Here is a 57671-nt window from a genome sequence, read left to right on the forward strand (position 1 = left end):
GCTGCCGGCCAGGCGTGAACGCCGAGCGCGGTGGCGGCCTCCTCCAGATCGACGCCGTCCCGCAGGCGGAGTCCGAGCATGATGCGCTCTCGGAGGCGGGTCTCGGGGTCGAGCGTCTCTTCTTCCTCCGTCGTGGGCTCACCGGCGTGGGCGGCGTGCATGTAGCGCTCGGGGTTTTTCGCGTTGCGGTAGCGAAGCGCCGAGCCATCAGGGCGGCTCACGGTGCCCACGGCCCCGCAGCCGAGCCCGAGGTAGTCGATACCCGTCCAGTAGCCGACGTTGTGCCTCGCCTCCTCTCCAGGGCGGGCGTAGTTCGAGACTTCGTAGTGGAGGAAGCCGGCTTGCGTGAGCGCCGCCTCGACCGCCAGAAACGAGTCGGCAACCCCGTCGTCGGCGGCGAGGGGGAGGCGTCCACGGCGGGATAGCTCACCGAACCGGGTCCCTGCCTCGATGGTGAGGCTGTAGGCGGACACGTGTCCTACGCCCGTACGCGCGAGGGTGAGCGCTTCGTTCGCCGCCTCCTCGGGGCCCTGCTCACGGGGACGGGTGGTGTCTCCACTGGCGACGCCGTAGATGAGATCCCCGCTGACTCGTGGAACTCCTGCTCGCAGGGCGGCCCGCACGGCTGTCAGGCCTCCGTCGGCCTGGTGGAGTCGTCCGAGGAAGTCGAGGCGCTCATTGTCCAGCCCTTGGACGCCGACGCTCAGCCGGTTCACCCCGGCTTCCAGAAGCTCACGGGCGCGCTCTTCGTCGAGCGACGAGGGGTTGCACTCGACGGTGACTTCAAGGTGAGGAGCGACGCTTGCGGCTGTCTGCTGGATGGCGTCGAGCACACGACCGAGCTGCACTGGCTCCCACAGGGAGGGGGTACCTCCCCCGAAGAAGACGCTCCTGAGCTCACGCTGTCTCAGTTCGGGCGCCCGACGTGCGAGTTCTTCCAAGACGGCCTCGGCGTAGCGGCGGTGGTCGATCGACTCGCGAGGTTTCGCGTAGGAGACAAAGTCGCAGTAGGGGCACTTTTGCAGGCACCAGGGAAAATGTACGTAAGCCGTGATGGGTTTCATCGCCTGTTCCAGGGACGGGCTACCAGCCCGATGAGCGCGGCTGCACCGCTCGCGGAGTCCGTCAGATGCGAAGGGACGGGATGCAGAAGTCGGGGGAGAGCAGGAGGACGCGCGGTGACATAATTGCGGTGCTCGGATCGCGGTGTTAGCGTCAAAAGAGAGGCGGACTTCACCGCCAGGTATCTCCATGTTGACGTTGACCGAGCTTGTCGATCGCGTTCGGACCTACCAGCCGCACACCGATGTCGATCTGATCGCGCGGGCCTACAACTACGGGTTCGATGCTCACAAGGGGCAGACCCGTAAGAGCGGCGAGCCCTACTTCTCCCACCCTGCCTCGGTTTCCGGGATCATCAGTGATCTTCGTCTCGATACAGCGAGCATCTGCGCGGGACTGCTGCACGATGTAGTTGAGGATACGCTTGCGACCGTCACCGACATCGAGGCGGTGTTCGGTCAGGAGATAGCGTTCCTGGTCGATGGCGTCACCAAGCTATCGAAGATCAACTTCGCCTCCAAGGAGGACCGGCAGGCGGAGAACTTCCGGAAGATGCTGGTCGCCATGGCGCGCGACATCCGCGTGCTCCTGGTGAAGCTCTGCGATCGCCTCGACAACATGCGGACCCTGGATTTCATGAAGCCAGAGGCGCAGGACCGCATCGCTCGGGAGACGATGGATATCTATGCCCCTCTGGCCAATCGTCTCGGCATTGCGCGCTTCAAGAGCGAGCTCGAGGACCTGTCGTTCAAGTACCTGGAGCCCGAGGCTTTCGCCGATCTGACCCGCAAGGTGGCGACGACGGCGAAGGAGCGCGAGAAGTACATTCACGATACCTGCAAGGTTCTGGCTGCGAAGCTCGCCGAGCAAGGCTTTGCCGTCGATGTCGCGGGACGCGCCAAGCACCTCTATTCGGTGTGGCGCAAGATGCAGGTTCAGCAGTGTGACTTCGACCAGGTTTACGATGTCATCGCGTTTCGCGTCGTCGTGGAGTCGGTCGCGGAGTGTTACGCGACGCTGGGAGTCATTCACTCGCAGTGGACCCCGATTCCTGGTCGCTTCAAGGACTACATCGCTCTCCCCAAGCCGAACATGTACCAGTCGTTGCACACGACGGTGATCGGGCCAGGGCGGGAGCGGATCGAGGTGCAGATCCGAACGAGCGAGATGCACCGCGTGGCCGAGCAGGGCATCGCCGCACACTGGAAGTATAAGGAGCACGGTTCGGGAGGGGTCGATCCACGGGACGCGGCGCGCTTCAGCTGGTTGCGCCAGCTGATGGAGTTCCAGAAGGAACTCAAGGACCCGGCCGAGTTCCTCGAGAGCGTCAAGGTGGACCTGTTCCAAGACGAGGTCTACGTCTTCACCCCGAAAGGTGACGTTCGGGTATTTCCGCGCGGCGCGACGCCCATCGATTTCGCGTATGCAATCCACACGGAGGTCGGAGAGCACTGCTCAGGGGCACGTGTCAATGGCGCCCTCGTTCCGCTCCGATCCAAGCTGCGCAACGGCGATGTCGTGGAGGTGATGACCAACCCGAACCAGCATCCGTCAAAGGACTGGCTCGACCATGTCAGCACCGGGCGCGCTCGATCCAAGATCCGGGCCTTCTTGAGGCAAGAGCAGCGAGACAAGTCGCTGAAACTCGGGCGTGAGCTTCTCGAGAAGGAGATGCATCAGCGAGGGATGAGCCTGAATCGTCTCTCCAAGAATGAAGCGGAGATGCGGAAGGTGATCGAGCGCTTCTCCGTGTCATCGTCCGAAGAGCTCTTCATCGGCATCGGCTATGGCAAACTGAGTGCCCGGGTCATCTGTGAGTTTCTCGCCCCCGTCGAAGACGACAAGTCGGCCTCACCGCCTGAGTCGATCAAAGAAGGGCGCATCGAGTCCCTGGTCCGTAAGGTCACTGGCAAAGGAAGCCAGGGGATTCGCCTGAACGGGATTGACGACGTCCTGGTTCGCTACACGAAATGCTGCAATCCGCTGCCGGGTGACGAGATCATCGGCTTCATCACGCGCGGCCGTGGCATCACCGTGCACCGTCGCAATTGCCCGAAAGCATTCGACACCGATCCGGAGCGGCGTGTCGAAATCTCGTGGGATTCGCGTGCGAAGATCAACAGACCTGTCGCCGTTCGCGTGATGACGGCCAACCGCCCAGGGATCCTGGCGACGGTCGGGCACACCTTTCACGAGCAAGGCATCAACATCAGCGAGGCGACCTGTCGAGCCAGCGACGATGGCCGCGCGATGAATACGTTCACCTTCCTCTGCTCGGATCTCGCGCAGCTGAAGAACATCATTCGGCAGCTCCAGCGCATCCCTGGCGTAATGGCCGTGGAGCGCTCTTGAGCGAGGCTCTAGAGCTGTTCTGAGCGAGGCTCTAGAGCTGGAGGATGCGGGTCAGCGGTCTCCCCTGATCTCCCCCAGGTTGGTGCTTCGCCGCGAGTTCCTGCACGCGGCGAACCAGCGCTAGCAGCTCCTTGTGCCGCACGGGAGCACCGGACTCGGCTCGATCGCAAAAAAATGTGCGGCAGCCGAGTGGGCGATCCTCGTAGATGGCACATCGCCCGTCGTCCGAGAGGAGCGGGCATCGTCGTTCCGCCACCGGCAGGTGGCGCGGGGAGGGGCTGCTGGTTTCTTTCGCCGGAGTTCCCCGCCTTGCCCGCAACGCTTTGACGCCTCCGAGTGCAGCGACGGCGCGATGGATGGCTGCTACCTCCACACTGGTCACGTAGGGTTCACGCCCTGTCAGGCCGAAGCGGCAGCACTCCGTCGAGGCTGAGCAACTCCACGTCGCGAAAGCATCATCGGCATCACGGTAGATCTCCTCGAGCGTGGTCAGCCAATGGTCGTTTTCACGCTTCGAGCGACGCCTGTCTGCATGCATGCTGGCCTGATCCCCGTTCCGTTGGCGCGGATGGCGATGTGGATTTCGTTGCGTCTGTACGGCTGAACGGAAAGAGCGCCAAGGGGTTCCAGCGCAGGGGGGCCAACCGGCAGGAGGCGAGGGGGCTCGTGAGCGGGGCTGTCTCAGCCAGCTGCAACTGCTGCCCAGCGACCTGTGCTTCTCGTGTCTTTGAGGAGACGACGGCCGCAGCTCGGCAGACAGGAGCCCGTTGCGTCGCGAGAAGAAGAGGCGCCAACCTCTCGCGATCGCTTCAGGCAGCTGGGAGGTGATGAAAGGCTGGCGAGGCTGAACGAGACTTCCTCTCGGTAATCCGGGATGGAGCGAGAGGAAGCTGGGAGGGGAAAGGGTGAAGGCCGTTCAGCGAACTTTGCGGCGAGCGATGTCCAGGCCGAGACGATCCGCTTCACGGTAGATCGCCTGTCTGGACATGCCCAGCGCACGAGCCGCTGAGGCAACGGAGCCATTGGCCCGCGCAAGCGCGTCCTCCAGGCGAGCTCGCGCCAATGAGGGATCGGTTGCAGGCGGCAGGTTGGGCTTGAGCCGCGGTCCGCGAGAGAGCTGATCCGCGATGCTCGCGAGGGCGAGGGGCCCTTCCGGAGTGGCTTGGGCGGCTGTCGTAATCACGTTTTCGAGCTGCGGCACACCGCCCGGCCAGCCAGCGCGGACGAGTGCTTCGAGCAGATCGGGAGTGAATCGATCGAGAGCAATCCCCATCCGCTCCGCGATGTCCCTCACAATGAGGAGGATGTCTTCGCGTCGGAGCTCGAGTGAGGGGACGGTGAGCCGCTTACCAGAGAAGAGTGAGGCAAACCAAGGAGCGATGTGCCCATCTCCCGCGGCGCGATCCAGCGGCTGATCGGTGGTGATGATCAGCGTTGCCCCGGTCATCCTGCCCACGGCATGGGCAACTTCGAGCTGCTGCGGCCGCGGCAGCCGATCCGCGCTGTAGATCAGCCATGTCACAGGGCGAACCCCGGCAGGTGCGGGCGTCGTTCCTGCCTTCCCTGGGGTGCTCGGATCGTAGACGGTCGCGATGGGTTTCCCTTCGACCGTACCGTCGATGACAAAGATGTCGCCGAGGTTCTGGCGTAGCATCGCGGCCTGATGCGCGAGCGTGCGCTTCCCCACGCCGGGCGAGCCTTCGATGCACAGGTTCGAGCCGCGACGAACGAGGTCGAGCGCCGGCTCGATCCAGTCGCGGTGCTGTTTCGAGCCATGGACCAGAGGCCCAAGCCGACCAGGAATGCCCTCGTGAAGGTTGAGCTCGCGCTCCACGAACACGGCGATTTGCTCGCCGAGACGCACGACGTCGCCATGCATCACGTTGATGCGACGGGCTCGGACGCCGTTGACCCACGTGCCTTCCTGAGTGCCGAGATCCTCGATGTAGCAGCCGTCCGACCGAACGTTCACGCGGGCGTGCTCCGGGGCGATCCCGGGAATCGCCATGAGCGACTCTCTCTCGGCGCTACCAACGACGGCCCCATCGTTCAACCCCACCACCTGCGGTGGATGATTGACGCTGACCATCACCAGCCCCCAGCCACCCGCCGCATCACGGCGCTTGGCATGGATCCCTGATCGGTACTCCTTCTGGTGCGTGGCAGGGGCCGTTGCTTCCGCCAGTTCTACCCGCAAAACGCTTTGCTCACTCATTGTCCCCCCAACCCCCTAAGAGTCCTGACTGAAGAGCTGCCCCCAGCTCGTCGCGGGACCACCCCGCCTTGGAACAAGCGCTCACCAGTCGGGTTACTTCATCAACGAGGCGCTCGGCTCCGGCCACCCGGACGACCTCCTCGCTGACGACTTCGACACCATACTCGACCAGAGCGGCCGTGCAACCGCTGGGAACAAGAAGTTCGTGACGAAAGTCATCAAGCCCTTGACTTGGTGCAGTGCCATTGGTAGCAATCCCCTCGTTCCGACGGGCGTTCCCGCTAGGGAGCATCCGGAAGAATGCTGTACCGAGTCAGGTTTCTCCTGTACCGGTCCGCGGGAGTAACTCAGTGGTAGAGTGCAACCTTGCCAAGGTTGACGTCGCGGGTTCAAGTCCCGTCTCCCGCTCCACGTTCGTGTCTCAGTTCTCGACGAACTCGCGCTGCAGCTGGCGCTCGTGTTGTTGAGTCGATCTGAGCGATGTTGATACGGCAAGGGACTGGTCTCGGCCTCTTCATCTGAGGTTTTGACGGTTCTCTTTGCGGGAGTAACTCAGTGGTAGAGTGCAACCTTGCCAAGGTTGACGTCGCGGGTTCAAGTCCCGTCTCCCGCTCCACGCTGGTTCGTCTTGGCTGACGAGCGCGGTCTCCAGGTCCTCGCTGTGGCCTCCGGAGCCGAGTCGCCAGAGGTTCTGGCGGTCCAGGGCTATTGAGCGCTCTCTGCGCGTCACTGAGGGCCGCTTCGCTCGGACATTCATTCTGCTGGCGAGGCCTGGGCCTTCGCTCTGGCGCCTGGAAACGCATCTCGGGCAGCAACCGTGAGCGCCTCCAGAGGTTGCGCTGTGCTACCGATCGCGTCGATGTCTCTCCCTCTATTCGAGCGTCTGCGCTTGCTCGCGAGCAGGCTCGAGCAGCAGTTCCTTGGCAAGGACGAGATCATTCGTTTGCTGATGATCTCGGTCACCGCCGGAGAGCACTGTGTCTTGCTCGGCCCGCCGGGGACGGCGAAGAGCGCGCTCATCCGGACGCTCTCCGAGCTGATGCAGGCGCGATACTTCGAGTACCTGCTCACGCGGTTCACTGAGCCGAACGAGATTTTTGGCCCTGTGGACATCGGCGCTTTTCGCGAGGGGATCTACCGGCGAAACACGGCCGGGATGCTGCCTGAGGCGGAGATTGTCTTCCTGGACGAAGTCTTCAAGTCGAACAGCGCCATCCTCAACGCCCTCCTGACCTTGCTGAACGAGCGCAAGTTCACGAGCGGTGGGCAGGTGTTGCGATGTCCCCTCATCAGCGTGTTCGCGGCGTCGAACGAGGTGCCTGGGGATGAGACCCTGAACGCGATCTTCGACAGGTTCCTCATCCGTGTTCAGTCCGACAACCTGGACGCCTATCACTTCAACGAGCTCCTGCAGCGGGGCATCCAGCACGAGATCCGCCAGATGGCGAGCGAGCCCCTGAAGCCCCTGGTGCAGGCGGCGGAGCTTGCCGACCTCAACCGCTCCTTCAGTGCGCGCATGAAGTTCTCGGAAGCCTTCCTCTCCTCTTACAAGGGGCTGGTGTTCCAGATCCGTGCGGAAGGCATCTCCATCTCCGATCGCCGTGTCGTGAAGATGCTCAAGCTCTTCGCCACGAGCGCCTACCTCGATGGGCGCGATGCCCCGGACGCGAGTGACTTCTTCGTGCTGAAGCACATCTGGAACAACCAGGACCAGGCCGCCATCCTCGAGGGGATCGTGCAGCCCGTGCTCGAGAGCTACTACCGCGAGCACCCCGAACGCCGCCGGGTGGGTGCGTTGAGCGTCGGCATCGAGGCTCTTTCCGCCGAGATCGACCGGATTCGCCAGATCCTGACTGGAGGTGTTCCGGTCGGTGATGTCCAGCTCTTCAGCCAGCTCAAGGCGCTGGGTGAGATCAAGCAGGCGCTGGCTGGCATCAACGATCCCCGAACACGGGAACTGGAGCGCCGTGTGAGCGAGCTCCTGGAGGCCTCGTTCCGCAGTGGCCGCTTTGCGCAGATCTGAGTCAAGGGGAGCTGGTTCCCTCTCGTCCGTACGCATCCTCGAGGCGAACGACATCGTCGAGCTCGGGGGTGGAGACCTCGATGACCTCGACGTCCGTCACCGCCACCATCCTGTGAATCGTGCCTGGCGTGACATGAAAGACATCACCGGGGACCATCCTGCGCCTCTCGAGGTTGTCGACTGGGCCGATCTCCAGATCCATCTGGCCGTTCTGGATGAGCAGGGTCTCGTCTTTGACGCGATGGTACTGACGTGAAAGGCATTGCCCGGCGCGGATATGAAGGGCCTTGCCCACGTAGCGATCCGTCTCCGCCCAGATCAGCTCATGTCCCCATGGTTTGTCGACGCGGCGCATGCGCCGTGCTTATCACAGCTCCATGACGTAGGGAGCGCGCAGAGTGCCAGCGGGGCAGAGCCCTGGAAACATTGAGGAGTGATGGAAGAGCGATTGCAGAAAATCATTGCCCGTGCCGGCCTCGCATCGCGCCGCGCTGCCGAGGAACTCATCCTGAAGGGGAGGGTGCGCGTCAATGGACGCATCGCCACCGAGCTGGGTCAGAAGGCCGAGATCGGTCGTGACAACATCGAAGTCGACGGCAAGCGCTTGCTGCCCGAGCAGTCGGCCTACATCGTGCTGCACAAGCCTCGTGAGGTCGTCTCGACCGTCCACGATCCGGAGGGGCGCCAGACGGTCGCGGAGCTGGTGCGCGACATTGGCGTTCGCCTCTATCCAGTCGGACGACTCGATTATGCCACGAGTGGTGTCTTGCTCATGACGAACGATGGCGAGTTCGCTCATGCTCTCCTGCACCCGCGTGCTGGCGTGCCAAAGACCTACGTGGCCAAACTGCGTGGCGTCATGAGCGATGAGGACCTGGCCATCTGGCGCAAAGGGATCGACCTGGAAGATGGGAAGACACTCCCTGCCGAGGCGCGGATCCTTCGCCACGAAGAGGAAAGGACCTGGATCGAGCTGACGATTCGGGAGGGACGCAACCAGCAGGTGCGCCGCATGGGTGAGGCGACGGGATGGCCGGTCTTGCGTCTGGCGCGTACTGAATTCGTTGGAATCAGCAGCGAGGGCTTGCGGCCGGGGCAGTGGCGCTTTCTCACGACGGACGAGCTTCTGGACCTGCGCAAGCAGTATGGCGTGCCGAAGCGCATTCGTGGCGCGATGATGCGACCGGGGGTGCAAGGGAAGGTCGCCGTTCGCAAGGGGGGGGCAGAGGGGCGCAAGGGAGCACTCCCGCCGCGCGAGTCTTCTCGCACCGAGGAAGCGTCTCGCTCATTGCCCCCGAAGCGCGGTTCCACCAGGCCGACGACCGAGAAAGGCCGCTCCGAATCGCGAGGTCCCGCCAGGGGTCCCCGAGAGGAAGCGTCTCGCTTGGTGCCCTCGAAGCGCGGCTCCACCGTGCCGCCACCCGAGAGAGGCCGCTCCGAATCGCGAGGTTCCGCGCGAGGCTCCCGGCCGGCGTCTGCACGTCCGGGAGCAGGACGTCCCTTCGAAGAGCGAAGCGTCCCGTCGACCAGGAACTCACCGGATGGAAAGAGACGAGCGACTCCCGGAAGGCGGCGATGACCCCGCAGCTCGAGCTGCTCCGGGCCTCGTCTGACCCGTAGCTGGGAGACCGCGGGGCCTCCTGGGGCTACTCGGCGTCCCCCTCGGAGGTCTCCGCTGCGGAGGGCTGGCTCGCCGGCTCGGCGGGCTGCTCCTCGACGCGCTGTCGCGTCGCGTCGTGGTCCCAGCGGTCCACCCGCTCGTCTCCGTCCAGGTCCACGCCCATGCGTTCGAGTCTGCCTTCCCGGTAGATCTCCCATACATCGGGCCTCCCGTCGCCATTCGTGTCGCGCTTGATCCGCGCGACGCGCCCACCACTGTAGGACTTCCACTCGTCCACGTTCCCGTCGTGGTTCGTGTCCTGCTGAATCTCGGCGAGGCGCCCTTTGGCAAACGTGATCCACTTGTCGACGCGGCCATCATGGTTCGAGTCGACCTCCTCTGTCAGGGGCGCTCCTGCCTGGTTGTAGCGTCGGACCACATCTTTGAATCCGTCGAAATTGGTATCTGCCTCTCGGCAGAGCAGGACCCGTTGCTTGCCTTCACCGCTGCCCACGAGCCGAAATACCCGGCGTATGTTGAGGTGGGGCGCCCCTGGGCTCGCGGCCTCCGTCACCTCGCATTCCCCCGGGCAAGGCTGAGCACACATTGACCGATCGTTGGCAATGCTCTGGAGCGGCTTCTTCTTCGTCTCCGACGGTTCCGCAGGGCCATTGGTCACCGTGCTGCCGCATCCGACCATCGCGAGTGGAAGCAGAAGGAGCAGACCGAAGCATCTCATGCTGATTCAGCGAAGTCTGAAGGGGTGAACATCATATCGTCCGGCCGATTCTGTCATGCTCGTCAGCGGAGCGGACCTGGAAGCACCGTTTGATCCTGCCGGCCAACCGGGGGACCACACCATGCGCTTCCAGACCATGGAAGTCACTCTCCCCCAGCACCCCGCACACCCACGTGCGACCCTCGATCGCCTGCTCGCACGCGACCCTCACCGCCGGGTTCCCCGGGCCGTCTGAGCACCGGCACCCCTCTCCCCATACACCTCTCGCCCCCGTGTAAGCCTTCGTCCAGGAGGGTCAGATATGGCGAAATCAGCGTGAGTTTGCGCCTTCCATCACAATTGACATCACACGTACCGGCATCTAGGGTAACGCCTTGTCAGTGCCGCTTCTGGCGTTCCCGCCAGCGGCCGTGTACCTAGCAACATCGTACGGTGATGTGTGTCCCTGTAGCTGAAGGGCCAAGCCAGCCTTCTGGCGCAGCTCTCGTACGTGGACAGGTGGGCGTGGCATGTCGCGCAAGAAAGTCTCGACGACCATCTACATCACGCCCGAGCAGGCTGAGCGCCTGAAGCTCCTTCACGACAGGACGAAGGTTCCCATCGCGGTGTACATCAGGGAAGGCATCGACCTGGTCTTGAAGCACTATGAACATCACCTACCGGGGCAGATGACCCTGGAAGCCCCGCTGAGTACACCGGCTACCCCCTCCAAGAAGTAGCCTCGTGGCCTGGCGTGCCAGTGTGCGCTAGAGGCTGACGGCCCAGGCCGGGGGGCGCGTCTGCCCGGCGTCCGAGGTCGCTCATGACGGTTGATCCCGCTCTCATTCGTAATTTCTCCATCATTGCTCACATCGACCACGGCAAGTCGACCCTGGCTGATCGCATCCTCGATGTGACCGGCGCCCTCACTGCGCGCGAGCAGGTCGCTCAGTTCCTCGACAAGATGGAAATTGAGCGAGAGCGGGGGATCACCGTCAAAGCGCAGACCGTCCGGCTCGATTACAAAGCCCTCAACGGTGTCACCTATCGCTTGCACCTCATCGATACGCCAGGGCATGTGGACTTCCATTACGAGGTCTCGCGGAGCCTTCAGGCCTGCGAAGGTGCTCTGCTGGTCGTGGACGCCTCCCAAGGGGTCGAGGCTCAGACCCTGGCCAACGTCTACCTGGCCATCGAGAACAACCTCGAAGTCATTCCGGTCCTGAACAAGATCGATCTCCCTTCCGCGGACCCGGACAGAACGCGCCGCGAAATCGAAGACGTCATCGGACTCGATTGCAATGGCATCGTCCAGGCGAGCGCGAAGACTGGGCTCGGCATCCGCGACATCCTGGAAGAGATCGTCGCCCGGGTCCCGGCCCCGAAGGGCGACGCTGACGCCGCCCCCAGGGCGCTGATCTTCGATAGCTGGTACGATAGCTACCGGGGCGCCGTGATCATGGTCCGCGTCGTCGACGGTGTTCTCCGAAAAGGGCAGAAAGTCCGCCTCATGGCCACCGGGCGCGACTACGAGCTGGTGGAGATGGGCGTATTCGCGCCTCACCCGACCCCCATCACCTCGCTCGGCCCCGGCGAAGTCGGCTTCCTCGTGGCCAACATCAAGAGCGTCGTCGATACCAAGATCGGCGACACCGTGACGGATGCGGTCCACCCGGCAACGGTCCCTCTGCCAGGCTTCAAGGACGTGAAGCCCATGGTCTTCGCTGGCGTCTTCCCCACCGATTCCGGGCAGTACGAGGACCTCCGCGATGCGCTGTCCAAGCTGAACATGAACGATGCCTCGTTCGTGTTCGAGCCCGACACCTCCGAAGCGCTCGGCTTCGGCTTCCGCTGCGGGTTCCTTGGCCTGCTCCACATGGAGATCATCCAGGAGCGGCTGGAGCGAGAATACAACCTCGACCTCATCACCACCGCCCCCAGCGTGGCATTCCACGTCTACATGACCGATGGATCCATGCGTCGGATCGAGAACCCCGCGAAGATGCCGCCGACGCAGAGCATGGACCGCATCGAGGAGCCCATCTATCGGGTGATGATCCACGTCCCCTCGGGCTACGTCGGCGCCGTCCTCGCACTCTGTCAGGAGCGGCGAGGGGAGCAGAAATCGCTCCAGTATGCTTCGGCCGATCGCGTGATCATCACCTACGACCTCCCGCTCGGCGAGGTCCTCTTCGACTTCCATGACAAGCTGAAGAGCGTATCTCGTGGCTATGCCTCGATGGATTATGAACTCGTCGGATACCGCGCCGACGACCTGGTGAAGCTCGACATGCTCGTCAATGGCGAGCCGCTCGACGCCCTCAGCGTCATCGTTCACCGAGAAAAGGCCTACACGCGAGGCCGCGACCTCGCCGTGAAGCTGAAGGACATCGTCCCCCGTCAGCAATACGAAGTCGCCATCCAGGCTGCCCTCGGCACCAAGGTGATCGCCCGCACCACGGTTCGTGCCCTCCGCAAGGACGTCACGGCCAAGTGCTACGGCGGTGACATCAGCCGCAAGCGCAAGCTCCTCGAGAAGCAAAAGGAAGGCAAGAAGCGCATGAAGATGGTGGGCAGCGTGGAGATCCCTCAGGAAGCCTTCCTCGCCATCCTCAAGCTCGACTGACACATGACCGAGGCGGTCCTCCTGTCCTGGGGGCCGCCCGGCGGCCCGTGGTCGACTGGTGCATCACGTCCAGACCTTCATGACGCCCTTCAGCGCTCGCCCGATGAATTCGGTGGGACGACGGCCCCCCTCGCAGTTGGATACAACCTGTGGAGTCACGAGAGATGACGTCTGAGCTGCTCCAGGATCTGAATCGTGACTGCTCCCCGCTGGCGAGCGTCCGTCACGACGCGACGATAGCGTTCGGCCCGGGAATGCGGGTCGAGCGATTCGTACTGGGCAATGGCCTCAAGCTGCTGCTCCTCCAGGACCACGCTGCCCCGGTGATCTGCGTGCAGACCTGGTTCGGCGTCGGCTCGCGGCACGAGCGGCCTGGAAAGACGGGGCTGGCCCATTTGCTGGAACACCTGATGTTCGGCGAGACCGAGCGGCACCCTCACGGCGCATTTGATCGGCTGCTGGAAGAGGCGGGTGCCGAGACCAATGCAGCGACGTTCCTCGACTGGACCTACTACCACGCGGACCTGCCTCGCGAGGCCCTGGAGCTCACGCTCGGCCTGGAAGCCGAGCGCATGGCGCGTCTGGTCCTGCGGGACGAGCAGGTCGTGAGTGAAAAAGAGGTCGTCACCAACGAGCGCCGGCAGCGCGTCGACGATGACGTGGATGGCTCGGTGAACGAGTCGCTCTACAAGGAAGCCTTCCTCGAGCATGCCTATGGACGGCCCACCATCGGGTGGATGGAGGACATCAAGGGCTTCAGCGCCGAGGATTGCGCGGACTTTTACCGAACCTACTACGCACCGAACAACGCCACCTTGGTCATGGTCGGAGACTTCGCCCTCGGAGAAGCGCTCCGAGCGGTCCAGCGCCTTTATGGCGCGTACCAGCCGTCCCAGATTCCCATCGAGGACGTCCACCCTGAGCCCGCGCAGACCGAGGAGCGGCGCGTCCAGGTCCAGAAGCCCACCACGACCCACAAGCTGGCGATCGGCTACAAATCCCCCGCCCTGGGTGATTTCGACCACGCCCCGCTCGTGCTGTTGAACGAGATCCTCTTCGGAGGCCGCTCGTCGCGTGTTCATCGGGCCCTCGTACGTGAGGGAGAGCTGGCCAGCGAGGTCCGAGGCTGGGTGGGGTCGTTCCGGGATCAGGCGCTTTACGACATCTACGTCGCTGGCCGTGACGACCGCCACGGGGACGAACTGCTCGCAGCCCTCGACGAGCAGTTCGAGAAGGTGTGCCGCGAGCCTGTCTCCCAGTCCGAGCTGGATCGCGCCAAGGCACGCATCGAGCTCTCCACCCTCCAGGGCCTGGAGACGGTCTCCGGCAAGGCCGAGCAGCTCGGCTTCTTCGAGACCGTCCTCGGGGACCCTGCCGCCCTCTTCGACAAGCTCGCGGCATACCAGCGGGTCACCCTGGGCGACATCTTGCGGGTGAGCAGGCGCTACCTGCTCCCCAGCGCCCGCACCATCATCCACGTCGTCCCGAGCGGCGTCACCGAAGACGACGACGACGAGGATGACGACGACGACATCGCCTCCGACGACGCCTTCGCGCACCAAGGAGAGGCATCGTGAGCGATCCGAAACTCTACGTGGAGTCGAGCCATGGACTCCCCCTCGTCAGCCAGCTCGTCGCCTTTCGCTCGGGCTCTGCCCACGATCCCGTCGGCAAGGAGGGGCTCTCGCGCGTGACGGCGAGGATGCTCCGCCGCGGCGCCGAGGGCTACTCTGCCACCCAGATCGAAGAGACGGTGGACACGCTCGGTGGTGAGTTCGGCGCCGACGTCGGCATGAGCTCCACCTCGGTGCAGTTCGAGGTGATCAAGCGCTCCCTCGACCCCTTCGCCGCCCTCGGTGCCGTCATCCTCTCTCGCCCTGCCTTCGACGAGCAGGAGCTCGAGCGCCTCCTCCGCGAGACCGCCGCAGATCTCGTGGAAGCGCGTGACAGCGACGCCTCTCTTTGCAGCCGTGGCTTCCGGCGAGCGCTCTTTGCGGGCCACCCCTATGGTCGCCGCGTCGCCGGCACACTCACCTCGTTGCGGGCCATCACCCGGGACGACGTCGTCTCCTTCTACCGGACCCACTACACCCGCCGGAACGCCGTCGTGGCCCTCTCGGGGGACGTCGACCGCGACGAGGCCACCTCTTTCGTCGACCGCATCCTCGGAGCGCTCCCCGAGGGCGAGCGGATCGCGGATCCCGTGCCTCCTCCCGTCCAGCGGGCCGGGCGCCACCTCGTCTTCGTCGACAAGCCGGAGCGCACGCAGACCCAGATCACCCTCGGCAGCCTGGGGACCAGCGCGCACGATCCCGACCACATCCCCCTCCTCGTCGCGAACGCCGTCTTCGGGGGCAGCTTCACCTCCCGGTTGATGCAGGAGGTGCGGGTCAAACGCGGCTGGTCTTACGGCGCGTACTCACGGGCCGCCTTCGACCGCCAGAGGGAAGCCTTCTCGATCGGCGTCGCCCCGGCCGCCGGCGACGCCGCCGACTGCTTGGTGCTCATCCTGCAGCTCTTGCAGGCCCTGTGCGACGACGGCGTGACGGAGGACGAGCTTCGCTTCGTGAAAAGCTACCTCGTTCGCTCCCACGCCTTCGAGGTCGACACCGCCCGCAAGCGCGTCCACCAGGCCCTCGAAGAGGAACTCTTCGACCTGCCCTCGGGCTACCACGAGAACTACGTGGCGCGCGTCCAGGCCGTCACCCGCGACGAAGCGAACACCGCGCTCCGCGCCCGCCTCGACCCCAGAAACCTCGTCATCAGCATGGTTGGCACCCACGCCGAGATCGGCCAGGCCATCCAGAGCGCCATCCCTGATCTCCAGGGTGCCGAAGTGCTCCCGCCCGACTTCGAGTAGCGCCCACCCGACCTCGAGGTGCGCCGAGGCGCGGGGACACCGCGCCCCCGTCCCGCGCCCCTCCAACCACCCCTCCATTCCCCTCGCGGGCACGGCCAGGACGGCGCGCATGCCGCGAGAAGCGCGCGTGAGCTTCGGGAGAGGCCTGCCAGGGACCTCTCCGGGATCACATTCAGGTGGCCCGAACCACGCAAAGGGCTCAAGCCCTCAGCTGGGGACGCGCTGCGATCCGAGCCAGCCGTCACGCTCGTGGGGAGAGGTCCATCGACTCCGACCTGCAGGCCGCCCGCTCTCATGGCCCCCGTCGTCGACGGACCGTCACCTTCCACTTCGTAAGGTGCCGACCAGAGACCCATCCCACCCGACTGCGACATCGGAGTTACCAAGGGAGGCGCGTTGACCCCGTTCAGCGGGACCATCATTGCCGATCGCTTTCGCCTGGTGCGTACGCTGGGGGAGGGCGGTATGGGTTCGGTCTGGCTGGCCGAGCACCTGGGGCTCGACGTGCCTTGCGCCGTGAAGCTCATCCAGGGCGAGGCCCTCGGCTCCGACGAAGTGCGTCGCCGCTTCGAGCGCGAGGCGAAGATCGCGGCGCAGATCCGCAGCCCGCACGTGGTCCACATCCTCGATCACGGCGTCTGGGAGGACACCCCGTACATCGCGATGGAGTTCCTCGAAGGGGAAGACCTGGAGCAACGCCTCAGTCGCCTCGGGCGGCTGGACTCCGGCGACGTCGTCTCGATCGCGACCCAGGTGGCCCGGGCGCTGAGCAAGGCCCACGCGGCCGGCCTGGTGCACCGCGACCTCAAGCCCGCCAACATCTTCCTCGCCAGCGACGACGACCGCGAGATCGTCAAGGTGCTCGATTTCGGCATCGCCAAGGACGTCACCCCCACGGTCACCAGCACGACCAAGACGGGCGCCTTGCTCGGCACCCCGGTCTACATGAGCCCCGAGCAAGCCCAGGGCGTGCGCGCCGTGGATCACCGCTCCGACCTCTGGTCGCTGGGCGTCGTGGTCTTCGAGTGCCTCACCGGCCAGCTCCCCTTCATGAGCGAGGCCTTCGGCGACCTCCTCCTCAAGATCATGGTGCACCCCCAGCCGGTCCCGTCGAACCTCGCCCCCGTCCCGCCCGGCTTCGACGCCTGGTGGGCGCGCGCGACGCGAAGAGAGCCGGATCTGCGCTTCCAGAGCGCGAAGGAGATGGCCGAGGCCCTCAACCTGGCGCTCGGTGTCCGGGGGAGCAGCCACGAGCTGCGCAGCCACATGTCGGACGCCTTGCGCCTCGCGCGCTCGTCGTCGCTGTCGCTCGGCGCCCACCGCCGGCTGTCCGCACCACCGCTCCCTCCAGTCCCATCGTGCGCAGGCGACGCCGTCTTCGACGCCACCGTGGCTACGCCCGAGCATCCCACCGCGACCCGACGAAACGGAACCGCGGTGATGACCCCGCAGGTTCCACCTTCGGAGCGCGCCCCCATCTCGGCCGTCGCCAGTTCCGTGCAGACGCTGGCCCTCAACCGACCCGTTTCGTCCCGCAGGCGCTCGCCTCTGCCCACGGAAGGATTGGTCACGAACCCGGCCCTCGCCACGCCTCTCCCAGGGAACCGGCTGCACAGGCTCGCGGCTGGCCTCCTTCTTGGAATCGTCGTGGTGCCTGTGGCGGCATGGTTGCTGGTGCGCAGCGGAGAACCACCTCGGGCCGTGGCGCACCCCATCTCCTTCCGCCCATCACTCGAGCTGGAGGGCGCAATGAACGGCGAGCATCGGGACGCGACGTTGGATCCACCTTCCTCCGAGCTGCCCTCGTCGGTGGCGCCCCTCGCGGCCTCGGCCACCCGGCCAACCACGACGGCCCGCCGTCCCGTGGCGAGCCTCCCTCCCCGGAGCGGCGCTCTCGCCACCGAACGCCGGCCGATGCGCCCGGCGAGCCCGGCACTCCCCCTCGAACCGCCCGTCGCAGCGCCCACGCCTGCGATGCCGCCACCACCACCCCAGAGCGCACCCCAGCCCGTGAACTCTGCCTCCCGAAAGCGCGATCCGAAGGACTTCGGGATCTGACGCCCCGATCAGGAGCAGACCATCATGACGCTTCGCCTCTGCGCGCTGGGACTGGGTGCATGCTTGTGGTTCATGCCGACGGTGGCGCACGCCGACACCTCGGACGTCGATCGGGCGACGGCGCGCACCCTGGCTCAGGAGGGCCAGGACGCGCTGGACGATGGCGACTTCGACACCGCCCGTGATCGCTTCACCCGAGCGGACGCCATCATCCACGCGCCCACCTTGCTCATCGGCGTGGCGCGCGCTCAGGTGGGCCTCGGCCACCTCATCGAAGCCCAGGAAGCGTACAACCGCATCCTGCGCGAGGGCATCGCGCCCGACGCCCCGGAGGCCTTCACCCTGGCCCTGGAGGAGGCACGACGCGAGGTCCTCGAGCTCTCGCCCCGGGTCCCCGCCGTGACGATCCGCGTCGACGGCGCGCACCCCTCCCAGGTGATGATCGACGGCGTCCCGATCCCTTCCGCTGCCATCGGAGCACGACGTCCCGTCGATCCCGGCGAGCACACCATCCGGGCGATCGCCCCTGGCCATCGTGCCGCGGAGGCCAGCATCTTCCTCGCTGAAGGCACGCACCAGGACGTGCACCTCACCCTGGCCTCCACGACGCCCGAAGCCACGCCGCCGCGCCCCGAAGAGGCCCCCCTGGCGCCGCCTCGCTCCGGCTTCCCCAGCAAGGCCCTCGGGCTCACCGCCCTCGGCGTGGGTGGAGCGGGCATCGTCCTCGGAGGCGTCACCGGCATCATGGCCCTCGCGCGTCATGCGGCGCTCACCGAGGTGTGTCCGGGCGACGTCTGCCCCCGCCAGCACGAAGGCGCGCGTGACACCTACCGCACGCTGGGCACCCTCTCCACCGTCGGCTTCATCGTCGGAGGCGCCGGGATCGTGGGCGGAAGCCTCCTCCTGCTCACCATGCCCACCGTCGACGCCTCGCGCACGTCATCCCCGCAGGGTCTGCGAATCGCGCCGCAGATCGGGCCTGGCTACGTGGGAGCGAAAGGAAGCTTCTGATGAACGGCATCACCTCGCATCTCGGCTGGCTCCTCCTCGGCTTCACCTTCTCGAGCGCCGCCTGCAACGCGCTCCTCGGCGATTTCGAGCTGGAACCCGCCACCGAAGGGGAGCCGGCGATCACCGACGGACCGACGACGTCCACCACCTCCGCGGGAGGGCAGGGGGGAGCTTCCGGGGGGAACGCCACCGTGGCCGGCCCAGGTGGAGGCGACGGCACGGGTGGCGCTGCGGGCGGCCCCGAGGGGGGCGAGCTCCCGTGCGCCTCCGACTGCCAGGCTGGGTTTGCCGACTGCGGCGTCTGCGACGGCGTCTGCGACACCTTCCTCCTCGGCCAGGACGACGGCAACTGTGGCGAGTGCGGGAAGACCTGCGAGACCGGCGCGTGCAATGCGGGGAGCTGCGGCCCGGTGCTCGTGGCCGACAACCAGCTCGGGCCGGTGAGCCTCGCCTCGGACGGCACGTTCCTCTACTGGGTGAACCAGGGGAGCCTGGTCGACGCGACTGGCTCCATCGTCAAGCGCCCGATCGCGCTCGATGGGCCTGCGCAGACCCTGATCGGCAACCAGGGCGCGCCGAGTCGCCTCGCGCTCGATCGCGGCTTCCTCTACTGGACCCGACGCAACCCCCCCTCCGTGGCCCTCATGCGCATGGGCCTGGATGGCAGTGGCATCCTCTCCCTGAGCGGAGGCACCAGCCTCGTCGGACTGGCCCTGGATGGAGAGGCCCTCTACTGGACCGACCAGTACGCCAACAAAGTGCGCCGGATGGCGTCACCAGGCACTCAGGGCTCCTCCCTGGATTTCGTCAGCTCCCAGTCCGGCGCGTACGGCGTCGCGGTCGATGCCACCCACGTCTACTGGGTGAGCCAGGGCAACCGGACCGTGATGCGCGCGACCAAGGCCTCCAAGATCCCGACCATGATCTGGACCGGCACCACGGGTGTGGACCTGCGCTCGATCGCCGTGGACGACAAGTACGTCTACTGGACCACGGAGCCCGATCGCAACGCGTCCGGTGCGCCCCTTCGCGGCGCGATCATGCGCTACCACCTGAGCAGCGCGACCATCGAGCCGCTCGGCGAGAGCCCCGCCCCGAGGGACATCTTCGTGGACGGCGAGCGTGTGTACTGGAGCGACTCGAGCGACTTCGGGATCTTCTGGGTCCACCGCGACGAGAACTCCGCCTCCCAGCACCGCATCCCCGCCACGGGTCCGACGCTGACGGTGACCACCGATGCCACGCGCATCTACTGGTCGACGGAGCGCGCCATCTACAAGATGGTCAAATAGGCGCGAGCACCCGATCCACATCCACCCCCAGCTTTCCGCTCGCGTCTTCGCCAGCGGCGCGCAGGCGGGCGCCATCGATCAGATCCCGCGCCATGAGCTGCGTCGACAGGATGGCGCAGAACGCCATGTCGTCCGTGTTGCTCATCGCCTTGCCGCCGGTCTTCTTGCACTTGGCCACGAGCGCCGCCACGAGCTGAGGCTGCCACACGCCGGCGGCCTGGATCGCCTCGGGCGACAGGCACTCCTCGACGTAGCGCGGCACCTCCGCTCCGAAGAACGGAGCGACCACCGGCGCGCGGTAAGGCTGTTTCGTCCGCGCCAGCACGCTCGGCGGGAGAATGTCGCGCATCGCCTGCTTGAGCACGTGCTTCTCGTCGAGCACCCGCAGCTTGAGCGCGTCCGGCAGCGCATCGGCGACGTCCATGACCCGCGGATCGAGGAAGGGGAACCGCCCCTCGACCGAGTTCGCCATCATCATCCGCTCCCCCTGCGACGACAGCAGGTACCCCGAGAGCAGGGTCACGATCTCCAGGTACTGCGCGCGGGCGAGCGGCGACCAGCGCATGTAGTCCTCCGGCAGCCGCGCGCGGAGCTGCTCGACCGCCGCGTCGGCCGCGAGCCCCTCGCGCATCGCTGGATCCAGCATCAGCTTGATGCGCCCCGTCCCATCCCAGCGCGGCCGGTGCGAGTAGAAGGGATCGTCGGTCTGGCTCAAGTTCCGGCCGAAGAACGCCTTCGCCATCTGCACCTGCGCCACGGGGGAGCGCTGCAGGTAGGGGTAGAGCCGCATCAAGAGCTGCGGCCGGAACTTGCTCTCGGGGTGGCGCGCCCAGAAGCGCCGCACCCGATCCTCGCGGAAAATGTCGTAGCCCGCGAAGAACTCATCGGCCCCTTCGCCGGTCAGCACCACCCGGTAGCCGCTCTTCCGCACCAGGCTCGCCAGGATGAAGAGCGGCGCAGGAGCCGTGCGCAGCAAGGGCGCCTCCGCGTGGTAGACGACCTCGGGGAACACCTCGGCGATCTGCGGATCCCCGCACCGGATCGCGGCGTGCGCCGTCCCCAGGTGCGCCACCGCGGCTTGCTGGTGCTCGGCCTCGTCGAACTCGCGGTTGTCGAACTCCACCGAGAAGGTGCGGAGCGGGATCTCGCGGTTCGACGCGATGAGCGAGGCCACGATGGTCGAGTCGAGGCCACCCGAGAGGTAGCTGCCCACGGGCACGTCCGCGCGCAGCCGGATGGTCGACCCACCCTGGACCGCCTCGCGCACCCCGGCCATGGCCGCCGCCTCGTCCCCGCCTCGGGAAGCGCCCTTCTCCGGGAAGTCGGGCCGCCATCGGATGCTGACCCGCGGCTCCCCGTGCTGTCCCACGTCCATCACCGCCACCGACCCGGGCGGGAGCTGCTGCACCCCCCGGAACGGCGTGAGCGGCGCGATCGGCGCCCAGAAGGTGAGCGCCTCGTCCAGCCCCTCCTTCGAGAAGCCCCGCGGCACCGACGGATCCTGGAACAGCGCCTTCACCTCGCTCGCGAAGCGCAGCACCCCCTCGTGGACCGTCCAGAAGAGCGGGTTGATGCCCACCCGATCCCGCGAGAAGAGCGCTCGCTTCCGCGCGACGTCCCAGAGCACGAACGCCCACTGACCGTTCAGCCGATCCACCATGGCCTCGCCGTATTCGGCGTAGGCGTGGATCAGCACCTCGGTGTCGCTCTTCGTCCGGAACCGGTGCCCCTTCGCGCTCAGATCCTCGCGCAGCTCGATGTAGTTGAAGATCTCGCCGTTGAAGCAGACCCAGATCGACCCCTCGGCGTTGGCCATCGGCTGCCAGCCGCCGTCGAGATCGATGATCGACAACCGCGCGTGCGTGAGCGCCACGTGCTGATCACGGTAGATCCCGTAACCGTCAGGCCCCCGGTGACGGATCGCGCGCGCCATGCGCAGCGCGAGCTCGCGATCGGGAGGTGGAGCATCCGCGCGCACGTTGATGAGGCCAGCAATTCCACACATCAGACAAGCTCGCTCTTCTTGACCTTGCCGCTCGCCGTCTTCGGCAGAGCATCCACGAACTCGACGAACTTGGGCACGGCGACCTCATCGAGTTCGGCCCGCACGCGACGCCGGATGTCGTCGGCGCTCACGTCGCCCTCTGCTCCCTTGACCACCGCGACCTTGATCGCCTGACCCAGCACCGGATCCGGCACCCCCACCGCCGCCACCTCGATCACGCCGGCGATCTTGCAGATCACCGACTCCACCTCCAGGGGGCTGACCTTCTCCCCGCGCGTCTTGATGACGTCGTCCTTGCGCGCCACGAAGTACAGGTAGCCGCTCTCGTCGGCCTTGAAGAGATCCCCCGTGTGCAGCACGACCTCGCCCGGGATCGGCCCCGGCTTCAGCGCGCGCGCCGTGGCCTCCGGGTTGCGCCAGTAGCCGCGCATCACGTTCGGACCGCGCACCACGAGCTCTCCCGTCTCTCCGGGCGCGGCGTGGGTCCCGTCCTCACGCTCGATCCACAGCTCCTCGTTGGGCATGGCGATCCCGACCGACGCAGGACGATCGAGCGCCACCTCGGGAGGCAGGTAACACACCCGCGTGCACTCGGTCTGCCCGTACATCGCGAAAAAGCGGACCTGCGGCAGAAGCTCCCGCAGCCGCACCACCTGCGCCGCGGGCAGCCCGTAGGCGGCGTTCGTCATGTAGCGGAGGGCGCTGAGATCGGCCTTGGCCATGTTCTTCAGCGAGAGCATGGACGCGAAGATCGTCGGGACCCCTGCGAAGCCGGTGACCCGCTCCTCTGCCATGCGCTGCACGATGGGCCACGGCATCCCGAACCCCTTCTCCAGCACCACCGTCCCGCCGAAGGTGTGGGTCACGAGGAGCTGGAACAGCCCGTAGGTGTGCGACAGCGGCAGGACGCAGAGGGTCACGTCGCTGGCCGAGTGATCGAGGTAGGCGCCGATGGCGGCGGCGCTGTTGCGGAGGTTCTGGTGCGTGAGCATCACCCCCTTGGGCTCGCCGGTGGAGCCGCTCGTCCAGCAGAGCGTGGCGAGATCCAGCTCGATGGCGCGTCGCTCGGGGGCGTGCGCTCCCGCGTTCGACAGCGCCTCGCCGAGATCCAGTCCGCCGACGAACGCAGGCCCCGGCGCACCGGGCGCGCTCGCCGCCGCCGGACCACCCCCTGCGGCTGGCACCGCTGGAGCGGGGGGCGTGGGACCCTGGAGGAAGACCGCTGCGGGCCGCGCGGCCTGCGGCAGGCCGTCGAGGGAAGCCAGGCACTCCTGCATGCTCCGGGCGATGATCAAGGCGCGCGCCTCCGCCAGCGCCAGCACCTGGCCGAGGCGCCGCGGGCGCGTGTTCGTCGGCAGCAGGGAAGGGACCCCGTCGGCGCGGATCGCCCCGTAGTAGCTGACGACCGCGTCGACGCCGTTGTCGAGCGCCACCACGACCCGCTCGCCACGGACGACACCCACCTCGCGCAGCGCCGACGCGCAGCGATCGACGAGCGCGTTCAGCTCACCGTACGAGATCCGGCGCCCCTCGGAGACGAGCGCCAGCCGGTCCGGCGTGGACTCCGCGAACGCGCGGAGCGCATGATCGATGAGGAAGCGATCCGACAGCGGATCGCGGATGGCGGTGTGCACGGCGTTCCCCTCGGGCTCCTCGAGAACGGGGCGGAGCCAGTGCCCGCGGCGCCCACGCTCCGGGATCGTGGCCCGGTGGGGCGCCTCTAGTTGCTCTTCTTCCGCTCGACGTAGGAGATGAGTCGGGCGATGGAGCCGAAATTCTCCGGTACCATTTCTTCGTCGTCGACCTGGATCCCGAGGTCCGACTCGAAGAACTGGACGATCTCCAGTACGGCCGTCGAGTCGAGGATGCCCTGGTCGAGGAGAGGAACCTCTGCTCCGAGATCTGCGGTGGCTCCGCGATATCCGAACGAGGAGACGAGGAAGTTTCGGATCGTGGTTTCAGTGCTCGCGGTGCTCATAAAATTCAGCAGTTATGTTTATCACTTCGTGGCTTTGTGTGTCGAGCGCTCATGGCCGCGCAGCGCGCCGTGAGACGCGGTGAACGCTGCGTGGCGGAGACGGTCACGCGAGCGAACCGGAGAACGCACGCGCGACCGTCGACGTCATCCCGTCGTGGTCATCCCTTGACGGGATCTTGCACGAGGTACGGCCGCGCATGCAGGTACTCGGACACGCGGCGCTTGGCCTCGATGTCCTTGTAGACACGCTCCACCTGCTCGGGCGTGATGCCCACCGCAGGCGCCGTCTCCGCCGCAGGGATGCCGTGGTTGTGCGCGTAGAGGCACAGATCCATCTTGTCGTGCGGGAGCGAGAAGTAGAACTCGTCCTGGCCCTGGGGCAGCGAGAAGGTGTCGGTCGTCGGAGGACGACGTCGGATCTCCTCGGGCACCCCGATGTACTCGGCGAGCGCGTAGACCTGCGTCTTGTAGAGGTGCGCGATCGGCTTGAAATCGGCCGCGCCGTCGCCCTGCTTCACGAAGAAGCCCTGATCGTACTCGAGCAGGTTCGGCGTGCCCGCCACGGCGTAGTTGAGCCGGTCGCCGTGGTAGTACTCCATCATCTTGCGGCAGCGCTGCTTGAAGTTCGTCGCCGCGACGAGCTGCAGGTAAGCCTTGAGCGGCAGCCGCCGCGTCCTGGGCTCCTCGCCGGGCGGCTGCACCGTCAGCTGCGAGACGTTGAGCCGATCGCCTTCCAGGATGGAGGGGAGGGTGATCTTGAAGCGCCACCCCTCGACGTACTCCGGGAAGACCATCCGGATGGCGTCGTCCTGGCGGGCATAGCAGCCGAAGCCGGCGAGCGCCGGGCGGATGCTCTCGACCACTGCCTCGATCCCGAGCTGATCCGCGAGCGTCCTGCCGAGCCGCAGGGCGTCGTCGGAGGTGTCGCGCTCGGGCATGAAGAGGCCGACCACCTTGTCCTTGCCCAGCGCGCGGGCGCAGAGGGTGACGACCACCGAGCTGTCGATCCCGCCGGAGATACCGACCACGGCGCCCCGACGACGGAGCTTCCCGAACACCTGATCCCGGATGGCTTGCTCGATCTCACTCGCCACGGCCGGGGCATCGATCTTGAGGACGTCTCGCGAAAACATGAATGCCTCTACCTCTTCAGCAATCGAGGGAGCCTATCGGAAACCCGGGCGACTGTGAAACCCTCCCGAGCGCTCTCGTGACGCGAGCGCGTCGGCATCGAAGCGCGACGACGCGCGAGCGCGCCCGAGGGCCTGTCTGGACGGTGCCCGGGCGGTCGGGCACCGTCTGCGACGTGCAAGCCAGGCCCCTTCCCGTGGGCACGCGGTCCGGGTTGGCCCCACTTGGGGACCGGTCAGGCACGTGGTAGCCCTGCCGCCGCGTATGGAAGTGATCCTGGATCCGGCAGCGATCGGGCGTGGCCTCCGGCGCGTCGCCGGAGAGATCGCAGAGCGGGGCCGCGGGGTGGACGATCTCGCGCTCATCGGCATCCGGCGAGGCGGCGTGCCGCTGTCGCATCGGCTCGCCGCGTTGCTCCTCGAGATCGAGGGGCACGCTCCGCCCGTCGGCGCGGTGGACATCACCCTCTACCGGGACGACGCCGCCACGGCCCTCCCGAACCCGCGGATTGGCCCGAGCCACATCCCGTTCCCCGTCGACGGGCGGCGCATCCTCCTCATCGACGATGTCGTCTACACCGGGCGCACCATCCGCGCCGCGCTCGACGCCGTGCTCGACTACGGGCGGCCGCGGCGCATCGAGCTGCTGGCGCTCGTGGACCGGGGAGGGCGGGAGCTGCCCATCCACCCGGATTACGTCGTCCGGAGCGTCGAGGTCGCGAGCGAGCGCAGGGTCGAGGTGATCGAGCGCGACGGTGAGCTGTGGTCGGTGATCTCCCCCGCCGACGGCCCGGCCACGGTGGGCTCATGAAGCGGATCTTCCCGCACCGCCACCTGCTCGGGATCGAGGGGCTGACGCGCGACCAGATCCTCGCCTTGCTCGACGCGGCCGAGTCGTTCTTCGACGTCTCGCGCCGGAGCGTCCGCAAGGTGCCGACGCTGCGCGGCAAGACGATCATCAACCTCTTCTACGAAGCATCGACGCGCACCCGCACCTCGTTCGAGCTGGCGGGCAAGCGGCTGAGCGCCGACGTCATCAACATCAGCGCCTCCACGTCGAGCACGGTGAAGGGCGAGAGCCTGCTGGACACGGTGCAGAACCTGCAGTCGATGCAGCCCGACGTGCTGGTGATCCGGCACAGCGCCTCGGGGGCGCCGCATCACGTCGCGGCGCGCATTCGTGCCGCGGTGGTGAACGCCGGTGATGGGACGCACGAGCACCCGACGCAGGCGCTGCTCGACGCATTCACCATCCGGCGCAAGAAGGGGGCGTTCGAGGGGCTCACCGTCGCCATCTGCGGCGACGTCCTCCACAGCCGGGTGGCGCGCTCCAACGTGCGGTTGCTCAACGCGCTCGGTGCCCGGGTGCGACTCGCCGGTCCCCGCACGCTCCTGCCGCCGGCGGCCGAGTCGCTCGGTGCGGAGGTCTACCCTCGTCTGGAGCCCGCGCTGGAGGGGGCCGACGTGGTGATGATGCTCCGTGTCCAGCGCGAGCGCTTGCAGGGCGCCTTCCTGCCCACCAGCCGTGAGTACAGCAGGGCCTTCGGCCTGAACGCCGCGCGGCTCTCGCTGGCGAAACCGGATGCGCTCGTGATGCACCCGGGGCCCATGAACCGGGGCGTGGAGATCGATCCCGCGGTGGCCGACGGTCCCCAGAGCGTGATCCTCGACCAGGTCGAGGCCGGGGTCGCCGTGCGGATGGCCGTGCTCTGGGTGCTCGCTGCCGAGTCGAACGAGCCTCCGCCCGCTGCTGGCTGACGCGCGTGCACCGTCGTGCCGTGAGGAGCAGCGCGCCGAGCCCGTGGTGGCGAGGGCACGAGCGAATCCCGGCGCGTGGGGTACGTATGCCCTGAGTGGATGTGAAGAGGGCGTCGAGGTGAACCAGGTGTCGGAGACGGTGTCATTCGGCGGGTTGCCCTCGTGACCTGGTGACGGAGGCGAGCGCCAGGGGTGGGGTCTGCCCCGGGACCAGGTGACGGCGCTCGTGGACGAGCCCCGGTCTCACGAAACACGTTCGCAGAAGCAGGGACCACCACCCCTTCGACCAGGAGCGGCGCCGGGAGCCGAGCGCAAGAGCTTCGCTGCGATCAGGCCATGACGGCGTCGCTGGCCGATGTGACCAGGGGGCACGAGCAACCGGAGGGCATCGTGGGAGCTCCGTGGGGTGGCGCTCGAAACATGGTCGCGTCGGCGGCTGACACGACCATGTTTCGAGCGTGACCAGGTCGCGTCGGCCGCCGACGCGACCATGTTTCGAGCGTGACCAGGTCGCGTCGGCCGCCGATGCGACCTGGTCACGCTGCAAAAAGGGGCCACCGCCTCTGTGCGCGCAAAAATATGTTTGAGATCATGTGGTTCCAGCGGTCATCGGCGGTGCATCGCTCGTCCCGTGAGCAAGCCTGGACGGATTTTTGGAACCTGGTGCGCCAGCTCTGGTGCGCCAGCTTGCTGCTTGCTTCGTCTGTCTCACGGATTGGATGTGGGCTTCTTCACGCTTTTCGGCCTGGCGTCGCTGCGTGGAGGAGAGCGGGTGCCGCTCGTCGGAGAGGTGGGGCGGCACACTGTCAGTCGGGCTGGTGCAGGACGCGCTGGGTCCGTTCGAGGAAGTAGTACCGCTCGAAGCCGGCGCGCTGGAACGTGAGCGCGCCAAAGGCGTTGATGGCGATGGCCACGATCCCGAGCGCGTAGAACGGGGCGCGCAGGCGCCGTCCACTCGCCGCGATCATGGCGAACAGGAAGGGGGCGTAGTCGTTCGAGAACCGGTAGCCGAACTGGACCCAGCCGCTGTTGTGGTAGAGCAGGTCGAGCAGCGCCAGGGGGCCTGCCGTCGCGGCGAGCGCCCAGAAGAGGGATGACGTGCGTCGCGGCCAGAGGGCCCAGGCGTAGAGGGGCGTCGTCACCCAGAGCGCGAGGCCGTGCACGTTGATCTGGAACGGTACGCCGTCCACGCCGGTGTAGGGCAGCGACGTGAGCATCACCGCAAGGTTCCGCGGCAGGTAGTGGTACGAGAACAGGCCCCAGCGCTCGACGCGCGGGCGCCACGCCGTGACGAGGTGGGTGTGCCCGAACTCCATCGGGTCGCCGAAGCGGGCGTGGTTGTGCCAGAGCAGGAGGGCGAGGATCGCGACGCAGGGCGCAGCGAAGAGTCCGAGCTTCGTGGTGCGGGTGACGAGGTCGCCGCGATCCCGGCTGACGCGGTGGAATTCCCAGAGGAAGAACGGCAGCGCGAAGCCGAGCGGGGTGCGCGTGGCGAAGCCGAGGCCGAGCGCGAGGCCGGCGAGCACCGGGTGGGCGGCGTCGATCGCGCCATAGAGATACACGCAGGCGAGGAGCGCGCCGACCACGTGCGCGGCGAACCAGACCGTGCCCTGCACGGCGGTGAACCAGTAGACGCTGCCCAGCGCGAAGAAGATCGAGAGCGCGGCGTTCTCCACCTGGGTGCGGCGGGTGCGGGGCGCAAGCTTCTCGAGCGCGAGGAAGAGCACCGCGGGGGTGAGGCCGGCGAGGACGATGAAGAACCGACCATCCTTCACCAGCTCGGCGCTGCCAGCGAGCTTCACCAGGGGGACGAGGAGGACGGCGGGGAAGGGGGGGAAGCTGATGAAGTACTTGCCGTCGAAGACTGCAAAATCGTTGTGCCCCGTGTAGGCCGGGGGCTCGCTGCCGAGATCGAGGCGGCCCTCCAGCCAGCTCTGCGCGAGGAGGGCGAAGTGGTTGAAGGGGGTGTGCGCCGTGAGCTTCGCCTGATCGGCCGACAGAAAGAACACGAGCGCCGTCAGCCCGTAGAGGGCCGCTGCGGCGACCCAGCGCCATCGAGCGCGCTCGTCCGGAAGAGGCGTGCTGCGCGCGGACGTGGGCGCTTCGGGCGTGGCGACCTGGCGCTTGCCTGTCATCGGGACGGGGACGCTACCACGCGCAGCGAGCACGACTGGCGTGTCCGGCGCGTCGGCGTGCCGCCGTACCACCGCGCCGGCGTGCCGCTGTGCCGCCATGCCGGATAGAGAAGAAGCGGCGAGAGATGCACCTCGGCGGCTCTCTGACGCTTGCGAGCCGCACCACCTCGCGCTAGGCAGTCCTTTCGCATCTCCTGAACTGTGCAGGCGGCGTTTGCCGTCGCGCTTCCCAGGAGGCCCGTCACCATGCCTCTCCTCTCCTACGTAGCCAACGACATCGACATCACCGGCACGCCGGTGGACGCCACCCTCCCGGAGAGCTGGCTGACCAGCGAGCTTTCGGAGGCCGAGGCGATCGCACTCGGTCCCGGCACCATCAAGGGCCGCCTCTCGCGGTCGGGCCCCACGGAGATCGTCGTTCGTGGACGGGTCGGGGCGCGCGTCACCGTCCCTTGCGCGCGGTGCCTCGGCCCCGCCCAGGTGTCCGTGGACGCGGAGATGGCGCTCCTGCTCCTCCCCGCGAAGGCCGCGCGTCACGCCGAGGGGGCGAACGGTAAGTCCTCGAAGTCGAAGGGAAGCGCGGATCGTGAGCCCGAGTACGAGTTCTCGTCCGAAGAAGCGGACCAGGACGTGTACGACGGCGAGATCGTGGTCCTCGATGGGTTCGTCCGGGAAGCAATCCTGCTCGAACTGCCAAGCTTCCCCTTGTGCTCCGAGGCATGTCCGGGTATCGGTGCCGCCGTGCTGGGGTCTGCGGAGGAGGACGCTCCTTCGTCCCCACCGGAGCAGCCCGCCGAAGAGCGTCCGGCGTCGATCGCCGACCTCCGAGACAGGTTTGCTCAGCGCTCCGGTCGCATCCCTGGTCCTCCCGCCCTGAATGGGGCGAACGGTTCCGCGGGCCACGCGGCCTCGCTGAGCAACGAGACACTGAAGAAGAAGAGCAAGAAGGAGTAGCCCCGTGGCTGTCCCGAAGAGGAAGAAGACCCCCCCGAAGCGCGACATGCGGCGCGCCCAACACGACAAGGTGACCCCCGTGCAGGTGATCTCCTGCGAGAACTGTGGGGAAGCCCGGCTGCCGCACCGCGCTTGCGGTTCCTGCGGTCACTACAAAGGTCGCAAGGCTGCTCCTACCGGCAGCGAGAACAGCGGTAGCTAGCCACCGCTCCCTGCTTCAGCGTTCATGAGCAACCCAGCGCCGATGCCCCGGAGCCGGATCCTCGGGACCGGCCACTACGCACCGGCGCGGGTGCTCTCGAACTCCGACCTCGAAAAAATCGTCGATACATCCGACGCCTGGATCTCCGAGCGAACGGGGATCCGGAGGCGGCATGTGGCCGCCGACGGCGAGACGACCAGTGACATGGCCGCCGCTGCGGCTCGGCGTGCGCTGGAAGCCGCAGGGCTGAGCGTCGCCGACGTCGATCTGATCATCGTCGGGACGATCAGCGGCGACACGCCCGTGCCGTCGTGCGCGGTGAACGTCCAGCAGAAGCTCGGCGCCGAGGAGATCCCGGCGTTCGACATCTCCGCGGCGTGCGCCGGGTTCCTCTACGGGATCACCATCGCCGATCAGTTCATCGCCACGGGGGCTGCGAACTGCGTCCTCGTGATCGGGGTCGAGCTCCTGTCGCGCATCCTCAACTGGGAGGATCGCACCACGTGCGTGCTTTTCGGCGACGGTGCGGGGGCGGTCGTGCTGGGGCCAGCGCGCGGGGACGGACGCGGGATCCTGTCGACCTGCATCTTCTCCGACGGTGCGCTGGCGTCGTCGCTCATCGTGCCAGCCGGCGGGACGGCGGAGCCCGTCACGGACGAGGGCCTCGAGCGGAAGCGCAACAAGGTCCACATGGTGGGCCAGGACATCTTCCGGGTCGCCATCAAGAACCTGACGAGCGCCTCGACGCACGCGCTGAAGGCCTCCGGGCTGACGAGCGCAGAACTCGACTGGGTCGTCGCGCACCAGGCGAACCTGCGGATCATCACCCAGGTGTCGTCACGGCTCGGCTTCCCGCTCGAAAAGTTCGTGATCAACATCGCGGAGTACGGCAACACCTCCAGCGCCTCGATCCCGATCGCGCTCGACGAAGCGGTGCGCGATGGGCGCATCCAGCCGGGCCAGAGCGTCTTGCTGTGCGCGCTGGGAGCCGGCATTTCGTGGGGTGCGGCGCTCGTCCGGATGTGAGCTGCGCGCGGATGTGAGCTGCGCGCGCACCTGAAGCAGCTTTCTGGCGCAAGGTGCCTACGCAGGGCGACCATGCCGTGCTAAGCGCCGCCCTCGTGAAGGTTGCATGGCTCTTTCCTGGGCAGGGCGCGCAAGAGGTCGGCATGGGCAAGGCCCTCGCGGAGTCGTCCGAAGCGGCCCGCGACGTCTTTCGACAGGCCGATGCCGCGCTGGGAGAGCCTCTCTCCAGGCTCTGCTTCGAAGGGCCGATCGAGGAGCTGACGCTCACCCGGAACACGCAGCCTGCCCTCGTGGCGGCGAGCTGCGCGACGCTCGCTGCGCTGCGTGAGCGCTACCCCGAGCTGGGGGTGCCCGTCTTCGCCGCGGGTCACTCGCTCGGCGAGTACAGCGCGCTCGTGGCGGCGGGGGCGCTCTCGCTGGAGGACGCCGTGCGGCTCTGCCGCCTGCGGGGCGAGGCGATGCAGGAGGCCGTGCCGGCGGGGCAGGGGGGCATGGCGGCGGTGATGGGGGTCGACGCCCCGACGCTGAAGGCCCTCTGCGAGGAGGCAGCGCAAGGGGAGATCGTGTCCGCCGCGAACTACAACGGTCCCGGGCAGACGGTGATCGCGGGGCACGCGAGCGCGGTCTCGCGCGTGGGGGAGCTCGTCGCGAAGCACGGGGGGAAGATGGTCGTGCTCAAGGTGAGCGCGCCTTTCCACTGCGCGCTCATGCGCCCTGCGGCCGAGCGTCTCGATGCGGCGCTGGCCGAGACCCGATTCGGAGCGCTCGCGTTCCCGGTGATCGCCAACGTGAGCGGCGAGCCGAACGGGGATCCGGGAGAGGTGCGGTCGCTGCTCGTCGAGCAGGTGGCGAGCCCGGTGCAGTGGCTGCGCACCATCGAGCGCATGGTCGACGAAGGTGTCACCCACGCGCTGGAGATCGGACCCGGCAAGGTGCTCGCGGGTCTCGTGAAGCGCATCTCCAAGCAGATCAAGGTGCTCGGCGTGAACGATCCCGCGACCGTCGAGAGCGTGGCGTCGTTCCTCGCGTGAGCGAGGGCGGTACAGGTCAAGCAGCGGAGGCTCGGGTTCGATGTTCCAGTTGACGGATAAAGTAGCGATCGTGACGGGTGGGTCTCGCGGTCTCGGCCGCGCTGCTGCCGAGGCCCTCGCGGCGCAAGGCGCGCACGTGGTGGTCACCTACGTCCGCGGTGAGGCCGAGGCGAAGGCCGTGGTGGACGGCATCACGGCGAAGGGGGGGAAGGCGGAGGCCATCGGCTTCGACGTCGCCGACATGGCGGCGTCCGAGGCGGCGATCGCCGAGGCGTCGAAGCGCCTGGGGCGGCTCGACATCCTCGTGGCGAATGCGGGCATCTCCATCGACAACCTGCTCCTCCGCGTGAAGGAGGAAGAACTCGACCGGCTCTTCGCGGTGAACGTCAAGGGCACGATCGCGTGCGCGCGTGCCGCGATCAAGGTGATGATGCGTGCGCGCACGGGCCGCGTGGTGTTGCTCTCGAGCGTGGTCGGCGAGATGGGCAACGTCGGGCAGACGGCGTATGCCGCGACGAAGGCGGCGCTGCTCGGCGTGACCAAGTCGCTCGCCCGCGAGTACGCATCTCGTGGGATCACGGTGAATGCCGTCGCGCCCGGGTTCATCGAGTCGGACATGACGGCCACGATCAACGCGGAGATGAAGGAGACCCTGCTGAAGGGCGTCCCGCTCGGGCGCATCGGGCGTGCCGAAGAGGTCGCCGCGGCCGTGGCGTTCCTCTGCTCCGACGAGGCCAGCTACGTCACCGGCCAGACGCTCCGCGTCAACGGCGGCATGTACGTCTAGGCACGTCGACGAGGGGTCGGACGAGGCATGGAGACGCCGTGTCAGCCGAGGCGTGTAGACGAGGTGTCGGCCGAGGCGTGTAGCCGAGGTGTCACCGGTGTTGCGCGTCATCGAAAAAGGGACGCGGCGGGATTTCTGTGGTGCAGTGAAGTCAACGATGGGCTAGTAGGGGCCGCGAACGAGTAGCACTGCCTCCTCGAATCGACGGGGTGGCGGCCTTCGTTTGATTGTACGGCGTGGCCCCTGGATGTAGACGGGAGCCCGGTTTTTGCTGGAGAGGAAGCCATGGCGGAAGGGCGCGACATCACGGCCGAGGTCAAGCGGATCATCAAGGAGCAACTCGACGTCGACGAGAAGGACATCAAGCCTGAAGCGACGTTCATCGAGGATCTGGGCGCCGATTCGCTGGGCCTGGTCGAGCTGGTGCTAGCCTTCGAGGAAGCGTTCGAGATCGACATCTCGGACGAAGACACGGAGAAGATCCGGACGGTCCAGGACGCCATCGACTACATCGAGCAGCACACGAAGAAGTAATCATGCCGGACGGGGCCCGCGGAGCCGGCGCCCTGACCTCATGCTCGGCCCGCGCCGCCCGGCCCATCGCTGGGAATATTCATGGAACGCGTAGTCATCACCGGCATCGGGCTGGTCACTCCCAACGGAATCGGAACTCAGGAGACCTGGCGGTCGGTCCTCGCGGGTGAGTCCGGCATCGGTCCGATCACCCTCTTCGACCCCGCCCCCTTTCCCACCCGCTTCGCAGGCGAGGTGAAGGGGTTCTCGGCCGAGCAGTGGATGCCGAAGAAAAAGGTGCGGGAGATGGGCCGGTTCGCCCACCTCTCGCTGGCGGCGGCGCAGCTCTGCATCAAGGACGCGGCCATCGAGCTGACCGACGAGGATCGGGAGCAGTGCGGCACGCTGATCGGCGTGGGGCTGGGTGGGCTGGAGTATCTCTACCAGCACTCGCTCACCCTCCACGAGCGGGGTCCCTCCAAGGTCAGCCCGTACTTCATCCCGACGGTGATCGCGAACCTCGCGGCCGGGCAGGTGGCGATCTCGCTGAACCTCCGCGGCGTGAGCTACTGCAACACGAGCGCATGCTCCTCCAGCGCGCACTCCCTCGGTGAGGCCTTCGAGTGGATCCGCCGAGGTCGCTCCTCGATCATGCTCGCGGGCGGAGCGGAGTCGACGGTGACGGGGCTCGGCGTCGGCGGCTTCAGCGCGATGTTCGCGCTCTCCAGGAGGAACGACGAGCCGCATCGCGCGAGCCGCCCCTGGGATCGCGGGCGCGACGGCTTCGTCATGAGCGAGGGGGCGGGGTGCCTGCTCCTCGAGTCGCTCACCCATGCGCGTGCGCGTGGGGCGACGATCTACGGCGAACTCGTCGGGTACGGGGCGTCGTGCGACGCCTACCACATCACCAAGCCGTCACCGGACGGTGAGGGCGCGCAGCGCGCGATGAAGATGGCGCTCGACGACGCGCGGCTCGCTCCGGACGCGATCGACTACATCAACGCGCACGGGACCTCGACGCCTCAGGGAGACATCGAGGAAGCCCGGGCGATCATCGGCCTCTTCGGCGAACGGGCGCTCTCGAAGCAGCTCCTGGTGAGTTCCACCAAGTCGTCGATGGGCCACCTGCTCGGCGCTGCCGGAGCCGTGGAGCTGGCGCTCTCGGCGCTCGCGCTCCGTGACGGCATGGTGCCCCCCACCATCAACCTGGAAGACCAGGACCCGAACTGCCCCCTCGACTTCGTGCCTCTCACGGCGCGAGAGCGTCCTCTCCGCCACGTGATGAGCAACGCTTTCGGGTTCGGCGGGACCAACGTGTCGCTGGTCCTCTCCCGCTTCGAGGCGTGAGCAGCCCATGAAGTGCCCCTTTTGCGGCCATCTCGAAGATCGGGTGATCGACTCCCGGGCCGGTGGCTCGGGCGAGGTCATCCGGCGTCGACGGGAGTGTGCGGCCTGCGAGCGGCGCTTCACCACCTACGAGCGCGTCGAAGACATCCTCCCCACGGTGGTCAAGAAAGACGGCCGCCGTGAGCCTTTCGACCGCCAGAAGCTGGGGCGCGGACTCCGGATCGCCTGCAACAAGAGGCCGGTCTCCACGGAGCAGCTGGATTCCATGGTCGACGCCATCGAGCGAGAGGCCCAGGAGTCCGAGCGCCGGGAGATCTCCTCCGCGGAGCTCGGGGATCGGGTCATGCGCCACCTGCGAGACCTTGACGAGGTCGCCTACGTCCGATTTGCCAGCGTGTACCGATCTTTCCGTGACATCGATCAGTTCATGGCGAAGCTCGGCAAGCTTGTGAAGGCCAAGGCGCCCTAGTAGATCCGGTCTTCTCCGATGCCAGCGCAGAGTACGCGCCCCGAAACCGCTTTCGACCTGGCCATGATGCGTGCCGCCATCGAGGAGGCACGCAAGGCCATGCCGTCCCCCAACCCGCCTGTCGGCGCGCTGGTGGTGAGCGCCACTGGAGAGATCCTCTCCGCGACGCACCACGTGAGGGCCGGCGAGGAGCATGCCGAGGTCCTCGCCCTCGCCGCCGCGGGCGAGGGGGTGAAGGGAGGGACGCTCTACGTCACCCTGGAGCCGTGCAACCACGAGGGGAGGACGCCTCCCTGCGTCGACACCATCCTCGGTTCGGGCGTCAAACGGGTCGTCATCGGCTCGCTCGATCCGAACCCGGAGGTCGTTGGCGGCGGCGCGCAGCGGCTGAGCGACGCTGGCCTCCCGGTGGAGGTGGGCGTCGCTGGCGCAGAGGCGCGGGCGCTGATTGCTCCTTGGGCAAAATACATCACGACTGGACTGCCTCATGTCGCGCTGAAGCTCGCCCTGTCCCTCGATGGGAGGATCGCGACGCGAACGGGGGCTTCCAAGTGGGTCACCGGGCCCGAGGCGCGCGCCAAGGTGCAGGAACTCCGGGCCCGCCACGACGCCGTGGCGGTCGGGATCGGGACGGCGCTGGCCGACGATCCTCGGCTGACGGTGCGGGAGTCGTCGTTCCTGCCCGAGGGGCGCATGAGCCCCATCCGGCTGGTCTTCGACACGCGGCTGCGGTTGCCGCTGCACACGCGATTGGTCCAGACGGCGCGCGAGGTGCCCACGTGGGTGCTGTCGGGCGCGGACGCCCCCGAGGAGGCGGAGCAAGCGCTGGTGGACGCGGGGTGCATGGTGCTGCGCACGCCGACGTCGGCCGAGGGGCGGGTGGACGTCACGGCGGCGATGCGGCTCTGCGCGGCACAGGGGATCGTGTCCATCCTCGTCGAGGGCGGTGCCGAGCTGGCGGGGAGCTTGCTCGCCTCGCGTGTGCCGGACGAGCTGCATGCGTTCGTCGCGCCCATCCTTCTCGGGCCGCGAGGGCGCCCAGGGGCCGTGGACTGGGCAGGGCCGGACACGCCGGTGGAGGCGCCCCGGATCGTCGATCCGCACTGGGAGCTGTGCGGGCGTGATGCCTACGTGAGCGGTCCGCTGGCGTTCCCGTCTCGCGGCTGACGCGAAGAGGCCACGCCGCGACGGCGTGTGGCGCTGCCTGCAGTCGATCCGGTGGACGATGCAGGCGTGGTCCTGGCTTCGGTGTGTCGCGTCGCCTGCACCCCGTCTGGCGGTCGATGCAGGCAGGGTCCCGGCTTCAGCCGGCGGCTTCGGCGTGGCGCTTCTGCATCTTGCGCTGGACGATGCGCTTCTTGAGCACGCCCATGCGATCGATCATGAGCACGCCGTCGAGGTGATCGAGTTCGTGCTGGATCGCGACGGACAGCAGATCTTCCGCGGTCAGCTCGAAGGTCTTCCCGTGGCGATCCTGGGCCCGCACGGTGACCTTCACGGCGCGCTTGATGTCCTCGCTCACGCCCGGGAAGGAGAGGCACCCCTCGGGGCCGAGCACGTCGCCGCCTTCCCGGTGGGTGATCTCGGGGTTGATGAACACCATCAGGTTCGAGGGTTCGTCCTCGGACGCGATGTCGATGATGAAGATGCGATGGGGCTCGCCGACCTGTGTCGCGGCGAGGCCGACGCCAGGCGCGGCGTACATGGTCTCGGCCATGTCATCGATGAGTCGCTCCAGCTCGGGGGTGATCTGGGTGACGGGCTGTGCCTTCTGGCGGAGGCGGGGGTCGGGGTAGTGGAGGATGGTTCGGATGGCCATGGTCCAGTTCAGTAACGTAGCGTCGGGCGGCGCTCCACGCCCGTCAAGAGGCGGGGGCGTGGTGCATCGTCAGGGCGACGAGTTCGCCCCGGTGGCGCGTCATGGACACGGTCCCGCCCGGCAGGCGTGCTGCGGTCGGATCCGTCAACGGCTGCGGCGGAGGGGCGCGGTGTCGATGTTGACGCCCCGCGCGGCAAGGTCCTCCACGATGGAGGGGATCACGCCGGAGGAGTGGAAACTGCCTTCGATGGCGCCTCCAGCGGCCGTCCGCTCGACCGAGAAGGTGAGGACGTCGCGCACGGCGAGCTGACCGCCTTCCATGACGAGATCGGCGACCCGGAACACCCGATCGCGGCCGTCGCGGAGTCGGGCGATCTCGACGACGAGGTCGATCGACGACGCCAGCCACTCACGCGCTGCTTCGAGCGGGACGCCTGGCCTCGCTGCGGCGATGTCGGCGATGAGGCGGGGGATGGCTTGGCGCAAGGTGGCTGCGCGGGCGCCGGCGAGGACGCCGGTCGCGCCGTCTCCGATGGCGAGCACCAGCTCCGCCGCGACCTGGCCCGAGAGGCTGTGGACCAGGATGCGATCCGGCCTCAGGCGGGCCGCCGTGCGCACGGCGCTGGCGGCCGTGACGTTCGTGCTGCCCAGCGAGATGCCGATCGCGTGGGGCGGCTGGATCACCAGGTCGTCGTCGTCCTGCAGGGCGACCAGGCGCTCGTCGACGCCGCCGGCTGCCGCGAGGGCGCCGAGCAGGGCCGCGGCCCCCGAGCCGCGTGAGCCCACGACCAGCACGTTGGCGCGCGCTGCGACGCACTGAGCGAGAAGGCCGGCCATCCCGCGCGAGATGGTCCCGCTGCGGACGAGATCGTCGAGAGAGAGCTCGACGCGCTGGGGTTTGCGGAGGGTCAGGGCGACGCCTCCGCCCGGCGTGGCGGAGAGGACCGCCAGCAAGCGGGCGCCGCGCGGGAGGGTGCGCTCGATGAGAGCCTCTCCCTCGCCCTGGGCGACGCCGCCGAGCACGCACAATCTCTGGATGATGCGCGCGAGGGCCGCGTCGTTGCTGAAGCCCACCTCCGCGGCCACCGACCGGCGGTTGTGCGTCACGACCACGTGGTCGTGGCGGAAGACCTGGATCTCGGAAACGTCGTCGTCCTGGAGCAGCGCCTCCAGGGGGCCGAGCTGGATCAGCTCGCGGCGTGCGTCCGCCACGAGGGTGTCGCCGTCGACGTCGGCCGGGAGGTCGCCCGCGGCGCGCAGGCCCATCACGGCCTCGCCCAGCCCGACCTCCAGGCGGCGCGTCAGGGCCTCATCGGGCGCACCACCACCCGCGAGGGGGCGCAGATCGACCGTCTGCCCGAGCCGCTCCATGAGCCGGGAGAGCGCGCGCTGGCGGGCCGTCGCGACGAAGGGCTCGGAGATCTGCACGGCGCGGTCCGAAGCGGGCGGGACGAGCGCGCGTCGCGGTGAGGCCGCGGGGTGGCTTCCCGTGCCGCTGGGGATGGGGGACGCTGCCGGGTAGCTGCCCGTGCCCGTGGGGATGGGGGATGCTGCCGGGTAGCTGCCCGTGCCCGTGGGGATGCCCAGGGAGGCGCCGCTGAGGGGCTCGCGTGGGGTCGACCTGTCCAGCGTGAGCACGCCCGGTGTGACGCGCGAGGGGGGCTGGAGCGCCGTGACCGTAGCGGGGCGCACGGCGCCAGGCGGTGGTGTCGCCGGGAGCGTGGGACCCGTCCCCGTCGAGAGCGCGCTGGTGCGTGGGGAAGGGACCCGCGGAGGGCCAGGGAAGGCCTCGATCGACTCGTCCGGATCGTTCTCCAGCGGGAAGTGGCTGATCACGTGCCCGCCGGTGCGAGACAGCTCCCCGCGGGGCTCGACCTGGGGGGAGGGGACGCCCTGGCTCCGCTCGACGGACGAGGGAGGCAAGGGAACCAGCGCGGGTTCCACGGGGGAGATCGTGTTCGACGGCAGGTTGCGGCGCTCGGCCGGATCGCCCAGGGAGGAGGGGCGATCGAAGCTGCTGGCGGGCGGCGGCGCAGCAGAGGGGCCGACGGGGAGGCCACGGTCGAGGGCCTCGCCTGGCATGCTCGGCGCGGCGTTGAACCCTTCGACCTCCCCGGGCTCCTGGTGGGTGGGCAGGGGGGCGGCTTGTCCCTCGATCGAGGACACCGCGACCTCACTCACCGACACCGTCTCGACGCGGAGAACGAAGTCGCCGATGTAGATCTTGTCACCCTCGCGGACGATCGTCGCCTGGGCGATCTTGCGCCCGTTGACGTACGTGCCGTTGGTGCTCTTGAGATCGGTGATGATGAAGCGACCGTCGCGGTAGAGGAGACGCGCGTGACGCTTCGAGACGTTGCCCTTGGGCAACATCAGCTCGTTGCCCTGGACGCGGCCGACGTTGATCTCGGTCCTGTCGAAAACCTCGCGGCGCTCCGCGCCCCCCTTCTCGCTGACGATCACCGAGAACATTCCGTCGCCTCACGGAGTCAGGGGCAGAGCCGGCTTTTCCGGCAGAGCCGCGCAGAACCCGACATCCTCACCCGGCCATACGAGCAAGGCTGCCGGGCTCTGTCAACGACGTGACGGAAGGAGTGCGGAGGACGAGCCCGAGCCCGTGACGACCTGACGACGACTTCATGCTGGAGATCGGCGATGCTGTGGTCGTCGTGGCCCGTGGTGACGATCCGTGGAGAGCCGTGTCGGGTCGAGGTTCCAGGCGGTCGGCGCTCCGGTCAGCGCTCCGGTCAGCGCTCCACCAGAGGCTGCGTCGTCGCTGACGCGGTGTCGGAGGGACAAGGACGGGAGTGACCCAGGCGCCGATCCTCGACGTCGGTCGCAAGAAGGCTGAGCAGCTCACCGGCGAGGGCCATCACCTCCTGCTCGTTCAGCCCGTTCTGGCGCAGCTCGCGGTACATGGTCTTCGCCAGAATGCGCACCGAGCGCGGATCGCGCGATTGTTCACGGCTCGACGAGTCGAGGGCGTCGGAACCCGAGACGGGGAGAAGCGTTGGCATGACGAGCGGGCCGTAGCGAGTTGTGTGCCAGCCGGAACCCTCTCGATTTCCGCAGAAAACGCCATGAGTCATGCGTAGGTCGATTCGCGTGTGTCAGCGACGCCGCCACCGAGGTTTCGCGGGAAGATCCCGCCATTTTCAATTTATGCATCGGGGTCGGGTGAGGCATGGCACTGCAAAGGTATGGTCCCGTTCCTTCGCACGGCTTGACCAAGTGTCATGGGGACGTCTAGGGTGACGCCGCTCGGACCGGGAAGTTTCGTCAGGTTTGTAGGATGAACTGCATCAACACCGCGCGCGGGGCGACGCTGAGCGCGTCGACCTTCCGCGATGGGGGGAGACCTGACCATGGGGGGGCCGACGAGGAGCCCTCGTCCCGAACGCCCGGAAGCACGAGCCGAGACGTGGAAGTGGAGGAAATATGGCAGTTGGCATCGTGAAGTGGTTCAACGACGAAAAAGGCTGGGGCTTCATCAAGCAGGAGGCCGGCCCCGATGTCTTCGTGCATTACTCGCAGATCAGCGGAGACGGGCGTCGTCGGCTCATCGAGAACGAGACCGTCGAGTTCGAGATCAAGGAGGGTCCCAAGGGCCTTCAGGCGATCAACGTGGTCCGCGGCGAAGCCAGCTGACGTCTACTTGAACTGGCCGGAGCCTGGTCGTCCGGGCTCGGCATCTTCTTTCTTGATTGCTCGTCGCTCAGGCATCCCGCGCACAGCGGAACCCGCGCCACGTCCGGCGCGTGCTCGGCAGGTCGTGCAGCCGCGCGGACGTTCGTAGCCACGGCCGTCCGTGGACATAGGAGCCGCCGCGGACCACACGCTCGTCACCGCTCGCGGGTCCTCGCGGGTTCCGTGCGCTTTCGGGCGGGTACTCGGGTGCGTACCAGTCGGCCACCCACTCCTCGACGTTGCCGGCGAGGTCGTCGATGCCGTCTGGCGTGCGCCCCTGGGGAAAGGTGCCCACGGGCGCGAGTTCCAGGGCGCCATCGCCCGCGTCCAGGTTGGTGTCCAGCGCGAGCTGGCCGTGGTTGGCGTGGAACGGGTTGTAGACGTTTCCCCAGGGATAGCGCCGCCCCGCGTTCTGGCCGAGCTGCCAGGGGGTGGTGCCTCCGTGACGACCGCCCCTGGCGGCTCGCTCCCATTCGGCCTCGGTCGGCAAGCGACCTCCCGCCCAAGCGCAGAAGCGCGAGGCGTCGAACCAGGTGACGAGCACCACGGGAAAGTCCGGCTGGTCGAATCGCTGTCCGCCGGACGCATACGGGGGGCTGTCACAGGCCCCCGCGGCCACGCACTGGCGGTAGCGGGCGACCGTGACCTCGGTCCGGTCGAGCCAGTAGTCGGACAGGTAGACCTCGTGGATGGAGGACTCGTTCATGAACGTTTCCGCGAGCTCGTTCACGCAGGCGTGACCGCCCGGCTCCAGCTTGCAGAGGGTGATGGCGTGTCCAATTTCCGGCTCGCTCGAGCCCATGCTGAAGCTCTCGGCGCGGATCAGGACCGCATCAGGCCCTGGCGTACGGAGTGCGAGCACGCCCTCCGAGGTCTCCGCGGCCGCCGCGGCAGGCAGGGTGGGAGGGGGGTTGGCGCGCGCCGGCGCCGATGTCCAGGAAGGAGTCCTCTGCGGAGGCGCGGCTGCTCCGAGGGAGGCCACGGAAATGAAGGCCAGCGCGAGCGGGACCGCAGTGCGCATGGCTCCACGGATAGCATGTCGTCCGCCGCCTTGCTCCTCGTCCATCCGGGCCAGAACCAGGAATGAACCCGCGGAGAGAAGGTGCCGCAAAAGTGCGTCTCGCGCTCGGGGGCGATACACTCCGAGGACGCTGCTCAGATCGCTATGGAGAACGCAAATACGATGAACGCGGGGGATGACGCTGCTGTCCTCGCGGAGCTCCAGGGCGCCCTCGAGGGAGGGGACGTCGTGCTCTTCGTGGGAGGCGGCATCTCCGTGGCTGCCGGTCTGCCGACCTGGCGTCAGTTCGCCGAAGGGGTGATCGCGCTGATGCGCCAGCGCGGTCTGGACGCTGCCATGGTTCAGGAGGTCGCGGACCTCGCGCACGCGCAGCGCTACCTCGACGCCATGGCCGCGGCCGAGGACGCGCTGGGGCCCGTCTTCCAGGAGCAGGTGATGGCCGTGCTCGACGACGCGGGGCACGAGCTCCCGCCGATCGCGCACGCCCTCGCTGCCCTGCGGTACGACCTGCGTGCGGTGGTCACCACCAACCTGAACCACCTGCTCGAGCGCGCCTTCGGCTGGGAGGTCTTCACCACCATCACGGACGCGGTCGCGCACGGGCGTGGCTTCATCCTCAAGCTCCAGGGGACGCTTCGCGACCCTTCGACGTGGGCGCTGACGCGGGAGCGCTTCCACGCGCAGCTCTCCGCACCCGAGGCGCGGCGCGCGCTCGCCTCTGTCTTCTCGGTGTGCCCGGTGCTCTTCGTCGGCTTCGGCTGGGGCGACGACAGCTTCGAGCAGATGCTCAGGGACGTCCGCGATCTCTCTGGCGAGGGGGCGCCGCCGCGCTTCGCGCTCATGCCGGCGTCGAGCTTGCCCCCCTACCGTCGCAAGACGCTGCAGGAGATGGGCTTCCGGATCCTGCCGTACGACAACGTCGGCGGAAAGCACGCCGAGCTGCTCGACATCCTGGACCGGCTCGTCGAAGGGTCGAGCCGCATCGACATCCGGCCGGCCCCGAAGTCCATCCTGCCGCCCGCCATCCCCGATCTCGAGATTCCTCCCTCGTCATCCGGACTGTCCGGGCTCGCCGGGTTCGCGGCGAGCTGGAGCCTGCTCGACTTCGGGGAGCCGGAGATGCCTGCGGGCGCGCTGGACGCTCCCTCGCGCGCTGCAGGTAGCATCGCGCTGACGTCGCGGCGGATGAGCGAGCCACCCGCGAACCCCATCGAGGTCTTCTTCTCGTACTCGGAAGCGGACCGGGATCTGCGCGACAAGATCGAGACGCACCTGGCCATCCTCAAGAGGAAGGGCGTGATCCGCGGTTGGCACGAAGGCGAGATCGGTGCTGGAGAGGACTGGGACCGGGAGGTGCGCGAGCACCTGGAGTCCGCGAAGATGATCCTCCTCCTCATCAGCGCCGACTTCCTCGCCTCGGACTTCTGTTACGAGGCGCAGATGCGGCGCGCCATCCAGCGCCACGAGCGGGGGGAAGCGCGCGTCATCCCGATCATCCTCGACGCCTGCGACTGGGAGCCCGCGCCCTTCGGGAAGTTGAAGCCGCTGCCCGACAAGGGGAGGGCGGTCACGAGCTGGGCGAACCAGAGCGAGGCGTTCGCCGACATCGCGCGCGGTATCCGCAAGGAGGTCGAGCAGCTCACACAAAACCCCTCGTAGGCTCACCGAGCGCTGGCGCCCAGCCGGTGAGCCACTCAGAGGTGCCTCCTCCTCCTGGTATCTGGGGCGTGCCGCCCTGGACCGGCAGGAACCTCGCTTCCCGCGACGAGCAGCTCGTGGAGATCAGCGCGGCGCTGGCTCGCCGCGGCATGGCTCCGCTCTGCGGGCTGGGTGGCGCGGGCAAGACGATGCTCGCCATCGAGTTCGCCCACCGGAACGCGAGCGCGTACGACATCGTGTACATGATCCAGAGCGAGTCCCAGTGGTCCTTGCTCAACGGGTTCGCGGCGCTCGCGTCGGAGCTGCGGGTGCCGGAGCAGGAGCTGCTGATGGACGAGGCCTCCTCGTCACAGACCAGCTCGGGCAGCAAGACGTCGTCACGGCAGCCGCGGGTGGTCACCGCCGTGAAGAGTCGGCTCGGGCGAAGGGGAAGGTGGCTTCTCATCTTCGACGGTGTGCGCAGCCCGCAGCTGCTCGATCACTACCTGCCGAGCATCACGCAGGGGGGACACATCTTGATGACCTCGACCAACCCCATCTGGAGAGGGCTGGCGACGGTAGCGGTCCGTGGGCTGTCGCGCGCGGAGTCCGTGAGCTTTCTTCTGCGGCGCACTGGCGAGGTCGACGCCGAGGTCGCCGACACGCTCGCGGAGCGGCTCGGCGATCTGCCGCTCGCCCTGGCGCAGGCAGGTGCATACATCGAGGAAACGGGGCGCCCCCTCGCGGAGTACGTGTCGCTCTTCCGGCAGCGGCCGGCAGCGCTCCTCGAGCGCCCTCAGACGCTTCCGGTCACGGTGGCCACCACCTGGGAGAGCTCGCTGGCCGAGGTCTTCCAGAGCCCGCCAGCCGCGGACCTGCTCAGCCTCCTCTCGTTCTTCCCCATGGAGGAGATCCCACGCAGGGTGCTCTCCGGGCACGATCCGCTGGTCCTCGACGACGCCATCGCCGTCCTGCGCTTGCACTCGCTGATCGAGGTGAAGCCCGCTTCCTACAGCGTACACCGGCTCGTCAAGATCATCGTGCAGCACCAGCTTCGCCAGGAGGACCGACAGCGCTGGAGGGAGGCGGCACGCCAGCTTTTGCGTACCTCGGTGAGCCAACCCTCCACCATCGATCCCAACGAACTCACGGAGCCCGACCTCTCGTGACGCTCCTTTCAGCCCATCTCGTGCAAGGAGCGCGGGGATTGCAAAGGAGCAGCCACATCGGCGCTTTCCCGACGGAATCCCGTGAGCGCGCAGCCGTCTCTTCCGGACGAATCTCCACTGCGGGCGTTCGATCGCCTGGCTTCCTGATATTTCATCGGGCGCGTATGCTCTTGCGCATCCGGCCGATCGTGAGAACTTAGTCGCCCCTCGAGAGGACCAGATGCTTGCTCCGGCGAAGAACCCCATCGATGTGTTCTTCACCTACGCTCCCAGGGACGAAGATCTACAGCCGAAGCTCGAGATCCACCTCGACGCGCTGAAGCGGCAGGGTTTCATCCGGAGCTACAAGGGATGGCCGCTCGATGCCTTGAAGGAGCGGCAGGAGCAGGCGACGCAGAGCTTGCACGAGGCGAGGATCGTGCTGCTCCTCGTGAGCTCGGACTTTCTGCACGATGGGTCGTGGCGCCTCCCGGAGCTGCGCGAAGCGCTCCAGAGGGACGGGAAGGGGGAGTGTCGCGTCATCCCCGTCATCCTCCGCCCGTGTTCGTGGGAGAAGACGTCCCTCGGGCGTCTCTCTGCGCTGCCGGCGCGGGCGAGGGCGGTGACGAGCTACCCGAACCAGAGCGAAGCGTTCGCGGAGATCGCCAAGGGCATTCGCATCGCGGTGCGGGACCTGAGCCCCGCGCAGAAGCGACCGCCGGGGAGCTCGCCGGATCTCGGTGAGGCGGCGCCCGAGATCAAGAAGTTGCCTCCTCGTAATCCCAGCTTCACGGGTCGTGATCGGCTCCTGAGCGATCTCAGGGCGGCGCTCACGTCGGGAGGGCCCGCCGCGCTGACGCAGGCCATCAGCGGGCTCGGCGGTGTGGGCAAGACCCAGCTCGCCGCCGAGTACGCGCACCGTTACGCGAACCAGTACGACGTGGTCTGGTGGGTGAGGGCCGAGGAGCCCGCCATGATCGCAGAAGAGTTCGCGCAGCTGGCCGCGGCGCTGGGGCTGCCGGAGAAGGACGAAGCCGATCAGCGGCTCGCGGTGGAGGCGGTGCGGAGCTGGCTCTCTCGTCATGATCGCTGGCTCCTCGTCCTCGACAACGTCAACGATCCGAAGACGCTGACGCCGTTCCTTCCGCACCCTCGCACCGGCCACGTGATCATCACGTCGCGCAACCCGAGCTGGCGAGGCGTCGCCACGCCGCTCCCGGTGCCGACCCTGGAGCGGAGCGAGTCGGTGAAGCTCCTGCTCGATCGTACCCACCAGGACGACACGCCGGCGGCAGAGCGCCTCGCCGAGGCCCTCGGGGACCTTCCGCTCGCGCTGGTCCAGGCGGCGGCGACCATCGAAGAGACCCAGTCGACGATCGCCACCTACTACAACGCCTTCGGGGAACACCTGCGCGATCTACTCGGGCGGGGGGTACCCACCGACTATCCGGCGCCCGTGGCCACCACCTGGGGGCTCGCGTTGCAGGAGGCGCAGCGCATCTCGCCGATCGCCGTCGATCTCTTGCGGCTCTGTGCCTTTCTCGCGCCGGACGACATTCCCCGCGAGGGGCTCGCTCGCGCCGGAGAGCACGTCCCGCCGCAGCTCGCGGAGGCGATGGCCGACCCGTTCGCGCTCGATGACGCCGTGGCTGCGCTGCGGCGTTACTCCTTCATGGAGGTCCATGAAGGGGTGATCTCGGTCCACCGTCTGGTGCAGGCGGTGGTGCGCGATCGGCTCCCCGAAGAAGATCTGAAGATCTGGGCCGACGCCGCGGTGACGCTCGTGGATCACGAGTTCCCGGAAGGGAGCGACAAGGTCGAGAACTGGCCCCTGTGCGCGCGGTGGCTGCCGCACGCGCTGACCGCGGTGGTGCACGCCGAGCTGCATGGGGTGGCCCGGGAAGCGCGAGCGCGGCTTCTCGCCAGGTTCGCGGTGTATCTCCAGGTGCGTGCCGCGTTCGCCGAAGCGAAGGGGTACCTGGATCAGGCGCTCGCTCTGCACGAGGCCGAGTACGGTTCCGATGATCCTCGGGTCGCGTCCGTGCTGAGGAACCTCGGGAGCGTGCTCCACGATCTGGGCGACCTGGGGGGAGCGCGTGGGTGCTTCGAGCGAGCGCTCCGGATCGATGTGGCCACCTACGGGTACGACCATCCCGAGGTGGCGCACGACGTGAACGATCTGGGCAGCGTGCTCATGGATCTCGGTGATCTGCCAGCGGCGCGAAAGTACCTGGAGCGGGCGCTCAGCATCGACGAGGCGACCTACGGTCCCGACCACCCCAGCGTGGCGATCCGGCTGAACAACCTGGGTGCGCTGTTCCGCGATCTCGGAGACTTCACCAGCGCCCGGGCGCACCTGGAGCGCGCGCTGGCGATCGACGTGGGGGCGTACGGCGAAGATCACCCGACGGTCGCGCATGGCAGGACGAACCTCGGCCGCCTCCTGCATGATCTCGGCGACCTCCAGGGGGCACGCGCGCAGTTCGAGGAAGCGCTCACCATCGACGAGCAGACGTACGGCTACTACCATCCGCGCTTCGCCCTCGCGCTCAACAACCGCGGCCGCGTCTTGCGCGACCTGGGGGATCTCGCGGGCGCCCGAGCCGACTTCGAGCGCGCTCTCGCCATCGTGGAGGCGACGTACGGCCCTGATCACCCGGACGTGGCGCGGGACATCAACAACCTGGGCAGCGTGCTGCGCGATCTCGGCGACCTCGAGGGGGCCCGGGGATGCTTCGAGCGCGTCCTCAAGATCGCCGAGGCGACCTACGGGCCGGACCATCCGGCCGTGGCCATCGGGTGTAACAACCTGGGCAGCGTCCTCCAGGCCATCGGCGATCTGGAGGGGGCGCGGAGTGAGCTGGAGCGGGCACTCTCCATCGCGCAGACGACATATGGCCCCGATCACCCGGTGGTGGCGAGCATCGTGAACAACCTGGGGAGGGTACTGCAGGCGCTCGGGGATCTGCCCGGCGCCTGGCAGCAGATCGAGCGCGCCGTGACCATCGCGACCAAGGCGCTCGGGCCCAGTCACCCCTCGGTGCAGATCTTCTCGCGGAACCTGGCCCGCATCAGCGATGCCCTCGGCAGCGCCCCCTGACGGCGCATCGCTGCGGCGCGCCGGGCACCGGCGGACGGGGAGGCGAAGAGAGCTGGGGAGGCGGGGCGGCGGGGGCGTGTGCCCCCGCCAGGTGTGCGTCAGAGGAGGATGTGCATCGGCCGCTCCAGGAGCTGCCGTAGCGCCTTCAGGAACGTCGCGCCCACGGCGCCGTCGACGACCCGATGGTCGCACGACAGTGTCATCGCCATCCGTCGGCCAGGGACGATCTGCTCGTCCTTCACGACGGGTTCCCGACGGACCTGCCCGACGGCCAGGATCGCGCCCTCCGGCGGGTTGATCACGGCGGCGAACTCGTCGATGCCGAACATCCCCAGGTTGGAGATGGAGAACGTCCCGTTGGCCATCTCATCCGCGCGCAGCTTCTTCGAGCGCGCTCGCTGCGCGAGGTCGCGCACCTCGCTCGCGATCTGAAGCACCGACTTCTGGTCGGCGTTGCGCAGGACGGGCGTCATCAGCCCTTCGGGGACGGCGACGGCCACGGAGATGTCGACCCGCTTGTGGACGAGAATGGCGTCGGCAGTGAACTGCGCGTTGCACTCCGGGACGCGCTTCAGCGCGATGGCGCACGCCTTGATCAGCAGGTCGTTGAACGAGATCTTCTGCGCCTCCTCGCCCTTGGGGGCGCCAGCGGCGAGTTCGGCGTTGATCTGTTCGCGGAGCACGTTCAGCGGATCCGCGTCGATGTCGATGGTCAGATAGAAGTGCGGGACCGTCTGCTTCGACTCGGTGAGCCGACGCGCGATGGCCTTGCGCATCATGCTGAGCGGCCGTGACTCGGGCGCCGCAAGGCCTTCGGCCTCCGGGGCGGGAGCGGGGCGAGCCGGGGGAGGGGATTGCTTCCCTTCCACGGGCTTCGCGCCGGCGGCCTTCTTCGCCTTCGGCGGCTCCGCTGCACGGGCGGGAGGCGGTGACTTCAGCGCCGCCTCGACATCCCGCGCGATGATCCGGCCACCAGGGCCAGAGCCCGAGAGCTGCTTGAGATCGAGCTCATGCTCGCGCGCGAGCTTGCGAACGTACGGAGAAGCTCGGACTCGGCCGGGTTCCGTCGACGAAGGCTGCTCAGGAGCGGCGTCGTCGCCACCTCGACGGCGGTCGGCTCCCTTGGCCACATCCTTCTTGGACTTGGCTTTCTCGGACTTGTCCTTGCCGCCGTCGTCCTTCTTCTTGGGCGCGGCCTTCCTGGACTCGTCCTTCTTCTTTGAGGCCTCTTCCTCGGCATCCTCGTCGGACTCGTCTTCGTCGGACTCGTCTTCGTCGGACTCGTCTTCGTCAGACTCGCCTTCGTCGGACTCGTCTTCATCGGACTCGTCTTCATCGGACTCGTCTTCATCGGACTCGTCTTCGCCCGACTCATCCTCGTCAGACTCGTCTTCGGACTCGTCCTCGTCTTCGGACTCGTCCTCGTCCTCGTCGGTCTCGTCCTCGTCGGACTCATCCTTCTTGGAGTCGCCCTTCTTGGCTTTCTCCTTCTTGGAGTCGTCCTTCTTGGCCTCGTCCTTCTTCTTGGCGCCCCCTTCGTCGGCCTTACCACCTGCCTTGGCCACGAGCTCGGAGATGTCCTCGCCCTTCTCGCCAAGGATTGCCACGGCCTGACCCAGCTGGGCCACGTCGCCAGCTGGGACCAGGATCTTCAGCAAGGTCCCCTTATCGAAGGAGCGGTACTCCATCGTCGCCTTGTCGGTTTCGACTTCGGCGAGCAGGTCGTCGACGGCGACCTCGTCCCCTTCCTTCTTGTGCCATTCGCTGATCTGCCCCTCTTCCATGGTCGGGGACAGCTTCGGCAGCTCCAGGATCTTCGCCATCCGACTCTCCTTCAGCTCCGGTAGAGCACCTGGTTCACGGCCTCGAGGATCCGCGGCACGTTCGGAATCACGTGCTGCTCGAGCTTTGCGTTGTACGGCATCGGGTAATCGAGCGTCGTCACGCGAAGCACGGGTGCGTCGAGATCGTCGAAGGCGAGCCGCTGGATCCGGTCCGAGACCTCCGCGCCCACGCCACCGAAGGGCCACCCCTCGTAAGCGATGACGGCCCTGTGGGTCTTCCGCACGCTCTTCACGATCGTCTCCTCGTCGAGGGGGCGGATCGAGCGCAGATCGACGATCTCGGCGCTGATGCCTTGCTTCTCCAGCTCCTCCGCGGCCTGGAGGGCCACATGCGCCAGGCGGCTCCAGGCCACGATGGTCACGTCCTTGCCCTCTCGGGTCACCTTCGCCACGCCCATCGGGATGGTGAGATCTGGATCGTCCGATACCTCACCCTTCACGTTGTAGAGCGTCTCGCTCTCCATGAACAGCACCGGGTCGTCGTCGCGGATGGCCGTCTTCAGCAGGCCCTTCGCATCGGCAGGCGTCGCGGGGGCCAGCACCTTCAGGCCAGGCACGTGAGCATAGAGATGCTCCATCGCGTGGGAGTGTTGCGAGCCGACCTGCCGGGCCGACGCATTCGGAGCCCGGAGCACGATGGGGACGCTGAACTGCCCACCCGACATCTGCCGGATCTTGGCGGCGTTGTTGAGGATCTGATCGAAGGCGACCGCGGAGAAATTCCACGTCATGTACTCGACGATCGGCCGGAGGCCGACCATGGCCGCCCCGATGGAGATCCCCGTGAACCCGCTCTCGGTGATGGGGGCGTCGATCACCCGCTTCGGGCCGAAGCGCTCGAGCATCCCTTCGCTCACCTTGTAGGCGCCCTGGTAGTGCCCGACCTCTTCGCCGACGAGGTAGACCCGGCTGTCGCGGTCCATCTCCTCGATCATCGCCGCGCGAACGGCCTCTCGATATCGCAGCGTGCTCATCGCGCGAACGCTCCCGTGTACGTGGTGGAGGCCAGGAGCTCCGGCCCCGGCTCTTCGCTCTCGTCGGCGAAGCGGATCGCGTCGGCGATCTCTTCTTCGACTTCTTTCTCGAGGCGCTCCAGCGCCTCTGCGTGTCCCTTCTCCTCCAGCTCGAGGCGGGAGCGCAGGACCACGTCCTTCCGCTTGCGCTCGTCCAGCTCGTCCTTGGTCCGGTATTTCCCGGGATCGCTCATCGAGTGGCCGCGGAACCGGTAGGTCTGGATCTCCACGAGCGTCGGCTCCTGCGTCTCCCGCACCCGATCCACGACGGCGTGGAGCCGATCGCGCACCTGGAGGACGTTCTCGGCGGCAAACCGTTCGCGAGCCATCCCGTAGCCGAGAGCCTTCTGCGAGACGTCTGCCACGCTGAGCGTCCGCGAGAGCGGCGTTCCCATCGCGTACTCGTTGTTCTCGCAGACGAACACGACGGGCAGTCGCCACAGCGAGGCCAGCGACATGCCCTCGTGGAAGTCGCCGATGCTCACCGCCCCCTCGCCGAAGAACACCATCGACACGCGATCCTCGTCCCGGTACTTCGAGGCGAAGGCCGTGCCCACCCCGATGGGGATGTGACCGCCGACGATCCCGTAGCCGCCGAGCATGTTGTGCTCGCGGTCGAAGAAGTGCATCGAGCCGCCCAGGCCCTTGGAGCAGCCAGTGACCTTGCCGAACAGCTCGGCCATCGCTGACCGCGCCGTCATCCCGCGCGCCAGCGCCAGGCCGTGATCGCGGTACGTGGTCAGCATGTAGTCGTCGTGTCGCATCGCCGCATGGGCCCCCACGGCGATCGCTTCTTGCCCGATGTACAGGTGCAAGAAGCCGCCGATCTTGCCTTGCGCGTATGCCCTTGCCGCTTCTTCCTCGAACCGGCGGATGAGGAACATCTGCCGGTAGAGCTTGAGGTGCAGCTCGTCGCTCGTATCCAACGTCGTCATGGGCCTCCAGGGCCCGGTTTAGGAGACTTTGGTGCGTCTGACAATGCGCCTGCGGTGGACGAGTGCTCCCACGACGATGGCGCTGAGCGTCATTGCGACGCCCGAACTGCGCATGGTTCGCGAAAAACCTGCGCTCGACCCGATGCCGCAGCCTCCCTGAAGCTCCAGGCGCTCGGGCGCTGGTGATCCCGAAGGTCCGCCATCCGTCCCTCCGCCCTCTCCGCCGAGAGACTCACATACGCCCGCTTCGCAGCGGCTGTCGTCGGGGCATGCGTCGCTGGCCAGATCCTGATCCGGGATCCCATCGCAGTCGTCGTCCACCCCGTCACACCGATCATCCGCAGCGTCCGGTGAGATGTTCGGGTTGCCGTCGTCACAGTCGTCTCCGCCGCAGAGCATCGCGCCGTGGCCATCGCCGTCGACATCGAGGCACGCCTCCAGCGCATCCCGGAACAGCACCCCCTGGCCACCGACTGCGCCCGAGCAAGGGCCGCTCTCGCCTCCGTGAAGTTCGACGGCGGGGACCGCTTGCAGCGGGTCCTGTGTCCTGAGGACCACCACGCCACCGCCACCGCCACCGCCGTGGGAGCTGCTCCCGGTGCCTCCTCGACCTCCGCGGACCGAGATCACCCCGCCACCCGAGAGTTCGACGGCGATGATCTCGACTGCGCCACCGGCGCCACCACCCGAGCCGAGCTCCAGCACGTTGAGGCCATCGCCTCCGCGCGCTGCCACCAGGCCATCGATCTGGATCTCCGCCGCTTCCAGCCGGATGAAGCCGCCGCCATGCCCTCCGCGCGAGGGCCCGGTGGTCGTCAGGGGGAAGGACGCGCCGCCCGCGCTGCCTGGCCAGAGCGCGCTCACCGGATCCGCGTAGCTCGAGCCACCGGGGACGCCGCCGAACGGGGCGCACAGCAGGGTCACCCCGGCGGCGCCTGCGCCCGCGCTGCCGCCACCCGAGCCAGGTCCGCCGGGGGTGGCCTGGCGCCGTCCACCGGAGGCGGTCCCGGTAGGGGCGGCGCCATCGGCTGCGTCGGCCCCTGGATACCCCGCACTGGTCGCGTCGATGCTCCCGCCGGCCTCGACCACGATCCGGCCCGCCCGGATGTGCAAGGTGCCCGGATTCACCCCGTCCCGCGCCACCCGCAGGATGCCATTCGGCCGCACGACGAGTTCTGAGAACAGGTGCTCTCCGCGGAGGAGCTGCTCCCCCTCGATGACCCGCACGGGGGCTGCTCCCGCCGTCCCCTCGGTGAGCAGGACCAGCGTCAAGCCCGCTGCCGCAGCAGCACACATCTCCCGCAACATGCGACGGATGCTAGACGGACCCCGCAATGACAGGGCGACAAAAGGCGGCGCTTCCGCACCGCACGAGGTCCCGCTGCTGGACGAGGTCCCGCTGGACGAGGTCCCGCTGGACGAGGTCCCACCGAAGGGGAGGGGTGGCGTGCGTGAGCCGCGCTGCTCCGCGCTTCAGCGTCGTTCCACGAGATCCGAGGGGACATCGCCCCCCGTCGCGTCGACGCTCGATGCCGGGTCCGGCGGCGGCGTGGGCGCGTCGTTCTCTCCGGCCGCTTCCGTCCCGTCCTCGCTTCCGGTCGCGCTTCCCTGGGCATCGGGGGGGACCCCCGCGTCCAGCTCGGCGTCCGTCGACGGTCGCCCTCCCGTGGACGTGGCGGGATCGACCCTGGGACGCGTCACCTTGGTGGGGGAGGGCGGTCGCGCTTGCACCGTGGGCGCCGTGCTCGCCGTCGCCACCGTCGCGCTCGTCTCTTCCGCGGCGGGCGAGGCGTCGCTCCCGTCGACCGAGCGCAGGGCGGTCCGGAGCAGCAGCATCGCCGTCACCACGATCACCGCGCCACCGAGGATCACCTGGCCCAGTTTGCGATCGCGCTGGGGGAACGAGCTGTCCGTCCGCAGCCCGGAGGAGCCGGTGTCGACCAGACCCGACGGCATCGCCTCGCGCCCTCCGGGAAACGCAGCCAGCCTCGGATCCGAGCCCTGGCCGGGGGATGAGGGCGCGGCCGCCGGAAAACCCTGCGCGCGGAACCCTGGGACTCCCTCCAGCGCGAGGGCGAGCGCATGACCGAATGCCTCGCAGCTCGGGTAGCGATCCTCGGGCCGCTTGGCCAGCCCCCGGGCGAGCACATCGTCGAGGGCAGGGCACCCGAGCTGCTTTCCCACGGCCTCGGGCGACTCGTGCGCGATGCGCGCGGTCACCGTCACCGCGTCGTCGCCAGGAAAGGCGCGCTCGCCCGAGGTGGCCTCGTACATCACGGCGGCGAGCGAGAACTGGTCGCTCGCGGGTGAGAACCTGCCGGCCTTGAACGTCTCCGGCGCGCTGTACGCTGGCGTGCCCATCAGCCCACCCTGGTGCGTCAGCGTGGAGTCGGGGATCCGGGCGATCCCGAAGTCGGCCACCTTTCCTCCGGTGCTGGCGAGGATGATGTTCTCCGGTTTCACGTCGCGGTGCACGACGCCGGCCTTGTGGGCGAGCGTCAGGGCTTCGCCCAGCTCGCGGGCGAGGCGAGCGGCCTGCTGCGGCGAGAGAGGACCATCGTACAGGCGCTCCTTCAGCGTCGGCCCCTCCACGTACTCGAACACGAGGTACATGCCGAGGCCCGGGTCCTCGCCCATGTCGTGCAACGTCACGATGTTCGGGTGCGTGACCCGGGCCGCGGCCCGGGCCTCGTGCCGCATCCGGATCACCAGGCCATCACGCACATCGCGCGGGATGCGCAGATCGTCGCGCAGGTGCTTCAGCGCCACCTCGCGATCGAGCACGGGATCGTGCGCCAGGAGGACGCGGCCCATCGCTCCCTCGCCGAGCACCCGCAGCACCCGGTAGCGGCCGATGGAGAGCGGCAGCCCACCTTGCGCCGCGCTCGAAGCCTGCGGAGCGAGATCTGGAGATCCGGCGGAGCCGCCGGGCACGGGTGCGGGGCGGCGCTCGGCCTCAGAGTCGGGCGACGACGGCTGGGACACCTCGCCCCCGGTTTTATCTGCCCTCGGCCTCTGACGAAAGGACGAAAGGCCCGGCGTACGAACGGGCCGGTGCCATGCCCGTGCCCTCGCCTTTCGCCGGGGAATCTCCCCTGGTATTTCAGCGCGGAGAGCGACGCAGGGCCCGGCCAGCGTGGACGGTGACCTCACGACGACCCGACATCTCTGGGGGAGAGTGCACCATGCCGGACAACACCATTTCGACCGCAGCGACGAAGACGGCAAAGAAGAAGGGGAAGACCCGGACCAAGCTCATCCTGCTCGGGGGCTTCTTGCTGGCCCTCGTGGTGGTCGTGCAAACCGGCCTCGTGGGGTACGGGATCGCGCACCTCCGCGCAGCCACCTTTCCGGGCCCGGTGGGCTTGCTCGACCATTTTCCTGCCACCACCACCGGCGTGGTTCTCATCGACACCCACCGGCTGGATCCGGCTGCCCTGGGCCACGAGGAGGGCGCCGCCCGCACCTACCTCACGCGCACGCGCGACGAGATCAAGAAGATCACCGGCATCGACCTCTGGTTCGACATCGACAAGATCGCCATCGCTCCGTCGCTCACGGTCGCCCGGGGTCGCTTCAGCGAGGCGCGCGTGACCGATCGCCTCAAGGAGTCGAAGTACGTCGAGGCCGAGTACAAGGGCGTGAAGTACATGGTCCGCGGCGGTGAGGACGCCCTCGCCGTACGCGACGGCTCCTTCCTCCTCTACGGCGACGAGGCCGCGATCCGGGCCAGCATCGACGCCTCCGCGGCGAACGACACCCTCGATGAGCAGCCGCAGTTCTCCGAGCGTCTCGACGCCGTGGGCTGGGAGTATCCCGTCCTCGGCACGATCCAGATCAGCTCCGACAAGCCCAGCGTCCGCGAGGTCCTCGCGGGATCCAGCGGGCCGCGCGCGGTCACCGTCGGCCTGGACACCAAGGGGGGCCTGGTGGTGAAGGTCCTCGTCGAGACCATTAACCCGGCCTCGGCCGAGGAGCTGCGCAAGCTGCTCGACGAGAAGAAGGCCGACGCTGCCGTCCTCGGCGCCATCCCGGGCACCGACGTCGGCCCCTTGCTCTCCGACGTGGCCAAGCGCGCGCGCGTCTCCGTGCCACCCGGGACGAGCCAGGTCGCCATCCAGGTCGAGCTGACCCCGGAGGAGCTCGATCGTGTGGCCAAGGCCGGCAACGCCCTCGCCGAGGCCTTCAAGCAGGCCTACAGCAACGTGCGCCTGTTCCAGCTCCTCGTGCCGAAATTTTGAGCCCCGCGGGGGAGGCGAGCGCTCCCCTGGCGCGAGGCCCACAACCTGCCCACATTCCCGTTCCCGGCCCCATGGGCCGTGCTAGTAGGAACCCAGACCCATGACTGAACCTCGCATGGTCGAGTGCCGCAAACTCGGCAAGCTCCTCCCTGGCCTGACCCGGCCGCCGTTCAAGAACGAGCTGGGCAAGCGCATCTACGAAGAGATCTCCAAGGAGGCCTGGGACGAGTGGCTCAAGGAGTCGGTCCGCTACATCAACACCTACCGGTGGGACCTCGCCAGCGCCGAGGGGCAGCGGCTCATGATGCAGCAGATCGCCATCCACTTCGGCTTCGAGGAAGGCGAGAAGATCAACACCGCCTGGACGCCCCCCAAGCCCGAGCCGAACGGCTGAACGGGGAGCGCTCGGCGAGCGACCCGCGGCGTCAGGCTCTCGGCTTTGCGAGCTTCGCCACCAGCGCGACGAGTTCCAGCGTGTCCACGGGCTTCGTGAGGTAGGCGTCGAAGCCGGCGGCGCGCGCACGTCGCCGGTCGTCGATCCCTGCAAACGCCGTGAGCGCCACCGCTGGCGTGCGTCCACCTCGCTCTGGCGCGAGGGTGCGCACCCGGCGCATCAGGCTATAGCCATCGGCGCCAGGCATCCCGATGTCGCTCATCAAGAGATCGTAGCGCTCGATTTCCAGCGCTCTCAGCGCCTCGGCCGCCGTCGCCACGGCGGTCACGCGGGCGCCGTTCTGCGTGAACACCGCCAGCATGATCTCCCGCGCGTCGACGTCGTCCTCGGCGAGCAGCACATGCAGCCCGGCGATGAGCGCGCTGGTCGGCAGGTTCGGCGGTGCCGGATCCGACGACCGCACGAGGGGTGATGAGGGCGCCTCGGGGCGTCGCAATGGCAGGGTCACCGTGAACGTCGCTCCGGCTCCCTCGCCGGCGCTCTCGGCGCGGATGGTCCCCCCGTGCAGCTCGACGATGTGCCGCACGATCGACAGACCGAGCCCCAGGCCGCCATGCGCGCGCGTTGCCGACCCATCCGCCTGGCGGAAGCGCTCGAACACATGGGGCAAGAACTCCGCGGCGATCCCGCGCCCGGAGTCCACCACCTGCAGCATCACCGCCTCCGGGCAGGTCGAGACCCGCACCTGGATCGCGCCGCTCGCTGGCGTGAACTTCGCCGCGTTCGTCAGCAGGTTCCACACCACCTGCTGCAGCCGATCGGGATCCCCCTGGATCTCAGGAACCTCGTCGTCGATGTGTACCGAGAGCTGGAGGCTCTTCGCGTCGAGCGACGGCCGCACCACGTCGAGCGCCCCCTCCACCGCCCTCCGCAGATCCATCGAGCGCACGTCGAGCCGGAGCTTGCCGGAGATGACCCGCGACACGTCCAGCAGGTCCTCGACGAGCTGCGCTTGCGCCCGCGCGTTGCGATCCACCGCCTCCAGCGCGCGGGTGCGCTTCTCCGGCGGGAGCATCCCGGTGTGCAGCATCCGGATCCAGCCCATGATCGCGTTGAGCGGCGTCCTGAGTTCGTGGGACACGATGGCCAGGAACTCGTCCTTGGCGTTGTTCGCCTCCTCGGCGCGCTGACGCTCGCGTTCCAGCAGATCCACGAGCAGCCGGTTCTCGATCGCGATCGAGGCCATCCGCGCGAGCTGCACGAGGAGCGCCTCGTCCTGCGCATCGAGCGTGCCTCTCTGCTTGTCCGTCAGGAGGAGCAAGCCCAGATCGTGCCCGTCCTGCCCCACGAGCGGCACGATCGCCACCCCCTCGGCGACGGAGACGTCGACGCCTCCGAGCAGCTCGGGGGCGAGGGGGTGCGCCTCGAGCTGCTGCCGCGTCATGCGCACGGGCCCCCCTGCCTCGAGGATGAGCTCGTGGAACGCGGGGGGGATCGACACCTCGCCCCCGATCGGCGCCGGCGCCGACCACGCGGCGACCCGCCCCCCGTCGGCGGCCGAGGAGACGCCCAGCGGGAGCAGCCCCACCGCTGCCTGCTGTGTCCCCACCAGGGTCCGCGCGCGCTCCACGAGCGAGACCAGGATCGCCTCCAGCGACGCAGCGCCGTGCAGCGAGAGC

The 57671-nt window shown here is 67.8% G+C and carries 47 protein-coding genes, 2 tRNA genes and 2 pseudogenes (2 of these 51 only partly in view); 30 read left to right on the forward strand and 21 right to left on the reverse strand.

Annotated features, from left to right (window positions below; translation table 11 throughout):
- Positions 1–1064, reverse strand: the 5' portion of a protein-coding gene (gene hemW, locus CMC5_RS20120; protein WP_050431937.1) for a radical SAM family heme chaperone HemW. Its footprint begins 121 nt before the window's first position; 1064 of the gene's 1185 nt are visible here — the first part of the coding sequence; it begins with the start codon at positions 1062–1064; its stop codon lies beyond the left edge, outside the window.
- A 187-nt stretch (positions 1065–1251) separates the two neighbouring features.
- On the opposite strand from hemW, the gene CMC5_RS20125 reads away from it, so the two are divergent.
- Positions 1252–3414 (forward strand): RelA/SpoT family protein, encoded by a 2163-nt coding sequence (locus tag CMC5_RS20125; RefSeq protein WP_050431938.1) that lies wholly within the window; start codon positions 1252–1254, stop codon positions 3412–3414.
- 31 nt (positions 3415–3445) lie between these two features.
- Here the strand turns inward: CMC5_RS20125 and CMC5_RS49190 are convergent, their stop codons facing one another.
- Complete coding sequence (locus tag CMC5_RS49190) at positions 3446–3952, reverse strand: YkgJ family cysteine cluster protein (RefSeq protein ID WP_082362637.1); 507 nt, start codon at positions 3950–3952, stop codon at positions 3446–3448.
- A 378-nt stretch (positions 3953–4330) separates the two neighbouring features.
- Complete coding sequence (locus CMC5_RS20130) at positions 4331–5629, reverse strand: FHA and sigma-54 interaction domain-containing protein (protein ID WP_050431939.1); 1299 nt, start codon at positions 5627–5629, stop codon at positions 4331–4333.
- A 336-nt stretch (positions 5630–5965) separates the two neighbouring features.
- Here CMC5_RS20130 and CMC5_RS20135 point away from each other — a divergent pair.
- The 3 genes from CMC5_RS20135 (at position 5966) to CMC5_RS20145 (ending at position 7652) form a co-directional block, all read left to right on the forward strand.
- Positions 5966–6040, forward strand: a tRNA-Gly gene (locus CMC5_RS20135).
- 130 nt (positions 6041–6170) lie between these two features.
- Positions 6171–6245: transfer RNA gene (locus CMC5_RS20140), tRNA-Gly, on the forward strand.
- Between the two features lie 243 nt (positions 6246–6488).
- Positions 6489–7652 (forward strand): AAA family ATPase, encoded by a 1164-nt coding sequence (locus CMC5_RS20145; protein ID WP_050431940.1) that lies wholly within the window; start codon positions 6489–6491, stop codon positions 7650–7652.
- Position 7653: 1 nt separating this feature from the next.
- Here the strand turns inward: CMC5_RS20145 and CMC5_RS20150 are convergent, their stop codons facing one another.
- A complete protein-coding gene (locus tag CMC5_RS20150; RefSeq protein WP_050431941.1) occupies positions 7654–8007 on the reverse strand; it encodes a cupin domain-containing protein in 354 nt (117 codons plus the stop codon).
- Between the two features lie 81 nt (positions 8008–8088).
- Here CMC5_RS20150 and CMC5_RS20155 point away from each other — a divergent pair, with 81 nt between their 5' ends.
- Positions 8089–9231, forward strand: a complete 1143-nt coding sequence (locus tag CMC5_RS20155; protein ID WP_082362638.1) for a pseudouridine synthase — start codon at positions 8089–8091, stop codon at positions 9229–9231.
- Positions 9232–9298: 67 nt separating this feature from the next.
- Here CMC5_RS20155 and CMC5_RS20160 read toward each other — a convergent pair whose 3' ends face one another.
- Positions 9299–9991, reverse strand: coding sequence for a hypothetical protein (locus CMC5_RS20160; RefSeq protein WP_050431942.1), 693 nt, complete (start codon positions 9989–9991; stop codon positions 9299–9301).
- 509 nt (positions 9992–10500) lie between these two features.
- Between CMC5_RS20160 and CMC5_RS20170 the strand changes: the two genes are divergently transcribed.
- From CMC5_RS20170 to CMC5_RS20200, 7 genes are all read left to right on the forward strand, one after another.
- Entirely contained in the window at positions 10501–10710 is a 210-nt protein-coding gene (locus tag CMC5_RS20170) for a ribbon-helix-helix domain-containing protein (RefSeq protein WP_050431944.1), read from the forward strand.
- Positions 10711–10793: 83 nt separating this feature from the next.
- On the forward strand, positions 10794–12596 hold the full coding sequence (lepA, locus tag CMC5_RS20175; RefSeq protein WP_050431945.1) for a translation elongation factor 4: 1803 nt from the start codon (positions 10794–10796) through the stop codon (positions 12594–12596).
- A gap of 164 nt (positions 12597–12760) precedes the next feature.
- Positions 12761–14173, forward strand: coding sequence for a M16 family metallopeptidase (locus CMC5_RS20180; protein ID WP_050431946.1), 1413 nt, complete (start codon positions 12761–12763; stop codon positions 14171–14173).
- Positions 14170–15456 (forward strand): M16 family metallopeptidase, encoded by a 1287-nt coding sequence (locus CMC5_RS20185; RefSeq protein WP_050431947.1) that lies wholly within the window; start codon positions 14170–14172, stop codon positions 15454–15456. The genes CMC5_RS20180 and CMC5_RS20185 overlap by 4 nt, the downstream gene beginning before the upstream one ends.
- 396 nt (positions 15457–15852) lie before the next feature.
- A complete protein-coding gene (locus CMC5_RS42760) occupies positions 15853–17514 on the forward strand; it encodes a serine/threonine-protein kinase (RefSeq protein ID WP_082362640.1) in 1662 nt (553 codons plus the stop codon).
- 24 nt (positions 17515–17538) lie between these two features.
- Complete coding sequence (locus tag CMC5_RS20195; RefSeq protein ID WP_050431948.1) at positions 17539–18525, forward strand: outer membrane protein assembly factor BamD; 987 nt, start codon at positions 17539–17541, stop codon at positions 18523–18525.
- Entirely contained in the window at positions 18525–19817 is a 1293-nt protein-coding gene (locus CMC5_RS20200; protein WP_050431949.1) for a hypothetical protein, read from the forward strand. The genes CMC5_RS20195 and CMC5_RS20200 overlap by 1 nt, the downstream gene beginning before the upstream one ends.
- Here the strand turns inward: CMC5_RS20200 and asnB are convergent.
- The 4 genes from asnB to nadE form a co-directional block, all read right to left on the reverse strand.
- Complete coding sequence (gene asnB / locus CMC5_RS20205) at positions 19810–21822, reverse strand: asparagine synthase (glutamine-hydrolyzing) (protein ID WP_050431950.1); 2013 nt, start codon at positions 21820–21822, stop codon at positions 19810–19812. The two genes, CMC5_RS20200 and asnB, sit on opposite strands and share 8 nt — an antisense overlap.
- On the reverse strand, positions 21822–23456 hold the full coding sequence (locus CMC5_RS20210) for a class I adenylate-forming enzyme family protein (RefSeq protein ID WP_050431951.1): 1635 nt from the start codon (positions 23454–23456) through the stop codon (positions 21822–21824). Before CMC5_RS20210 ends, asnB begins: the two co-directional genes overlap by 1 nt.
- A gap of 86 nt (positions 23457–23542) precedes the next feature.
- Complete coding sequence (locus CMC5_RS20215) at positions 23543–23800, reverse strand: acyl carrier protein (RefSeq protein WP_050431952.1); 258 nt, start codon at positions 23798–23800, stop codon at positions 23543–23545.
- A 158-nt stretch (positions 23801–23958) separates the two neighbouring features.
- Positions 23959–24933, reverse strand: coding sequence for an NAD(+) synthase (gene nadE / locus CMC5_RS20220; RefSeq protein WP_050431953.1), 975 nt, complete (start codon positions 24931–24933; stop codon positions 23959–23961).
- A 262-nt stretch (positions 24934–25195) separates the two neighbouring features.
- Between nadE and pyrR the strand changes: the two genes are divergently transcribed.
- Together pyrR and CMC5_RS20230 are read left to right on the forward strand one after the other, a co-directional pair.
- Entirely contained in the window at positions 25196–25741 is a 546-nt protein-coding gene (pyrR, locus tag CMC5_RS20225; protein WP_050431954.1) for a bifunctional pyr operon transcriptional regulator/uracil phosphoribosyltransferase PyrR, read from the forward strand.
- On the forward strand, positions 25738–26688 hold the full coding sequence (locus CMC5_RS20230) for an aspartate carbamoyltransferase catalytic subunit (protein WP_050436018.1): 951 nt from the start codon (positions 25738–25740) through the stop codon (positions 26686–26688). Before pyrR ends, CMC5_RS20230 begins: the two co-directional genes overlap by 4 nt.
- Positions 26689–27494: 806 nt before the next feature.
- Here CMC5_RS20230 and CMC5_RS20235 read toward each other — a convergent pair.
- Positions 27495–28823 (reverse strand): hypothetical protein, encoded by a 1329-nt coding sequence (locus CMC5_RS20235; protein ID WP_245678539.1) that lies wholly within the window; start codon positions 28821–28823, stop codon positions 27495–27497.
- A gap of 246 nt (positions 28824–29069) precedes the next feature.
- On the opposite strand from CMC5_RS20235, the gene CMC5_RS20240 reads away from it, so the two are divergent.
- The 9 genes from CMC5_RS20240 to ribD all read left to right on the forward strand — a co-directional run bounded on the left by CMC5_RS20240 (position 29070) and on the right by ribD (position 36319).
- Positions 29070–29777, forward strand: a complete 708-nt coding sequence (locus CMC5_RS20240) for a YceD family protein (RefSeq protein WP_050431955.1) — start codon at positions 29070–29072, stop codon at positions 29775–29777.
- A 4-nt stretch (positions 29778–29781) separates the two neighbouring features.
- The gene (gene rpmF / locus CMC5_RS42765) at positions 29782–29979 is read left to right on the forward strand and encodes a 50S ribosomal protein L32 (RefSeq protein ID WP_082362641.1); all 198 of its coding nucleotides are present in this window, start codon (positions 29782–29784) and stop codon (positions 29977–29979) included.
- Positions 29980–30021: 42 nt separating this feature from the next.
- A complete protein-coding gene (locus tag CMC5_RS20245) occupies positions 30022–31005 on the forward strand; it encodes a beta-ketoacyl-ACP synthase III (protein WP_050431956.1) in 984 nt (327 codons plus the stop codon).
- A 95-nt stretch (positions 31006–31100) separates the two neighbouring features.
- A complete protein-coding gene (fabD, locus tag CMC5_RS20250; RefSeq protein WP_050431957.1) occupies positions 31101–32036 on the forward strand; it encodes an ACP S-malonyltransferase in 936 nt (311 codons plus the stop codon).
- Positions 32037–32076: 40 nt separating this feature from the next.
- Positions 32077–32823 (forward strand): 3-oxoacyl-ACP reductase family protein, encoded by a 747-nt coding sequence (locus CMC5_RS20255; protein ID WP_050431958.1) that lies wholly within the window; start codon positions 32077–32079, stop codon positions 32821–32823.
- Positions 32824–33108: 285 nt separating this feature from the next.
- On the forward strand, positions 33109–33357 hold the full coding sequence (gene acpP, locus CMC5_RS20260) for an acyl carrier protein (RefSeq protein WP_050431959.1): 249 nt from the start codon (positions 33109–33111) through the stop codon (positions 33355–33357).
- A gap of 81 nt (positions 33358–33438) precedes the next feature.
- Entirely contained in the window at positions 33439–34683 is a 1245-nt protein-coding gene (gene fabF, locus CMC5_RS20265; RefSeq protein WP_050431960.1) for a beta-ketoacyl-ACP synthase II, read from the forward strand.
- A gap of 7 nt (positions 34684–34690) precedes the next feature.
- The gene (gene nrdR, locus CMC5_RS20270) at positions 34691–35152 is read left to right on the forward strand and encodes a transcriptional regulator NrdR (protein ID WP_050431961.1); all 462 of its coding nucleotides are present in this window, start codon (positions 34691–34693) and stop codon (positions 35150–35152) included.
- Positions 35153–35215: 63 nt separating this feature from the next.
- Positions 35216–36319 (forward strand): bifunctional diaminohydroxyphosphoribosylaminopyrimidine deaminase/5-amino-6-(5-phosphoribosylamino)uracil reductase RibD, encoded by a 1104-nt coding sequence (gene ribD / locus CMC5_RS20275; protein ID WP_245678540.1) that lies wholly within the window; start codon positions 35216–35218, stop codon positions 36317–36319.
- A 136-nt stretch (positions 36320–36455) separates the two neighbouring features.
- On the opposite strand, the gene def is transcribed toward ribD, so the two are convergent.
- From def to CMC5_RS20290, 3 genes are all read right to left on the reverse strand, one after another.
- Positions 36456–36971, reverse strand: coding sequence for a peptide deformylase (gene def, locus CMC5_RS20280; RefSeq protein WP_050431963.1), 516 nt, complete (start codon positions 36969–36971; stop codon positions 36456–36458).
- A 144-nt stretch (positions 36972–37115) separates the two neighbouring features.
- A complete protein-coding gene (locus CMC5_RS20285; protein WP_050431964.1) occupies positions 37116–39443 on the reverse strand; it encodes an ATPase, T2SS/T4P/T4SS family in 2328 nt (775 codons plus the stop codon).
- Positions 39444–39718: 275 nt separating this feature from the next.
- Positions 39719–39988: a hypothetical protein gene (locus CMC5_RS20290; protein WP_050431965.1), complete on the reverse strand. Its 270-nt coding sequence runs from the start codon at positions 39986–39988 to the stop codon at positions 39719–39721.
- Positions 39989–40409: 421 nt separating this feature from the next.
- On the opposite strand from CMC5_RS20290, the gene CMC5_RS20295 reads away from it, so the two are divergent.
- Entirely contained in the window at positions 40410–40619 is a 210-nt protein-coding gene (locus tag CMC5_RS20295; protein WP_050431966.1) for a cold-shock protein, read from the forward strand.
- A 67-nt stretch (positions 40620–40686) separates the two neighbouring features.
- Here CMC5_RS20295 and CMC5_RS20300 read toward each other — a convergent pair whose 3' ends face one another.
- Positions 40687–41679: a formylglycine-generating enzyme family protein gene (locus CMC5_RS20300; protein ID WP_050431967.1), complete on the reverse strand. Its 993-nt coding sequence runs from the start codon at positions 41677–41679 to the stop codon at positions 40687–40689.
- Between the two features lie 162 nt (positions 41680–41841).
- Here CMC5_RS20300 and CMC5_RS20305 point away from each other — a divergent pair, with 162 nt between their 5' ends.
- The 3 genes from CMC5_RS20305 (at position 41842) to fxsT (ending at position 47565) form a co-directional block, all read left to right on the forward strand.
- Entirely contained in the window at positions 41842–43338 is a 1497-nt protein-coding gene (locus CMC5_RS20305) for an SIR2 family protein (RefSeq protein WP_245678541.1), read from the forward strand.
- 26 nt (positions 43339–43364) lie between these two features.
- Entirely contained in the window at positions 43365–44486 is a 1122-nt protein-coding gene (locus CMC5_RS20310) for an ATP/GTP-binding protein (RefSeq protein ID WP_245678542.1), read from the forward strand.
- A 220-nt stretch (positions 44487–44706) separates the two neighbouring features.
- Positions 44707–47565, forward strand: coding sequence for an FxSxx-COOH system tetratricopeptide repeat protein (gene fxsT, locus CMC5_RS20315; RefSeq protein ID WP_050431970.1), 2859 nt, complete (start codon positions 44707–44709; stop codon positions 47563–47565).
- Positions 47566–47663: 98 nt separating this feature from the next.
- Here the strand turns inward: fxsT and CMC5_RS49195 are convergent, their stop codons facing one another.
- Positions 47664–48695, reverse strand: a complete 1032-nt coding sequence (locus CMC5_RS49195) for a dihydrolipoamide acetyltransferase family protein (protein ID WP_156339329.1) — start codon at positions 48693–48695, stop codon at positions 47664–47666.
- Positions 48696–48784: 89 nt separating this feature from the next.
- Here CMC5_RS49195 and CMC5_RS49200 point away from each other — a divergent pair.
- A pseudogene (locus CMC5_RS49200) lies at positions 48785–48877 on the forward strand (hypothetical protein); the annotation flags it as partial.
- A gap of 295 nt (positions 48878–49172) precedes the next feature.
- Here CMC5_RS49200 and CMC5_RS49205 read toward each other — a convergent pair.
- From CMC5_RS49205 to CMC5_RS20340, 5 genes and pseudogenes are all read right to left on the reverse strand, one after another.
- Positions 49173–49388 (reverse strand): annotated as a pseudogene (locus tag CMC5_RS49205) (biotin/lipoyl-containing protein); the annotation flags it as partial.
- Positions 49389–49399: 11 nt separating this feature from the next.
- Complete coding sequence (locus CMC5_RS20325; RefSeq protein WP_050431971.1) at positions 49400–50383, reverse strand: pyruvate dehydrogenase complex E1 component subunit beta; 984 nt, start codon at positions 50381–50383, stop codon at positions 49400–49402.
- Entirely contained in the window at positions 50380–51357 is a 978-nt protein-coding gene (gene pdhA, locus CMC5_RS20330; protein WP_050431972.1) for a pyruvate dehydrogenase (acetyl-transferring) E1 component subunit alpha, read from the reverse strand. The genes CMC5_RS20325 and pdhA overlap by 4 nt, the downstream gene beginning before the upstream one ends.
- An 18-nt stretch (positions 51358–51375) precedes the next feature.
- Positions 51376–52665 (reverse strand): MopE-related protein, encoded by a 1290-nt coding sequence (locus tag CMC5_RS48585; protein ID WP_082362642.1) that lies wholly within the window; start codon positions 52663–52665, stop codon positions 51376–51378.
- 165 nt (positions 52666–52830) lie between these two features.
- Positions 52831–54342: a serine/threonine-protein kinase gene (locus tag CMC5_RS20340; RefSeq protein WP_050431974.1), complete on the reverse strand. Its 1512-nt coding sequence runs from the start codon at positions 54340–54342 to the stop codon at positions 52831–52833.
- Positions 54343–54542: 200 nt separating this feature from the next.
- Between CMC5_RS20340 and CMC5_RS20345 the strand changes: the two genes are divergently transcribed.
- Together CMC5_RS20345 and CMC5_RS20350 are read left to right on the forward strand one after the other, a co-directional pair.
- The gene (locus CMC5_RS20345; protein WP_050431975.1) at positions 54543–55598 is read left to right on the forward strand and encodes a hypothetical protein; all 1056 of its coding nucleotides are present in this window, start codon (positions 54543–54545) and stop codon (positions 55596–55598) included.
- 100 nt (positions 55599–55698) lie between these two features.
- Entirely contained in the window at positions 55699–55992 is a 294-nt protein-coding gene (locus CMC5_RS20350; RefSeq protein WP_050431976.1) for an oxidative damage protection protein, read from the forward strand.
- Positions 55993–56023: 31 nt separating this feature from the next.
- On the opposite strand, the gene CMC5_RS20355 is transcribed toward CMC5_RS20350, so the two are convergent.
- On the reverse strand, positions 56024–57671 hold the 3' portion of the coding sequence (locus tag CMC5_RS20355) for a hybrid sensor histidine kinase/response regulator (RefSeq protein ID WP_050431977.1). It continues 464 nt past the right edge of the window; only the last 1648 of its 2112 coding nucleotides appear in the window; its start codon lies beyond the right edge, outside the window — the gene reads right to left on this strand; its stop codon occupies positions 56024–56026.

This window comes from Chondromyces crocatus (assembly GCF_001189295.1).
GTDB classification, from domain to species: Bacteria; Myxococcota_A; Polyangia; order Polyangiales; family Polyangiaceae; genus Chondromyces; species Chondromyces crocatus.

Bases quoted from the DNA above. Each gene is read 5' to 3' on its own strand.
- CMC5_RS20350 (WP_050431976.1), top strand. From the start codon at position 55,699: ATGACTGAACCTCGCATGGTCGAGTGCCGCAAACTCGGCAAGCTCCTC.
- CMC5_RS20245 (WP_050431956.1), top strand. From the start codon at position 30,022: ATGCCCCGGAGCCGGATCCTCGGGACCGGCCACTACGCACCGGCGCGG.
- CMC5_RS20170 (WP_050431944.1), top strand. From the start codon at position 10,501: ATGTCGCGCAAGAAAGTCTCGACGACCATCTACATCACGCCCGAGCAG.
- pdhA (WP_050431972.1), bottom strand. From the start codon at position 51,357: ATGACGACGTTGGATACGAGCGACGAGCTGCACCTCAAGCTCTACCGG.
- CMC5_RS49190 (WP_082362637.1), bottom strand. From the start codon at position 3,952: ATGCATGCAGACAGGCGTCGCTCGAAGCGTGAAAACGACCATTGGCTG.
- CMC5_RS20285 (WP_050431964.1), bottom strand. From the start codon at position 39,443: ATGTTCTCGGTGATCGTCAGCGAGAAGGGGGGCGCGGAGCGCCGCGAG.
- CMC5_RS20130 (WP_050431939.1), bottom strand. From the start codon at position 5,629: ATGAGTGAGCAAAGCGTTTTGCGGGTAGAACTGGCGGAAGCAACGGCC.
- CMC5_RS20215 (WP_050431952.1), bottom strand. From the start codon at position 23,800: ATGAGCACCGCGAGCACTGAAACCACGATCCGAAACTTCCTCGTCTCC.
- CMC5_RS20195 (WP_050431948.1), top strand. From the start codon at position 17,539: ATGACGCTTCGCCTCTGCGCGCTGGGACTGGGTGCATGCTTGTGGTTC.
- lepA (WP_050431945.1), top strand. From the start codon at position 10,794: ATGACGGTTGATCCCGCTCTCATTCGTAATTTCTCCATCATTGCTCAC.
- CMC5_RS20290 (WP_050431965.1), bottom strand. From the start codon at position 39,988: ATGCCAACGCTTCTCCCCGTCTCGGGTTCCGACGCCCTCGACTCGTCG.
- CMC5_RS20145 (WP_050431940.1), top strand. From the start codon at position 6,489: ATGTCTCTCCCTCTATTCGAGCGTCTGCGCTTGCTCGCGAGCAGGCTC.
- CMC5_RS20125 (WP_050431938.1), top strand. From the start codon at position 1,252: ATGTTGACGTTGACCGAGCTTGTCGATCGCGTTCGGACCTACCAGCCG.
- CMC5_RS20305 (WP_245678541.1), top strand. From the start codon at position 41,842: ATGAACGCGGGGGATGACGCTGCTGTCCTCGCGGAGCTCCAGGGCGCC.
- CMC5_RS20160 (WP_050431942.1), bottom strand. From the start codon at position 9,991: ATGAGATGCTTCGGTCTGCTCCTTCTGCTTCCACTCGCGATGGTCGGA.
- CMC5_RS20240 (WP_050431955.1), top strand. From the start codon at position 29,070: ATGCCTCTCCTCTCCTACGTAGCCAACGACATCGACATCACCGGCACG.
- CMC5_RS20230 (WP_050436018.1), top strand. From the start codon at position 25,738: ATGAAGCGGATCTTCCCGCACCGCCACCTGCTCGGGATCGAGGGGCTG.
- CMC5_RS20235 (WP_245678539.1), bottom strand. From the start codon at position 28,823: ATGACAGGCAAGCGCCAGGTCGCCACGCCCGAAGCGCCCACGTCCGCG.
- CMC5_RS20150 (WP_050431941.1), bottom strand. From the start codon at position 8,007: ATGCGCCGCGTCGACAAACCATGGGGACATGAGCTGATCTGGGCGGAG.
- CMC5_RS20345 (WP_050431975.1), top strand. From the start codon at position 54,543: ATGCCGGACAACACCATTTCGACCGCAGCGACGAAGACGGCAAAGAAG.
- asnB (WP_050431950.1), bottom strand. From the start codon at position 21,822: ATGTGTGGAATTGCTGGCCTCATCAACGTGCGCGCGGATGCTCCACCT.
- def (WP_050431963.1), bottom strand. From the start codon at position 36,971: ATGGCCATCCGAACCATCCTCCACTACCCCGACCCCCGCCTCCGCCAG.
- CMC5_RS20300 (WP_050431967.1), bottom strand. From the start codon at position 41,679: ATGCGCACTGCGGTCCCGCTCGCGCTGGCCTTCATTTCCGTGGCCTCC.
- CMC5_RS20295 (WP_050431966.1), top strand. From the start codon at position 40,410: ATGGCAGTTGGCATCGTGAAGTGGTTCAACGACGAAAAAGGCTGGGGC.
- CMC5_RS20180 (WP_050431946.1), top strand. From the start codon at position 12,761: ATGACGTCTGAGCTGCTCCAGGATCTGAATCGTGACTGCTCCCCGCTG.
- fabF (WP_050431960.1), top strand. From the start codon at position 33,439: ATGGAACGCGTAGTCATCACCGGCATCGGGCTGGTCACTCCCAACGGA.
- CMC5_RS48585 (WP_082362642.1), bottom strand. From the start codon at position 52,665: ATGTTGCGGGAGATGTGTGCTGCTGCGGCAGCGGGCTTGACGCTGGTC.
- CMC5_RS20325 (WP_050431971.1), bottom strand. From the start codon at position 50,383: ATGAGCACGCTGCGATATCGAGAGGCCGTTCGCGCGGCGATGATCGAG.
- CMC5_RS20255 (WP_050431958.1), top strand. From the start codon at position 32,077: ATGTTCCAGTTGACGGATAAAGTAGCGATCGTGACGGGTGGGTCTCGC.
- CMC5_RS20200 (WP_050431949.1), top strand. From the start codon at position 18,525: ATGAACGGCATCACCTCGCATCTCGGCTGGCTCCTCCTCGGCTTCACC.
- pyrR (WP_050431954.1), top strand. From the start codon at position 25,196: ATGGAAGTGATCCTGGATCCGGCAGCGATCGGGCGTGGCCTCCGGCGC.
- ribD (WP_245678540.1), top strand. From the start codon at position 35,216: ATGATGCGTGCCGCCATCGAGGAGGCACGCAAGGCCATGCCGTCCCCC.
- nadE (WP_050431953.1), bottom strand. From the start codon at position 24,933: ATGTTTTCGCGAGACGTCCTCAAGATCGATGCCCCGGCCGTGGCGAGT.
- fxsT (WP_050431970.1), top strand. From the start codon at position 44,707: ATGCTTGCTCCGGCGAAGAACCCCATCGATGTGTTCTTCACCTACGCT.
- CMC5_RS20155 (WP_082362638.1), top strand. From the start codon at position 8,089: ATGGAAGAGCGATTGCAGAAAATCATTGCCCGTGCCGGCCTCGCATCG.
- acpP (WP_050431959.1), top strand. From the start codon at position 33,109: ATGGCGGAAGGGCGCGACATCACGGCCGAGGTCAAGCGGATCATCAAG.
- nrdR (WP_050431961.1), top strand. From the start codon at position 34,691: ATGAAGTGCCCCTTTTGCGGCCATCTCGAAGATCGGGTGATCGACTCC.